The following is a 56,676-nucleotide window of genomic DNA, read 5'->3' on the forward strand; positions in this document are numbered from 1 at the left end:
GCAGAGAGCGCACCACAGGAAGCGGCATAGAGGCCGAACTGGCCAAGTCGCCAGGGGTTGAGGTTCACGGCAAAAGTCTGCGTATCGTGTTCATGTACCGAGGCAGGCGACACCGTGAAACCCTCGGCTTGCCGATCACCAAAGCCAACGTCAAACACGCCGCCCAAAAAAGGGCGGCGGTTCTTCATGCAATCAAAACTGGCACATTCGACTACGGCCAAGCGTTCCCCGACTCAAAGCACGCAGGCGAACGACCAGCCAGCAGATCCGCACGCCTGCATGAACTGATGGCGCTCTACCTGCCACTCAAAGCGGTAGATATTACCCCGGACACAGAGGCCCGGTACCGGCATGCCCTGCAAGTAACGGTCGACACGCTTGGTCCTGACCGACTGGCCAGCACACTGATGCCTATGGATATTCAGAACCTACGCGCAGAGTTGATTGCCACCCGCAAGCCGAGCACTGTGAATCACTACCTGGCCACGTTCGCCGGGATGCTGGAGTGGTGCGAGAAGAACGGGTACGCCCCGGCCGGTCTGGCCAGCGCCTGCACACGTTTTGACAACACAGAGGAAGATCCAGACCCGCTGACCCGCGAGGAGTATCAGCAGCTCATTGAGAAGGGATGCCTACACGAGCAGGACAGCGCCGCCATCACACTGATGGTCTACACCGGCCTGCGCCCAGGCGAGCTGTGCGGGCTGGGAGTGGAGGATATTGATATCAAGAAGGGATGTCTGCAGGTGGTGCGATCTGTCACCAGCAGGGGCACGTTCAAGGTGCCGAAGACAACGAAAAGCCGGACAGTCCTGCTGCTACCGCCGGCGCTGGAAGCTGCCAAGACGCTGATGAAGCTGGCCAGGGGATTCCCTCAGCAAACCGTTGACGTCGCAATCAACAGGCACCAGAGCAGAACCGACACCATCACACCGCTGATGTCGCCTAGGGTGCAAGCCAGAAGAATGAAGGTGAACAACTGGTTTGTGCCGACCGCCTGGAACACCAAGTGGGGCAACATCCAGCGCCGCGCCGGCATCCGACCACGCCGCCCCTACCAAACGCGCCACACCTATGCGTGCTGGTGCATCACCGCGCATGGTAACCTTGCCTTCATCGCAAACCAGATGGGGCACAAAGACTTCACCATGCTGGTGAAGGTCTACGGAAAATGGATGAACGACGCCTCAGAAGGTGAGATTCAGCGCATCTGGCAGGCAATGCAAGATAGTGAAAAACGCCCCAATCATGCCCCACAAAATCCTGAAACTTAAAGTAAGTCACTGATGAGCAAAGAGAAATTAGACGCTTCTAAGCACACGCCAATGATGCAACAATATTTCAGCATCAAACAGCAGCATCCGGATCAGCTGCTGTTCTACCGCATGGGCGATTTCTACGAACTGTTCTATGACGATGCGAAAAAGGCCGCGCGCCTGCTCGACATCACTCTGACCGCCCGCGGCCAGTCCGGTGGCCAGCCGATTCCCATGGCCGGCATTCCGTTTCATGCCGCCGAGGGCTATCTGGCCAAACTGGTCAAGCTTGGCGAGTCTGTCGCGATCTGTGAGCAGGTTGGCGACCCAGCCACCAGCAAGGGCCCGGTCGAGCGCCAGGTGGCGCGAATCATCACGCCCGGCACGGTCAGCGATGAAGCCCTGCTCGATGAGCGCCGTGACAACCTGCTGGCCGCCCTGCTCGGCAGCGAGCGCGGCTTTGGCCTGGCCACTCTGGACATCAACAGCGGGCGCTTCTGCGTCATGGAGCTCAAGGGCTGGGAAACCCTGCTCGGCGAACTCGAACGCCTGGCCCCGGCTGAGCTGCTGATCCCCGACGACTGGGAAACCAACACCCCGATCGAGCGCCGCCGGGCGGTACGTCGCCGGGCGCCCTGGGAGTTCGACCGCGACAGCGCCTTCAAGGCCCTGACCCAGCAATTCGGCACTCAGGATCTGGTCGGCTTCGATTGCCAGGATCTGACCCTTGGCCTAGGCGCAGCCGGCGCCCTGCTCGGTTATGCCAAGGAAACCCAGCGTACCGCTCTGCCACACATTCGTGCGATCAGCCAGGAGCGATTCGAAGACAGCGTGGTGATCGACAGCGCCAGTCGGCGCAATCTGGAGATCGACAGCAACCTCTCGGGCGGGCGTGACAACACCCTGCTCGATGTGCTCGACCACACTGCCACCGCCATGGGCAGCCGCCTGCTGGCGCGCTGGCTGAACCGCCCGCTGCGCGACATGCGCATACTCACGGCGCGTCAGGACAGCATCGCCGGCCTGCTCGACCAGCACTATCACGAAGATATTCGACCTATCCTCAAAGGTATTGGCGACATTGAGCGTATTCTCGCCCGTGTCGCTTTGCGCTCAGCCCGGCCACGTGATCTGGCCCGGCTACGCGACGCTCTGGCTACCCTGCCGCAACTGCAGGAGGCGCTGGCGCCACTGGAAATTACGCACCTGCGGGCATTGGCCGAACAGGTCAGCACCTACCCGGAACTGGCCGAACTGCTGGCCCGTGCGGTGATCGACAACCCACCGGCGCTGATCCGGGACGGCGGCGTCATCGCCCCCGGATTTGATGCCGAACTGGACGAACTGCAGAACATCAGCGAAAACGCCGGCCAGTACCTGATCGATCTGGAAACCCGCGAACGCGAACGTACCGGCTTGTCGACCCTGAAGGTCGGCTACAACCGCGTACATGGCTATTTTATTGAACTATCACGCGGCCAGGCCGATCAGGCGCCGATCGATTACCAGCGTCGTCAGACCCTCAAGGGGGCCGAGCGCTTCATCACCCCGGAGCTGAAAGAGTTTGAAGACAAGGCACTGTCGGCCCGCAGCCGGGCTCTGGCACGGGAAAAACAGCTCTATGACGAGTTGCTCGATCGCCTCAATGAGGATCTGGCCAGCCTGCAGGACAGCGCCGCCAGCCTGGCCGAACTCGACGTGCTGGCAACCCTGGCCGAGCGCGCCAGCAGCCTGGACTACTGCCGCCCGCGGTTTGTCGATGATAACCAGGTTGTCATTGAGGGCGGCCGGCATCCGGTGGTCGAGCAGGTACTGGACACCCCGTTCGTGGCCAATGACCTGAACCTGGACCCTGAAACCCGCATGCTGATCATTACCGGCCCGAACATGGGCGGTAAATCGACCTACATGCGCCAGACCGCCCTGATCGTTCTGCTCGCCCATATCGGCGCCTATGTCCCGGCCAGCCGGGTTGAGCTGTCCTGTGTCGACCGCATCTTCACCCGGATTGGCTCCAGCGACGACCTGGCCGGTGGCCGTTCTACCTTCATGGTCGAAATGAGCGAGACCGCCAACATTCTCAACAACGCCACCGAGGCCAGCCTTGTATTGATGGACGAAGTAGGTCGCGGCACCAGCACCTTCGACGGCCTGTCGCTGGCCTGGTCAGCCGCCGAGTATCTGGCCCGGGTACGCGCCTTTACCCTGTTTGCCACTCACTATTTCGAGCTCACTGCGCTGGCCGACACCGACCCCGGCGTTGCCAACGTGCACCTCAATGCCACCGAGCACAACGAGCGCATCGTCTTTTTGCACAACGTCCAGCCCGGGCCAGCCAGTCAGAGTTACGGTCTGCAGGTAGCACAACTGGCCGGGGTGCCACGTCCGGTGATTGAACGTGCGCGCCAACACCTGCATCAGCTTGAGCAGCAAAGCCTTGCACAACACGCCGGTACGCCAGGCCGGGCAGCCGAGCAGCCACTGCAAAACGATCTGTTCGCCAGCGCCCCCCACCCTTTGGTGGAGGCCCTGCAACAGCTCAAGCCTGACGATCTCAGCCCTCGTCAGGCCCTGGAACTGCTATACCAATGGAAAGCGGAACTGTCGTGATCTTTCGAGAAATGATAGTCATTTTCATTGAAGCCCCAATGAATGGCGCTGTGCGGTAGCAAAACCCCGCCAGCGTCTGTACCAGCCGATAAAAACTGCTAGACTACGCGCCACGTTTTGCGACCGCCTGATTCTGATGGAGAGCCACCATGACCTTTGTTGTTACCGACAACTGCATCAAGTGCAAGTACACCGATTGCGTTGAGGTCTGCCCTGTCGATTGCTTCTACGAAGGCCCCAACTTCCTGGTGATCCACCCGGACGAGTGTATCGATTGCGCCCTGTGCGAGCCTGAGTGCCCGGCCAATGCGATTTTCTCCGAAGACGAAGTGCCAGAAGATCAGCAGGAGTTTATCGAACTGAACGCTGAGCTGGCGGACGTCTGGCCGAACATCACCGAGAAGAAGGATGCGCTGGCCGACGCTGAAGAGTGGGATGGTGTGCCGGACAAGCTGCAGTATCTGGAGCGCTAAGCGCCAGCAGCAAACCGCGAAAAAGGCCGACCCTGTGTCGGTCTTTTTATGTCCGCCCAGGGCAAATTTCAGGCAAAAAATTTCAGGCAAAAAAAAGGGGCGGGATAAACCCGCCCACTCTTTATTCCCTATGTGCTATCCGTGTCCCGTCATCCTGACGTCGTCATCCTGATCATCCCTAGTTCAGCTCCCTGCCGAACAGCGTTGTCCCTAACGCATGGGCACATAATATCGCGTTACGACTCCCGCACAAGCCCATGAATAAGACATATTCTCAACCACAACAAACAATAAACCTTTAAAAAACAGCATGTTACTAAAAAAACTAAAGATATTTCCTCTCAGCACGCACAACACGCAGCAACGTTGACTTACAACGCATGTAGGCAATGTCTTACATTCTGAAAACAACCGCCTCAACCGATCTCAGTTCGTGGCCAGCTCAACCCGGTTACGCCCGGCGGACTTGCCGCGATAAAGCGCCTCATCGGCACGGGCAATGCTGTTGTTGAGCGGTTCTCCGGCCTGATGCGTGCTGATCCCGATACTGACCGACAATGGACACGCAAGGCCAGTGCCCGCCTGCTCCACCGCCTGCCGGACCCGCTCGGCTATGGTGCGCGCACTTTCCAGATCACTACCGGGCAATACCGCCAGAAACTCTTCGCCACCCCAGCGCGCTACAGTGTCCTGCTCACGCACACAGGCCTTGATCGCACGACTGACCGCCTGCAACACCAGGTCGCCGGCCTCATGTCCGTGTTGATCATTGATCGCCTTGAAATGATCGACATCCAGCAACAGCAAGGCTGTGGTCCCAAATTCCGCACCCTCAGCCTGGGACCGCTCCAGAAGGTTGATCACATAACGGCGATTGTAGAGCCCTGTCAGAGCGTCCGTCGCGGCCATCCGGCGCAGATGGCGATCAGCCCGGGTAACCGTACCGACGTAAAACACCGACAGATAGCTGAACATCAGAAATACTACGCTCAGATTGAACAGATGGACCCACAACAGCGCCGCAGGACTGATTGGCTGCAAGGGCTCGACAAAGCGCATCAGAAGATCCAATGCGACATAGAAGGCCCAGAGCCCGAGCACGCCATACCAGGCATGACGCGTGGTACGCATGCCGGCAAACAGGGCAGGAATGAACATCAGCAGAAAATAGTGGAAACCACTGTCCCAGCCGATCAGTAGGCTGCCCAGGGCCGCATGCACAGTAACCTCGATCCAGATCAGCGCTACCGCCAGCCGGTTGCGCCTGGCCTTGAGCGCCCAAATGGCGGTCGCATACATCGCAATACTGATGATATTGATCCAGGCCAGGATCGGTGAGCCCAACAGCAGAAAAAGCACAAAAAAGGCCGCGTCAATCGAGCCAGCCCATATGCAACACAGCCGAGTCATCTTCCAGAACTGCCCACGCGGGGCGCTTTGCCGCTCAAACACCGGGGTCACATCAGCCATGTATCGGTTTCCAGTAAAGGCAGGGACGCTAAGAAAGACGTTGCATAGCCAAATCAGGCTACAGAGCCTACCCCGGCATCATTGTGCCACCGAGTGTAGCCCAGCACCGACTCACGGACAGTATCTCCAGCAACAAAAAACCCGGTACCTTACGGTACCGGGTTTTCGGAGCGTCTGAGCGACGGACTGCTTACATCATGCCGCCCATGCCACCCATACCACCCATGCCGCCCATGTCCGGCATGGCCGGCTTCTCTTCCGGCAGCTCGGCAACCATGGCCTCGGTGGTGATCATCAGGCTGGCAACCGAAGCAGCAGCCTGCAGAGCACTACGGGTAACCTTGGCCGGATCGAGAATACCCATCTCGATCATGTCGCCGTACTCACCAGTCGCAGCGTTGTAACCGAAGTTACCTTCGCCGGACTTGACCTTCTGCAGAACCACAGCAGCTTCTTCACCGGCGTTGGTGACGATCTGGCGCAGCGGCGCTTCGACCGCACGACGCAGCAGCTTGATGCCGACGTTCTGGTCTTCGTTGTCACCCTTCAGGCCTTCAATGGCAGCCAGGGTTCGAACCAGAGCCACGCCACCACCAGGTACTACGCCTTCTTCAACAGCGGCGCGAGTAGCGTGCAGCGCGTCTTCAACGCGATGCTTCTTCTCTTTCATTTCCACTTCGGTGGCTGCGCCAACCTTGATTACCGCAACACCGCCAGCCAGCTTGGCCAGACGCTCTTGCAGTTTTTCACGGTCGTAGTCGGAAGTGGTTTCTTCGACCTGCTTGCGGATCTGGGCCACACGGGCTTCGATATCCACTTGGGCGCCGGCGCCGTCGATCACGGTCGAGTTGTCCTTGTTGATCTGAACGCGCTTGGCTTGACCCAGGTGCTCCAGAGCAGCGCTCTCCAGGCTCAGGCCAACTTCTTCGCTGATTACGGTACCGCCGGTGAGGATGGCGATATCCTGCAGCATGGCCTTGCGGCGATCACCAAAGCCCGGGGCCTTGACCGCAGCAACCTTGACGATACCGCGCATATTGTTGACTACCAGAGTAGCCAAGGCTTCGCCTTCTACATCCTCAGCTACGATCATCAGCGGACGACCAGCCTTGGCAACGGCTTCCAGAACCGGCAGCAGTTCGCGGATGTTGGAGATTTTCTTGTCAACCAGCAGCAGATACGGGTTATCCAGCTCGGCGGACATGGTTTCCGGCTTGTTGACGAAGTAGGGAGACAGGTAACCACGGTCGAACTGCATGCCCTCAACCACCGACAGCTCGTTCTCCAGACCAGAACCTTCCTCAACAGTGATCACGCCTTCCTTGCCGACGCGATCCATAGCTTCGGCGATGATCTTGCCGATCGAATCGTCGGAGTTGGCAGAGATGGTACCTACCTGGGCGATGGCCTTGGAGTCTTCACAGGGCTTGGCCAGATTCTTGAGTTCAGCGACGATGGCGACGGTGGCCTTGTCGATGCCACGTTTGAGGTCCATCGGGTTCATGCCGGCAGCAACGGCTTTCAAGCCTTCGGTAACGATGGCCTGAGCCAGTACAGTAGCAGTGGTGGTACCGTCACCGGCGTCATCGTTAGCGCGCGAGGCAACGTCCTTGACCAGTTGCGCACCCATGTTCTCGAACTTGTCTTTCAGCTCGATTTCCTTGGCTACGGACACACCGTCTTTGGTGATCAGCGGCGCGCCGAAGCTGCGCTCAATCAGCACGTTGCGACCTTTCGGGCCCAGGGTAGCCTTGACCGCATTGGCCAGGGTGTTGACGCCGTCGAGCATCTTGTTACGGGCGGAAATACCAAATTTAACTTCTTTAGCAGCCATGTTTGCTTTCCTTCAATGAATTCGTTGGGGATCTGCCAGCCAGTGCTCAGCTTTCCAGCACGCCGTAGATTTCGGACTCGCTCATCATCAGCAGCTCTTCGCCATCGATTTTGATGGTGTTGCTACCGGAATAGGGGCCGAAAACCACTTTGTCGCCCTCTTTGACGGCCAGCGGACGTACGTCACCGTTGTCCAGCAGACGCCCGGTACCCACAGCTATCACCACACCGGTATTCGGTTTTTCTGCGGCAGAGCCCGGCAGAACGATACCGCCAGCGGTTTTGGTCTCTTCTTCGCTGCGACGAACGACCACGCGATCGTGTAACGGACGGATTTTCATCGTTGTGAGTCTCCCAATTTGAATGTCATTGGCCGGTAGACCGGCACTTCGTGTTAAAAAACCAGACCTTGCGGCCTGAAGGACGGACCTCTGTTGCAGAGTCGCGTCACTGTCCTGCTGCCCGCCGTGGCGGGCTCGTCAAAACGGGTGAATCCTTAATGGGGACCAGGCAAGCCATTTCAAGGGGCGCACAGCAAATTTTTTCACTGATCGCCAATCTGCCGGTCAGTGCGGCGCTCGGCCTCGGACTTGGCTTCCCACTCGCCCTCAATGATGGTGTGACCACCTCGCTGCCAGACCTGCGGACCACCCGGTTCCCCCGGAGCCGGCTGACCACGACTGCGCCAGGCCAACAGCAGGCAGGGAATCGCCAGCGCATCGGTAATCACCCCTGGGAACATCAACAGCACGCCCGCCAGGACACCCCAGAACCCAGAGCGCAAGACGGCAAACGGCGAGCGATCATGCGCCATTTGCACCTGCAGGCGCTGAACCATTGCCCAACCCTGGCGCTGAATCAAAGCAATGCCCAGCAAACCACTGACCAGCACCCACAACAGGGTCATCCCCACGCCGATGGCCTGCCCCAGCAGGATCAAGCCGGCCAGTTCGAGCAGCGGCACCAGCAACAGAAGAAATCGGAAAAACGGCATGCAAGCCTCAGCTCTCAGTGACCAAAACCCTTATATGGGTACGCAGTCCGACCGTTTCAAGACAGGCCGACGGATGGCTGTATTTGTAGCCATGCCGACATCAAAGTCAAAAGATGACCAAATACGCCAAACGGGTCTTCTCTATTCACCCCATCTGGTGCATGCTTGCAGCCCTGTTTTCCCATCCGATTTCATTGGCTATGAGGAGTGCCAAGCATGCAATTGAGAGATAGCGTGATCATCATTACCGGCGGCGGTCAGGGCCTGGGCCGTTCGATGGGCGAATTTCTCGCCGCCAAGGGCGCCCGCCTGGCGCTGGTCGACCTGAATCAGGAGCGACTGGACGAAGCAGTAGCCGCCTGTAAGGCTGCCGGTGGCGATGCCCGGGCCTATCAGTGCAATATCGCCAATGAAGAACAGGTCACTGATATGGTCAACCAGGTAGCCAGTGACTTCGGCGCTATCAACGGTCTGATCAACAATGCCGGCATCCTGCGTGACGGCCTGCTGCTCAAGAGCAAGGACGGCGAAATCCAAAAGATGAGCCTGGCGCAATGGCAGTCGGTGATCGACGTCAATCTCACCGGCGTGTTCCTGTGCACCCGTGAAGTTGGAGCAAAGATGATCGAGCTGGGTAACCAGGGCCTGATCATCAACATTTCCTCGATTTCCCGCGCCGGCAACATTGGTCAGTCCAATTACTCAGCAGCCAAGGCCGGGGTCGCGGCCATGACTGTGGTCTGGGCCAAGGAACTGGCGCGTTATGGCATCCGCGTGGCCGGTATCGCCCCAGGCTTCATCGAAACCGAGATGACCGGAGGCATGAAACCCGAGGCACTGGAAAAGATGACCTCCGGCATTCCGCTCAAGCGCATGGGTAAGCCAGCCGAAATCGCTCATTCGGCGGCTTACCTGTTCGAGAACGACTACTACACCGGTCGCATCCTTGAACTCGATGGTGGTCTGCGCATCTAGCCGCCCGGCCCGGGCTACTTGTGGCCCGGGCCTTTAGTTTCACCAGTTGACCCCCAGCCCTAACCGATAGCGCTTGTAGTTGGTCCCGGTATCGTCAGTGGTCTTGAGATAGTCCCAGTCGGTACTCAGGCTAAGTGCCATCCAACTGTTGAGCAGATAGCGCAACCCCAGCTCGGCATCAACCGCATAGCGGATTGCATCATCGTCGGGAATCAGGGTTTCAGCCTTGTGGAACAATTGGAAACGCTTGCCAAACAAAAAGCGTCGGTAGTCCCACTCCAGCGCCAATGCATTGGTATGCCAGGTCTCGCCCGTGCGCTCGTCCAGCTGCAGGTAGTCCAGCCGGGCCGAGGTTTCAAAACGCCCCAAAGCACTATTCCACCACTCATAACCTGGCCCCATACCAAACTGTATACGGCGCTCGATATCGCCTATGAGGTCGCGCTGATAACTGGCGCTGGTCTGCCAGAACCACTGATCGGCAAAAAACCAGCTCAGATCGTACTCAGCATCCCAGACGTGCCGACTCTTCACATCATTGCGAAAGTCACGCTCGAACTCATAGGCTAACCCATGTCGCCAGTCGCCGTGGCGGGCCTGGGTGTCGATACTGATATCCAGGTCACGCTGATCGGTCTCGGCATCCTTGATATCCAGCGCGACATTGGCCTTGCCTTCCCAGACCCAGTCCTCGATCACCGGCTGCGGCTCAAGCATCTGCCGGATCGCGCTGATCGGCAATTCCTGGGGCTCTGGCAGGCCATTGACCAGCAGCACAGTGCCCGGAGTATCCGAAGCCATCAGCCCCATGGCCCGTTCAGCCTGCCCCTGGGTTTTGACCAGCAGGGTCCGATCACTCTCCAGAGTGCGGATTCGCTTGACATCCACCGTCACCCGACCGGCAAAATCGGTCACTATTACCAGCTTACTGCCCTCAAGCAGTTCGATCTTGCCGGTTAGTCGATCACCGTTGTCGAGCCACAGAGTGTCGGCCAGGGTCGGCAAGCTGAAACATAGCAACAACAAAAGACAGTACGGCCTGCACCACATACAACATCCTTAACATCATTTCAGATTCGAGCGTTACTATTCATGCCCCAGCCACCAGCGCCAGCAAGCATTCCCCAAGGTTCGACCAATGAATCCTGGCAACGTTTCCTGCAAGCGCTGGCCAGCATCCCCGCTGGTCGGGTCACCAGCTACGGCAGACTAGCCCAACTAGCAGGTCTGGGACGAGGCGCCCGGCAAGTAGGTCGCTGGCTGGGACAACTGCCAGAGGGCAGCAATCTGCCCTGGCACCGAGTGATCAACAGCCAGGGCCAGTTGTCGTTGCCGGCCGATAGCCCGGCCGGTCAGGAACAATACCGCCGACTGATGGACGAAGGCATTATGGTCAGCGGTCGACGAGTCAATATGAAACGTTATGGCTGGCCGGACTGAGCCCCATACCCCCAAGGAACTCCATGAAAGCATCACACAGCGAAACCCTGGCCAATAGCTCCCGGCACGAAGGGCTGCGGGTTTACCTCAATCCCCGGGTTCTGGGCATGCTGTTTCTCGGTTTTTCCGCCGGTCTGCCGCTGTTATTGGTTGGTGGCACCTTCAGTGCCTGGTTGCGCGACCTGGGCATTGATCTGGCCGCCATCGGCTTTCTGAGCTGGGTCGGCATGGCCCACTCGATCAAGGTGCTCTGGGCTCCCGTGATTGACCGGGCCCCTATCCCGCTGCTGACCCGCTGGCTCGGTCGGCGCCGGGCCTGGATGATACTGGCTCAGGTAGTTATCGCCGGCTCCCTGCTGGGAATGGCGCTGACCGATCCACGCGAAAATCTGGGCCTGATCGCATTGTTCGGCATTCTAACCGCCTTTGGCTCGGCCACCCAAGACATCGCCATCGACGCCTACCGGGTCGAGGCTGAAGCCAAGCATCGCCAGGCGGCCATGGCCGCTACCTATGTCACCGGTTACCGGGTGGCGATCCTTGCCGCCGGGGCCGGAGCCCTGCACATCGCCGCCCTGGACCCCGCAGCCCCACCACCGGCCTACACCGAGGAAGCTGGTGGCCGGTCACGTATTGGCCTGGCCATCAACCTGGTGCTCAATTCATTGCGCACCCTGTTCTATGACTGGGGACTGATCACCGTAGTCAACGGCTGGACTCTGGCCTATCTGTGTATGGCGCTGTTGATGCTGGTCGGCATCATAACCACCCTGATCATCGCCGAACCCAAGGTTGCGGTTACCCAGTCGACGGCCCAGTTCGAGCAGCGGGTCAACAGTTACCTGGCCAATACCCAACACAATGGATGGCGCAGAAGCATCACAGCCTGGTTCATCGGTGCCGTGGTTTGCCCGTTCGCCGAGTTTTTCCAGCGTTATGGCAAAGCCGCACTGATCATCCTGCTGTTCATTGGTTGTTTTCGCATCAGCGATATCTTCATGGGCGTGATGGCCAATCCGTTCTATCTGGACCTGGGCTTCAGCAAGGCTGAAATTGCCAATATTGCTGCCGCATTCGGTCTGGCCATGACCCTGGCTGGCGCCGCCATCGGCGGGGTCCTGGTGGCTCGATTCGGGATTGCACCGATTCTGCTGTTTACCGCCTTCATGGCCCCGGCGACCAACCTGACCTTTGCCTGGCTGGCGCATATCGGTCCCCAGCAGCATGGCCTGGTAATGGCGATTATTGCCGACAACATCACCGGCGGCCTGGCAATCTCGGTCTTCATCGCCTACCTGTCGAGCCTGACCAACACCGCCTACACTGCCACCCAGTACGCGCTGTTCAGCTCACTGATGACCTTGCCGGGGCAGTTCGCCGCCGGCTTCACCGGAGTTCTGGCCGCGCATGTCGGCTGGGAGATGTTCTTCATCATCACCGCCCTGACCGGGGTTCCGGCGATCATTCTGGTGGCGATATTGCTGAAGGTGGCGCACCCCGACCGCAGCAGGCGCCCAGGGATTGATGAGGGATAGGGAAACACTGATTAATTGCACGCAAGCCCAGCAGCCCGGTTGGCGCTGACCTGTTCTGGACTGTCGATGCCCCGGACGGGCATCGTCAAGCCCCCAGGGGTGAGGCAAGCGTTTACCAAGCATGCTTGGTGCGCAGCCGAACGCCGACCGATCTGTGATCGGTTGGCCGGACCCGGAGGGGGTTCACGGCGTGTCCAGAACAGGTCAGCGACAATTGGGCCAACACCGAAGCTGATGTAATCAGTGTTTCCCAAGAGACTATTGGGGGCGCCATAGACGCCCCCAAACAGATCAACCGTTGCTGGCTTGCGCAACCATGTGCACGGTGCGCTGCGGGAATGGGATGGTAATGCCTTCCTGGTCGAAGGTTTCCTTGGCCGCCTCGATGGTGTCAAAGAAAACGCCCCAGTAGTCCTCGGTCTTGGTCCACATACGCAGGGACAGATCGACCGAGCTATCACCCAACGACACCAACCAGACCACCGGCGCCGGATCCTTGAACACCCGGGCATCTGCCTGAGCCAGACGCAGCAGAATCTCGCGGGCCTTCTTCACATCATCGCCGTAGTCAATACCGATATTGATGTCGACCCGCCGGGTCGGCTGGCGCGAATAGTTGATGATATTGCCATTGGACAGGCTACCGTTGGGGATCACCACGGTCTTGTTGTCCGGAGTCTTGAGTACGGTATGGAAGATCTGGATGCTGTCCACGGTACCGGCCGTACCCTGAGCCTCGATATATTCACCGACCTTGAACGGACGCAGGAACAGAATCAGTACACCACCGGCGAAGTTAGCCAAGCTGCCCTGCAGCGCCAGACCGACAGCCAAACCGGCGGCACCGATCAGCGCGATGAACGAAGTGGTCTGAATACCGATCATGCCGGCGACACTGATCAGCAACAGAACCTTGAGACCAATATTGACCAAATTGCCGATGAAACCGTGCAAGGTCGCCTCGACGCTGCGCTTTTCCATCAGCCGCAGCACGGTGGTGCTGATCCGCCCAATGATCCACCAACCGACCAACAGGGTGATCAGCGCCAGCAGCACCTGACCGCCGTACTGCATGACCAGCGGCAACCACGCCTCCTGCAGACCATCCAATTGGGTCATAACATCTTCCATTACCTTCTCCTGATTTTTTAATTACACGAAAACCCAGCAGCCCTGCTGGGGCTGACACCGACTTTAAATTCAATCAGCGCTTTTTCAATCGCGAAAATTATTGAACTGCAGCGGCATTTCAAGCTTGGCGCCACGCAGCAAGGCCATGACATCCTGCAGATCATCACGCTTCTTGCCGGTTACCCGGACCTGATCGCCCTGGATCGCCGCCTGAACTTTGAGCTTGGAGTCCTTGATCAGAGCCACGATCTTCTTGGCAAGTTCCTTGTCGATACCTTCACGCAGCACAACCTCCTGCTTGACCAGTTTGCCAGAAGCATAGGCATCCTTGATCTCCAGGCACTGAATATCGATCTTGCGCTTGATCAGGCTCATTTGCAGGATCTCCAGCATCTGCCCCAACTGAAAGTCCGCTTCGGCCGTCAACTGCACCAGCAGATCCTTGTCCTTGAACTCAAAACTGCCCTTGCCACGCAGGTCATAGCGCCGGTCCAGCTCCTTGACCGCATTGTCCACGGCGTTAGTGACTTCATGTTTGTCCAATTCGGACACCACATCGAACGATGGCATGCATTAACCTCGATAAAACACGTTTTTTATGACATTCATAGCAAAACAACAGCACAAGCTCGTGGCATTATAGCCTCAAACGACATAGACCCTGAACGGAAGCCTTGCCATGCCCAACCCGCAGTTAAGCATCATGGTGGTGGACGATACCAAATTCAGCAGCGCGGTTATCGGCCATACCCTGTCTCAAGCGGGTTATACCGATATCCGGTTCGCCAGTTCCGCCATGGACGCATTGGCCATGCATGAACAACGCCCGGCCAGCGTCATGGTCGCCGACTGGCTGATGCCGGAAATGGATGGCCTGGAGCTGACCACCCGCATCCGCCAGGCTGACGAGCAAAGCGACCATTACACCTATGTTGTCCTGCTGACGGCTCGCGAAGGCGACAACGTACTGGGCGAAGCCTTCGATCGCGGGGTCGATGACTTCATCAGCAAATCGGCCATGAACGAGCAACTGCTGCCACGCATCTACGCTGCTGATCGAACCTCACAACTGATCAACCGCCTGCTCGACGAGAACCGCCTGCTGGCAGTCAATAATGCGCAACTCGAGGCTCATAATCTGGTCGACAGCCTGACCGCCATCGGCAACCGCCGCTACCTGCTCCAGCGCCTGAGCGACAGCCTGCGCAACGTTGAAGCCCGGGGTGGTGCCTGCTGCCTGCTGGTGCTCGGCGTACAGAATCTCGACGAACTGAGCAACCGATTCGGTGAAGATGTGCGCCAGGAACTGCTCAAGGGAATAGCCCGCCGCCTGCAACAACTGGTCCGCCCCACCGACGTGATCGCTCGGGTCAGCAACAACGCCTTTGCCATCGTCACCCTGGCCGATGACCCACTGGAATGCAAACCCAACAGTTTCCGCCGCCTGCATGACGGCCTCAATCTCAAGGCCTTCAAAACCAGCGAGGGCTATCTCTCGGTTCGCGCCGGCATGGCCCTGGGCTCAGCCAGCCAACGCCAGTCCCAAGCTGATGCCAGCGCCTGGCTGGAGCAGGTGGAACAGCAACTGGAACAGGCCTACGCCACCAACCTGATCACTGAAGTGCCGTAACGGACGGCTGATGCTGCATATACTCGGAGCCGGTAGCCTGGGACTGCTGTGGGCGGCACGTCTGACTCGCGCCGGCCTGCCCTGCCGCCTGCTCCTGCGAGATGCCCGGCGCCAGGCCGAATGGCAGAGCCGAAACAACCTGTTGATCTTTGAACAGGCAGGCAAGCGCGAGCTACTGACGATTGAGACCTTGCCGATCAGCGACTGCCATGAGCCCATTAAGCAACTGATCGTGGCCACCAAGGCCCATGAAGTGCACAGCGCACTCAGCAGCCTGCCAGTTGCACTGCTGGACCAGAGCGACTGCCTGCTATTGCAGAACGGTCTGGGTAGCCAGCAACAGGCCCAGGCCCTGCTCCCCAATGCCCGCGTCCTGTTTGCCAGTGTGACCGACGGCGCCTGGAGCCCGGCCCCCGGCCACGTCTGCTGGGCTGGTATCGGCGAAACCCGGATTGGCGACCCGCAAGGCGGTGCAGCTCCCGCGTGGCTGAATCAGCTAGACCGGGCCGGGATCGTCTGGCATTGGGATAGCCGAATCCTTGAGGTACTCTGGCTAAAACTGGCGGTGAACTGCGCGATCAACCCCTTCACCGCCCTGTTCGACTGCCGTAACGGTGACGTGCCGGCACGGGCCGGAATCCAGCTTGAACAGGTCATTGATGAGCTGCACAGCCTGCTCAGCATTGCCGCTCGCAGCCCTGGTCGCCAAGCCTTGGGGGAGCGTATCCACAGCGTGATCCAGGCCACCGCCGGCAACAGTTCATCCATGCGTCAGGATATCCATGCCCGTCGCCGCACCGAGATCGACTACATTCTTGGCTACGCTTGCCGCGAGGCCAGACAGCGAGGGCTACCTACCCCGGCACTGACATCCCTGCACGAGGAGCTGCAAACCCTGCTCCACACACTGGGGCTGCCGCACAACTGATATGTTGCCTCGGCCCGTTTCACGCTAACCTAGTGTTTTTTGCTGTTAGGAGCGCGATTACCATGGGCTACCGCCTGAGCAAAGTCTATACCCGCACTGGCGACAAGGGGGACACCGGCCTGGCTGACGGCCAGCGCATTGGCAAGGATCACCCACGCATCGAAGCCATGGGCAGTGTCGATGAGCTGAACAGCCAGCTCGGTGTGCTGCTGGCCGAACTGGCCGGGCAGGGTCTGGACCGGTTCACCGCGCTGCTCGGACCAATTCAGCACCGCCTGTTTGATCTTGGCGGAGAATTGGCGATCCCCGGCCACCACATCATCGATGCCGGCGATGTGAGCGCACTGGAGCAACTGATTGATGACTACAACGCCGAACTGGAACCGCTGAAGAACTTCATTTTGCCCGGCGGCTCACGCTGCGTGGCCCAGGCCCACCTGGCCCGCAGCCAGTGCCGCCGGGCAGAGCGCCGGTATCTGAGCCTGGCACGCCAGGACGATGTCAATCCGCAGGCCCCAATCTATCTGAACCGGCTGTCAGACCTGCTGTTTGTCGTTGCTCGCTGCATCGCCAAGGCCGAGGGCACCCCCGAAGTGCTGTGGGCACCCAAGCCCAAACCGCAATAGCACCTTATAACGACAACGCCCCGGACCAGCCGGGGCGTTGATTCCACAACCAGAACGCTCAGACCCGGAAAGCACTGACGATTCGCTGCAGCTCCTGCACCAGTTGCCCCATGCGGTTGCTGGATTGCTCGGCTTGGCGGGCCCCCTCGGCAGTGCGTTCACCTGCATGGTTGATTTCGACGATGTTCTGATCGATATCATGGCTGACTGCGGTCTGCTGCTCGGCCGCAGCGGCGATCTGCTGGCTCTGATCAACAATCTGGGTTACCGCTGCCAGAATGTTGCCCAGCGCCTGCTGCACCTGCAAGGACGCATCCACCGCCTCGCCAGTCATGCTGTGGCTGGCACCCATGGCCTTAACCGCAGCCCCCACACCATCCTGCAGGCGCACGATCATCTGCTCGATTTCCTCAGTCGACTCCTGGGTCCGACGCGCCAGCGTACGCACCTCATCGGCCACCACAGCAAACCCCCGACCTTGCTCGCCGGCCCGGGCTGCCTCGATGGCCGCATTCAGCGCCAGCAGGTTGGTCTGCTCGGCCACACCCTTGATCACATCCAGCACCCGGCTGATTGAAGCGCTGTCATCGGCCAGCCGGTTGATCACATTCACCGAGTTCTCGATTTCCCGCGCCAGCTTCTCAATACCATCGACCGAAGCCTCGACTCGCTGCCGGCCATTGAGGGTTTCAGTGTTGACCTGCTCTGCATTGTTCACAGCCAGAGCAGCACTGCGTGCCACCTCCTGCGAGGTAGCAGCCATTTCATTCATGGCTGTAGCCACCTGCTCGATCTGGCTGCGCTGAGCAGCCACCGCCTGACTGCTTTCGGCCGAGATACTTTCTACCTGCTCGGACTGCTGCTGAACCTGATTGGAGGTCTGACCAACCTGACGAATCAGCTCGCGAATCCGGCCGATACTGTCATTGAACTCGGCAGCCAGCGCGCCCAGCTCGTCGCGACTGTCAACCTCGACCTGGACCGTCATATCGCCCCGCGCCACTTGCCCCATCTGCACTGACAACTTCTTCAGGGTTCTGCGGGTGGCCATGTAGAAGCCAGCATACAGATAGATGATCAGCACGATCACCAGTACCAGCGCGACCACCAGCAACACGGTGGCCCGGGTATTGGCCCCCAGACGCTGTTCAAGCACCCGCTCCAGGCTGTTGAGGATACCCGACCCCAACGCATAGGATTTGTCGATTTCGGCACTGATGCGCTGGAAGAACCCGGCCCAGTTACCATCCAGGCTGTTGGCCAGAATGATGTCTTCCTCGAAGATCTCACGGGTCTGCTCCACTGTAGCTAAACTGGCTTGCGCCGCCGTGCGCAACCCAGCTAAATCCGGATGACTCTGAATGAGCCCCAGCGCCTGCTGGTAGTCGGCCTGCAAGCGCCCCATGCTATCGACCAGATCGTCCATTTCCCGACTGGCGTCCGAGCTCAGATAGCCCTGCCCCATCGCATAACCACCGACCGCCCGACCATGACCCAAAGCTCCCGTCACCTGGGGAATACCATCCACCACCAGCGCGCCAAGTTGCCGTACCAGTGCATCGAAGTCCTGCAGTAGCCCCGCATAGCTGGCCGTCACAGACAACAGCGACAGCGAAGCACCATAAGCCTGGGACGACATGTCGGCCCGGGCGCGGATCGACTCTTGGCCAATACGGGTATAGAAGGCCAACAGCTCATCACGCTGCTTGATCATATCGGCCGCGCTAGCATCACCATTGCGATAAGGCAGGCCACGCAGTGCCTCGATGATCTGGTTGCGTTGCTCCAGAGTCCGCTGTTCCAGCGCTGCGGCCTGATCACCCTGCCCCAGATGGAAGGAAATCAGATCCAGATCTCTCAATACTTCAGCCCGCTTGACCACCTCCTGGGTCAGGCGTACCAGCTCCAGGCTGTCCAGTGCATGCTGGGACAACTGAACGCGTTCAAAGGACTGTTTGACCAGCATACTGCTGACCACAAGCAGGGGGACGAAAAACAGGACACTGATCAGGCAGAACTTCATGCCGTAGCTCAACCTGTTCATCAGTGCTATGGCGGGTGCCAGAAGACTGTTCACGCAGAATTCTCCTCAAATACAACGCCCCGTCGCTCTCGGGACTGGCCGCAGGCGCCAAACGCCGGCATAGCCATTATCGTTATGATTATTAAGCGGCCTCCTGGCTCGTTGTCAGTCTTCCTTGCGGTTATGGGCTCGCCTGCCAGGCAATCGAGCCATGATTAAATGTCTTACACCGCTACTATCGGCTAATACGCCGGCATCTTTAACCCAGCACAGCATAGAGCGCAATAAAGACTGCCCACACCAGCAACGAACGTTTAACCAACATCCGGACACTGGCCAATATGCCCTCATGCTCCGGTGTCGAGGCACCATCTTGCAAGGCTGCATCGGCGCACTGTTCAAGCAGTTCAGCATTGCTCAGTTCCCAGCGCGCAAACTGCCTGCGCAAAACCGCCAGGGTAGCGTCGAAATGCCCGACCAGCGCCAGACTAAGCCCTAACAGGCGGCTTGGCAGCCACTCCAGAGAGTGGCTCAACACATTGGCCAGCCCACCCTTCTCGCTACTGGCGCTAGCCAGCAGGCGATACCCCAAAGCTCCAAGCGGACCCAGCAACAAATACCAGAAAGCCGGCACGAAATAGCTATGGCAAGCCTCCCAAACCAACCGACCACGCACAGCCCTGAGTAACCCACTCGGCTCATCACAGACAATGCCCAGCTCCCGCTCAGCTACCAGACTGGCAGCTTCCTGATCACCGCGCGCCCAAGCCTGTTCCAACTCGCTGGTCATCGAGCCCAGCGGGTCACTGCGCCCAACGCACAGCAGCAATACAGCCGCATGCAGCACCAGACTGAAGAGCCCATACGCCATGCCCTGCACCCACCACAACAGGATTACCAGGGGTAACAGCGGCAACATCAGCAGCAGTATCCGCTGCCACTCGGCATGATTGCCCAGACGCACCTGCAGCCAGGTACTCCAGCGACCACACACATCGATCGGCAACCCATTGCGCCAAGGTGTGAAGCGCAAGATCAAGGCGACCAGCACCAGTACCAGAAAACTCATAGTGACTCTCCTTGTAGCCCCGGATCAGCGGGATTGACGCAGACTGCGCAGATAACGTCCCCAGTCGAAGGCAGGCCCCGGGTCAGTCTTGCGGCCCGGTGCAATGTGCTCATGCCCGGTAATCCGACTCAGGGTAATCGCCGGGTAGGCCTTGCGCAAACACTGAGTCAATGCACTCAGAGCCTGGTACTGGGCGTCGCTGTAGGGCACATCATCGGCACCTTCGAGCTCGATGCCGATCGAAAAGTCATTGCACTGATCTCGCCCGGCATACCGCGATTGCCCGGCATGCCAGGCACGATCCAGACAGGACACAAACTGGGTGATCTGGCCCGTACGCTCAATCAGAAAGTGAGCGGAGACCTGCATTCCGGCAATAAAGGTGAAGTAAGGATGGGCCGCGCTATCGAGCTGCCCCTGAAAGAACTGCTGAACATACCCACCGCCAAACTCGCCTGGCGGCAGACTGATGTTGTGAATTACCAACAGGGAGATGCTCTCGCCGGTCGGCCGTTGATTGAAATGTGGCGAGGGGCAATGAATCACCCCGCTAAGCCAGCCTTCATTGACCTGCATCGGCTTGGAACTCCGCTCACAGAGGAGGCCCTATGCTAGCAGGCCTGCCCGCCAGACGCACCCCGACCCCACTAAGAAGCCGGGAAGCCGCCGGCAGGCGACCGTGAATCAGTGACGCGCCGCCTGAATCTTGCGCAGGTTACCGATCACCGACTCCAGCGCCCGGTCGAACAGCTGATTGTCATCAAGCAGGCGCACCAGGCCAGCGTCGTAGTGCTGGGCCAGCGCCGCCGTGGTGAACTCGGCGACTTTAAGGCCGTTACGATTGACAAAGATATACTTGCCGCTAAAGGCAATGATCGCCGCCAGCTTGCAACGCTGGACCGGCTGCTCACTGCTCAGCGCCAGCTCGAACCAGCCGCCAGTATGCAGACTCTCGATCCAGGCACTGGCCTTGACACTGGGCAGGTCGTCCACCAGGACAGGTACAGCTTCGGACTCCGACTCAGGCATCACCGGCTCACAGATTTCGACCGCCGGCGGCGCAGGCTCTGGCTCAGAAATGACGCTCTGATCAGATTCAGGTTCCTCGAATGCTGGTTCAGCCACCACCGCCTCAACCCTGGATACGGTCTGATCCAACACTCGGGCCTGCAACCCCTCCAGGCGCTGCAGCAACTCGTTACTATGCGCATCATCCTGGCCGATCAGGGCAAAACCCTTCTGCAGGGCACGACGCACAGCCAGATGCATACTCTGACGACGCTCCAGCGGCTCATCGGAAGGCTCGATACCAGCCACCAGCTGCTCTGCCACCGCCACCACCTGACGCCAGGCTGGCGCCTCGCCACCCTCGCGCAACCAGGTTATCTGCATAACCTGGCTCCAGGTGTCGCGCAGCAGATCGACCACGAACACCGGCAGCACACGCCCTATCAACAAGCTGTTGAGACTGCGCGCCACTTCGCTGCGGGCGGCCTCAATACGCGCACGCCCCAACTCCGCGTCGCGGGTACGCTGCTCAATACGCTCCGAACGACGCTGCTCGGAACGCACAAACCCGGTTAACTCGCCATACAACGCTTCAAACAACTCAGGGCCCGGCTGGCTGTCAGCCAGCAACCGCTCAACGATAGATTCCAGCAAGCCATGCAACTGGTCGCGGCGCAGGTCATCATGATCACTCCAGCCCAGCGTTGCCCGCGCCAGCTCATTGAGCAGACGTCGAGCTGGATGGGCCGACTGACTAAAGAAGCTTTTGTCAGCAATCGCCACCCGTAGAATCGGCAGCTGCAGGCGTCCGATCATAGCCTTAAGCGCTGCCGGCAGTTCGTTATCATCAAGTATGAAGTCAAACAGCATCGACACCAAATTGATGACATCGTCGTCAATCCGATTGAGGGTGCGCGCCTCGCCGGTTGCCTGGCGTCGACTGTTCAGTAATTGCTGGACCCTGGTCCGCAAACCAGCCCCACCCATGTCTTCAGCAGCCAGATCGCCAGCCGGCAGCTGTGCCAACACGCTGAGCAATTCATGACTGGGAAGGGGGACGGCACCCGGAGTACCCAGTGCCGACAGGGCAGCATCGCCACTGGCATGCCGCCAGCTACCGATCAGATCACTGAACAGTGACAAAATTTGCTGCTCTTCCTGCTCGCGAACCTGAATACCACCACGCTCAACACTACCGGTGCCAGGAGCCGAGCGAACCGCACCACGCCCGACCTGCGCCAAGCGTAGATCAGGCATGATGCCCGCGGCGATCAATTGTTCATTAAGTTCGGCATAGAGCTGGTCAACCGGGTTGAACACATAGCGCTCGAACAGCTTGAAAATGATCAGCCGAACTTTGATGTCGAGTTGCAATGTGACCAGACTGTCAGCGAATACCTTGGCCAGCAACGCCGGTCCGAGAGGATTGCTGCGTTCCTCAATGTTGCGCTTGACCAGACTATTGATCCGGGTCGCTAGGTGCGCCAACGGCAATTGGTTGCGCGCGGTTACCCGGCCCACCATGCTATCCAGTGCAACGCTTTGCTCCAGCTCATCAGGCTGAACCAAGGCCAGGGTATCCAGCTCAAATGACAATCCGCCAACCGGTGAAACTTCGGGTCGATTTAGCTCTTCAAGCTCACGTACCAGGCCATCGGTACAGCTCTTTTCAATGGCGTGACGCTGCAGGCGGACCAGACGCATGGCTTCAAAAAACAGAGTCTGATCGGCGTTGCTGCCGGCCCGGTCAGCCATCTCGAACAGACTGTCGTCGGCATTGTCGAACAGGGCTGCCAATGTCGCGCGCAAATATCCGAGCGCCTTGTCGCGCACAGGCAACAACAACGTCGGAAGGGTGGATACCGGAACCGGCTCACTTGAGCGTCGGACACCACCTATGTGAACAACCTTGGAATCCTGGGACATGCGCTTTCTCCGGACAAGCCGTGCTTGTCATGAACAACGCCACCGGAGCTTACCCTGCAAAATGTGACCAACTATCCGTAAGTCATAAAATTGGCGTCAACATAAGGACGCATTATACCGTCTTTCACCGACTGTCCAGACAGCAGAACTCAAGTTTATGACCGACATCACAGATTCTCGGCACAAAACAGCCAAATAGTCCGCGAGACGCATTCTTGTAACAAATCGACGATCACAGGCAGGCTCGCCCCCGACAACCCCGCCATGCTGTGCACAGCGCCGAAGCAGAGCGCGCAATTGTGGTTTATGCTCAATAGCGTAAAGCGCCATGCTGGCGGCCAGCAATCAGCTCCGCCTATCACGGCGGGGCGAATGTTTCTGCCGCATTCGCACTAATGACTATAACAACCTCTTCGGGAGATTTTAATCGATGGAGTCGCTCATTGATGTGATCAACGCCATAAACGGCGTTGTTTGGGGGCCAGCAATGCTGATATTGCTGGCAGGTACCGGTCTGTACCTGACCTTCGGTCTCAAGTTCACGCCACAACGCCGTATCGGCTTCGGTTTCAAGATGCTGTGGAAAGGTCGCAAGAGCAGTGAAGAGGGCGATATCAGCCCTTTCAACGCCCTGATGACCGCACTGTCAGCCACCATCGGTACCGGTAACATCGCCGGCGTGGCCACCGCCCTGTTTTTCGGCGGTCCCGGCGCACTGTTCTGGATGTGGGCCATCGCAGTGGTCGGCATGGCCACCAAATTCACCGAAGCGGTGTTGGCGGTCCACTTCCGGGAAAAGGATGCACTGGGCAACCACGTCGGCGGCCCGATGTACTACATCAAAAATGGCCTGGGCCCGAAATGGAAGTGGCTTGGTGTTCTGTTCGCCATCTTCGGCATGCTGGCCGGTTTCGGTATCGGCAACACCATTCAGTCCAATTCGGTCTCCGACGCCCTGTCGAGCACATTTGGCATCCACCCACTGGTGACCGGGATCGTGATTGCCGTGCTGGTTGCCCTGGTACTGCTCGGCGGCATCAAGCGCATCGGTGAAGTGGCGGGCAAGCTGGTCCCGCTGATGGCGCTGTTCTATGTAGGTGGCGGCCTGATCATCCTGATCATCCATGCCGACAAGCTGCCGGAAGCCTTCGGCATGATCTTCTACTACGCCTTCAACCCGATCGCTGCTACCGGCGGTTTCGCTGGCGCCGCCGTCTGGGCAGCGATGCGCTTCGGTATCGCCCGTGGGGTGTTCTCCAACGAGGCAGGTCTGGGCAGCGCGCCGATTGCTCACGCAGCAGCTCAAACCAACAACCCGATCCGTCAGGGCACCGTAGCCATGCTCGGCACCTTCATCGACACCATCATCGTCTGCTCGATCACCGGCCTGGTGATTCTAGTAACCGGTGTCTGGGATAGCGGAGCCAACGGAGCCTCGCTGTCGGCTATGGCGTTCAATGCAGGCCTGCCGGGCGGCTGGGGTCAGTACATTGTCAGTATCGGTCTAGCTGTGTTTGCCTTCACCACCATCATTGGCTGGAGCTTCTATGGTGAAAAGTGCACCCAGTTCCTGTTCGGCGAACGATCCAACCTGCCGTTCCGCCTGATCTGGGTGCTTGCCATTCCGCTTGGCACCCTACCAGCAATCGACCTGGGCACCATCTGGCTGGTGGCCGACACCCTGAATGCGATGATGGCTATCCCCAACCTGATTGCCCTGCTACTGCTCAGTCCGGTGGTCTTCAAGCTGACCAAGGACTACTTCAGCAACCCGGCCAATCTGCTCAAGGAAACCAAGTAAGCACTTCAGCCCGGGCCGCCCCGCAACGGCCCGGGCTTTAGGGTATACTCCCGCGCATTATCGATGTGCTCCCGGAGTCCGCATGCCCAACCTGACCCTTGCCAGCCTGCACACCAGCATTGAAGAAGATGTGCGTCGCGCCCTGACTGAAGATGTCGGCAGTGGCGATATCACTGCTGCACTGATTCCCGCCGAACGCCAGGCTCAGGCCCGGATCATCACCCGTGAACCGGCCGTATTCTGTGGCGTGGCCTGGGCCAACGAAGTGCTGCGTCAGGTTGACCCCAAGATTCACGCCGACTGGCACGCCGCCGATGGCGATCAATTGCAGGCCAACCAGACCCTGTGCCTGCTGCAAGGCCCGGCCCGTGGGCTGCTGACCGCCGAGCGCAGCATACTCAATTTCCTGCAAACCCTGTCAGCTACGGCAACACGCAGCCGCCATTTCGCCAATCTGGTTGAAGGCACCAATGTGCGCCTGCTCGATACCCGAAAAACCCTGCCGGGCCTACGTCTGGCGCAGAAATACGCAGTGACCTGCGGCGGCTGCGACAACCACCGCATCGGTCTGTACGATGCCTTCCTGATCAAGGAAAATCATATCGCCACCTGCGGCGGCATCGCCCAGGCGATCACTGCCGCCCGGGCTCTGGCGCCGGGCAAGCCGGTAGAGGTCGAAGTGGAAAGCCTGGATGAACTGCGCCAAGCGCTTGAGGCTGGCGCCGACATTATCATGCTCGACGAACTCAGCCTGGAAGACATGCGCACGGCCGTTCAACTGACCGCTGGCCGGGCCAAGCTGGAAGCCTCTGGCGGCATCAATGAAACCACCCTGCGCAGCGTCGCTGAAACCGGGGTCGATTACATTTCAATCGGCAGTCTGACCAAGGACATCAAGGCGGTGGACCTGTCCATGCGCCTGCATCTGCTGTAAGCAAAACGCTTACGAACAGCGCTCCAGCGCCTGCCGGGCCACCTGCAGGCGCCGCATTTGCAGTTCGTTGACCGGCTCCTGCGACGCCGCAGCAAGCCCACTTCTAGTCGCCAGCAATTGCTGCTGACAAACACGCATGGCCAGCTCCAGACGCTCTACATCTGCCGCCGGTGCCAGCACCTGTGCAGACTCGGTCATAGCCTCGAGTACCTGATAGCACCCAGCCGGAAAGTTCCAGGCCCGAGCCACCCCGGCATTCAAACGCCGGCCCAGACGCAGCCAGTCGCGCAAAAACAACTCGCTGGCCACATAACCACCACGAGGGAAACGACTATCCAGCAACTGACAACCCACCATCAACCCCAGGTGACTGCAGATGCCGGCTAGATAGGCATGAAACTCATTACCACGCTCGGCCCGCGCCAGTGCGGCGCAAACCTGAGCCACCCGTTCCGACTGGCGCCACAGCAGATCGCCGGCCAACTGACCGAAATGGCCGTCACGGGTATTGAAGATCGGCCGTACCAGCAGATTGGCCACAACCTGGCGCAGCCCTCGCTCGCCCAGCAACACTACCGCCTGCTCAAGACTGGTGACTTCCTTGCTGCGCCGATAGTAGGAACTGTTGGCCACACGCAAGACTTCACCAACCGCCACCAGATCACGCCCGATCATCTCGGCCAACCCCTTGCTGCTGACCGTAGGGCTACGGAAATGGCTCATCAGTTGCGGCAATAAAGACGGCAACCTGGGTACCAGGCTGGAGTCCTTCAAGTCCCCCGCCAGCACGCCTTTCAAGGCCTTCAAGGCCTGCTGTTCGAATTCGTTCGGAGGTTGTATCAGCGGCGTATCGAGACCAAACAGGCTAGCCACAACCGCCAATTCCAGGTCAGTGTTCAGCTGGGCGGGGGCAGAGGCTGCGACAGGCGATTCTCGATGCGATACCTTTGGCGGCTCTCCGGCAACAACAGGCTCAACCCTGGCCGGGGCTGGTTGGCGGCCCAGCAGCCGATGCATCAGTTGGCGCAGCATGCACTCACCTGCCGGCATGCGCCCACCCCCAGGCCCATCAAGCCTTCAGTTCCCAAAGTAACTGGCGACAATCCGGCAGATGCCAGTCAGCCAGCGCCGGCCACAGGTTACTGTCATGCACCAGGCAGGTACGACAGCCCGCCGCCCGCCCAGCCTCAAGATCAAACCGATAATCGCCGACCATGACCGCCTGTTCGGCTGACAACCCCCAACTGTCCAGCAGCAGCCGAATTCCACCAGGGTCCGGTTTGGGTGGCGCATCATCCCGCCCCAGAATACTGCCAGCGGCAAAACAATCGAGCACCCCGATAACCTCCAGTGACGAAGCGGCCACCTGACGCAGATTACGAGTCAGGATCCCCAGATGCTTACCCTCACGATGCAACTGGCGGACCAAGTCGGCCGCTCCCGGAGCCGGCTCGACCTCGCGCGCAAGACGCAGCTCAATGGCGTTCAATTCAGCCTGCATGGCCAGCCGCTCTGCCCCCGGCAAGGCCGCCATATACCCTAGGATGTCCTGTTCGGCCGGCACTCCCAGCTCACGACGAATGGCCGGAAAATCATGCTGAGCGATGGTCAGGGTGCCATCCAGATCAAAGATCCAGGCCTGCAGATCGCGCATGATCAGGGCTGCAGCTTGCGCATCAGCGACTCCTGGGTTACCGATGCTACCAGCACCCCGTCGCGATTGAAGATCTGCCCACGTGACAGGCCACGCGAACCACTGGCTGACGGGCTATCCATGGCGTACAGCAGCCAGTCATCCATGCGCAACGGGCGGTGATACCAAAGCGCATGATCCAGGCTGGCCACCTGGGTATCCCGGGACCACGACGATACCGCATGGGGCTGCAGCGCAGTGCCCAGCAGGTGGAAGTCCGAAGCGTAGGCCAGCAGATAGCGGTGTACCTGCGGGTCGTTAGGCAGACTGCCATCGGCCTTGAACCACATATAGCGGCGCGGCTCGGCCGGCTTCGGGTCGAACGGCGAGAAATTACCGACCGGGCGAATCTCGATCGGCTTGTCCATGATCACCTTGTCGCGCACCTTTTCGTGGATCAGGTGCTGGTAGCGACGGGTCAGCTCGGTCTCATTAGCCAACCCTTCCGGCCCGGGAACATCAGGCATCTCGACCTGATGTGAATAGCCCTCTTCATCCCCCTGAAACGAGCAGATCATGGTGAAGATCGGCTTGCCCTTCTGGATCGCCTGCACCCGGCGGGTAGTAAAACTGCCGCCGTCACGCAACGGATCGACCTGATAGACAATCGGCAGGCTGGCATCGCCCGGGCGCAGGAAGTACCCATGCACCGAATGCACATGCCGCTCGGCTGCAACTGTCTGACTGGCGGCCGACAGCGACTGGCCCAATACCTGGCCGCCGAACAACTGCTTGAAGCCCAGATCCTGACTCATTCCGCGGAACAGGTTTTCTTCGATCTTTTCCAACGCCAACAGGCGTACCAGATCATCCAGCAGTTGGCTCATATGGGCTCCTCGACAGCAAACAGGGATACTGCGACAGCCTGCCGCAGCAACGTTCATTCTAACCACGAACCCGGGATTTGGGTAACATTGCCAAGCCAGCATGGCGCTATATCGATTCATTCCGGAACATAAAGGCCACCCCATGGACATTCCTCTGGTGTACCACCCGGATTACAGTTTCGAGTTTCCCGAGCAACATCGTTTTCCGATGGACAAGTTCGTGCGCCTGCACGATCACCTGCGTGCCAGCGGCGTTCTGCATACTGACAACCTGCATCAACCCACGCATTGCCCCGATGAAATCCTGAGTCTGGCCCACGACCCCGGCTACGTCGCCCGCTTTCGTAACAACAGCCTCGGCCCGCAGGAACTGCGACGCCTGGGGCTGCCCTGGAGCGAGGCGCTGGTGCGCCGTACCACCCGCGCGGTTGGTGGCTCACTGCTGACCGCCGAACTGGCCCTTCAGCACGGTCTGGCCTGCCATCTGGCCGGCGGCACCCACCACGCCCACTACGACTTCGCCTCAGGGTTTTGCGTCTACAACGACCTGGCAATCATCAGCCGCTACCTGCTCACCAGTGGCCGCATCCAGCGGGTGCTGATTTTCGACTGCGACGTGCATCAGGGCGACGGTACTGCCCGTATCCTCGAACACGACAGCGAAGCCATTACCGTCTCACTGCATTGCGAAAGCAACTTCCCTGCGCGCAAGGCTCACAGTGACTGGGACATTCCCCTGCCCCGACAGTTGGATGACGCAGGCTATCTCAAGGTAGTCGAAGATGTACTGGGCTACCTGCTGCCGCTCTACCAGCCCGACCTGGTCCTCTATGACGCTGGGGTTGACGTGCACCGGGACGACGCCCTGGGCTATCTGAACCTGACCGACCAGGGCCTGGCAGCCCGTGACCGCCTCGTTCTGGAGCATTGCCTGGGCCGTGACATTCCGGTCTGCGCCGTGATCGGCGGTGGTTACTCCAAAGACCGCGATGCCCTGGCACGGCGTCACGGCATACTCCACCACTGCGCCCAGACCATCTGGCACGAACGCGGGCTAGGCCGCTGACCCCAGTCTGCAGCATTTGCCGGGCTGCCCGGCTTTACTTACACTGCGCGCTCTGCCTGATACGACGACACGCCGATGCCCACCAATCGCCCCAACATTGCCATTATCGGCGCAGGTCCGACCGGCCTGATGGCCGCCGAACGTCTCAGTGCGGCAGGCTTGCAGGTTGACTTGTATGACGCCATGCCCTCGGTCGGACGCAAGTTTCTGCTGGCCGGAGTCGGCGGCATGAACATTACCCACTCAGAACCCAAACCGGAGTTCATTCAGCGCTACCGTGAAGCCAGCGATTGGGTCGGGCAATGGCTTGCGCAGTTCGACGCCGAGCAGTTACGCAACTGGATTCAAGGGCTGGGCATCGACACTTTCATCGGCAGCTCCGGCCGGGTGTTCCCCACCGACATGAAAGCCGCCCCGCTGTTGCGGGCCTGGCTGCGGCGCCTGCGTGATCAGGGCGTGCAACTGCATACCCGGCATCGCTGGCTCGGCTGGGAGCAACAACAACTACGCTTCGACACCCCCGCCGGCCCCTATCTGGCCCAGGCCGACGCCACGGTACTGACTCTGGGCGGCGGCAGTTGGGCGCGCCTGGGCTCGGACGGACACTGGACTGAGCTGCTCGAACCCTGTGGCGTGGAAATCAACCCACTGCGCCCGGCCAACTGCGGGTTCATCTGTCACTGGAGTGAATATCTCAGCCAGCGTTTCGCCGGTCAGCCGCTGAAACCGGTCATTGCCCAAGTCACCAGCGCCAGCGGTGAGATACTGAGCCGGCGCGGCGAATGCATTGTCACCCACGATGGCATGGAGGGCAGCCTGATCTACGCTCTGTCTGCCGAACTGCGCCAACAACTGGAACAACAGGGGCAAGCCCGATTGACCCTGGATATGGCGCCCGACCGTGACCAGGCCCAGCTCGAACGGCTACTCAGCCAACCGCGCAAGGGCCAGTCACTGGCCTCAGTGCTGCGCAAAAAAGCCGGCCTCGACCCGCTCAAAGTGGCCCTGCTGCATGAGCACCTGTGCCATGAACAGCTACAGAACCCGGCAGCATTGGCGGCTGGCATCAAACAGCTCGGCATCAACTTCAGCGCCACCCGGCCGCTGGACGAGGCGATCAGCAGCGCCGGCGGCGTGATGGCCACGGCGCTGACCCACGGTCTGATGCTCAAAGCCCTGCCTGGAGTGTTTTGTGCCGGAGAAATGCTCGACTGGGAAGCGCCGACCGGCGGCTACCTGCTGACCGCCTGTTTCGCCAGCGGCCAGGTGGTCGCAAACGGGGTACTGGAGTGGCTGGACAATAAATCCTAGGGCTGTTGACGTTTCATCGTAACCGCGCTGGAGCCGGGCTGGGCGCAGAGCGCCTTTGGAGGGCCCCATGCACGGGAACGATCTAATCCCCTGGGAGTGTCGCGCGCCTGCGCGACACAGAGCTATCCTGCAACACCTTGCTATCCGGCAGCTCCAGCATCGCGCGGCGCTGGGCGGCATTCCGACGACGCTCCCCAGATCAGGCACCAGTCTCCGTGCAATCCCCTGAGACTGAGCTTATGTGCAATTAATCAGTGTTTTCCTAACGGGAATGATTGAGCCCTGACAGTTTCGGCAGCATCCAGCGCTCGAACAACCGCGGGAACAGCCGTGCCACCAGTCGCGCACGCCAGTCGACATTGGACAGTACCAGCAGACGCTTGCGCTTGAGCGCACCATGGTAAATGTCGTCAGCCACATCGGTTGGCGAGGCGACCTTGAACGGCGTATTGATCACCTGCTGGCTGATCGAGCCATCGCCCACCAGGGCATTCTTGCGGATATCGGTGGCGGTGAACCCGGGGCTAACCAGCATGACATTGACCCCCTGCTCACGTACCTCCATACGCAATGTCTCGAACAACCCATGCAGGGCATGCTTGCTGGCATTGTAGGCGCTGCGATAGAGCAAAGGCGCAAAGCCGGACAGTGAGCTGAGCACGATCACCTGGCCCTGACGCTCGATCAGACTGGCCAAAGCATACCGGGTGCAATGCAGAGCGCCGAAGTAATTGACCGCCATGACCCGGCGAAATACCGCCAGTTCGGTTTCGGCAAAGGCGCTGCGATGGGTGATGCCGGCGTTGTTGATCAGTACATCGATACCGCCGAAATGCTCGATCACCTGGCAGATGGCTTGCTCGCACTGGGCTTCGTCGGCAACATCACAGTGCAGCGCCAGCACTTCGGCGTTGAGCTTATCCATCAACTGTTGGCGGAAGGCAACCAGCGTCTCGTCCTGAATATCGAGAATCGCGATCCGCGCACCGGCATGGGCAAAACGCAATGCCAGTGCCCGGCCGATTCCAGCGCAACCACCGGTGATCACCACCACCTTGTTGTGAAAAACGCCAATCCCCATGCCGGTCTCCTGCTGTTTTTCAGCAGTATGGAAGCGGGGGTGGCGCGGTGCAAGGTTTGCCGTCAGCGCGACTCAGGGCGCCAGCCGTTCACGCAGCCAGCCTCCATCGCTGCGGCGATAGACCAGCCGATCATGCAGCCGGCTTGGCCGGCCCTGCCAGAACTCGATCAGCTCGGGCACCAGCCGATAGCCGCCCCAATGGGGCGGGCGCGGCGGGAGAGTATCGGCATACTGCTCCTGTAGCCCGGCAAGCTTTTGCTCCAGCACTTCACGATTGGCGATTACCTGGCTTTGCGGCGAGGCCCAGGCGCCCAGCCGGCTACCCAGCGGGCGGCTTTGGTAGTAAACATCGGACTCCTCGGCACTGATGCGCTCGACCCGCCCTTCGATCCGCGCCTGACGCTCCAGGTCATGCCACCAGAAGGTCATCGCCGCCTGCGGATGGGACTCCAGTTGCTGGCCCTTGGCACTCTGGTAATTGGTGAAGAACACGAAGCCGCGCTCATCGAAATCTTTGAGCAACAGGGTGCGCAGGTGCGGCTGCCCCTGCTCATCAACGCTGGCCAACATCATCGCATTGGCTTCGGTACGCTCGACCTCGACAGCCTGGGAAAACCACTGGGCAAACAGGCGGAAAGGCTCGTCGGGGGCCTGGCTTTCCAGCAGGCCATCACGGGTATATTCACGACGCAGGTCGGCAATGCTCGGTTTCATGCAACAAGACTCCTGACAATTATCCGTTCATGCTAGCAGCACAGCCCAAGCCACTGCATTGATCCCGAGCAAGCCTCGCTCAGTCAAGCTGACGCAAACAGCGATACACCTCTCGGCTCAAGGCCAGCGCCCGCGGGTCCATCAGCACGTAAGGGCCCATGGTATTGGTCACATAACCGAACCCGACCTGCGCCTGCGGATCACAGAACCCCAGGGCGCCACCGGCACCGGGGTGACCCCAGGCCTGCGGCCCCATGCCGAAACCACCACCCTCATAATCTTGTTCGAGCATGACCCCCAAGCCAAACCGGGTCGGCGCCAGCAGCGTGCGGTCCATCCCCTGACTATGCTCCTGCGCCATCAACCCGACCAGTTCACTGTCGAGCAGGTGCACGCCATCCAGACTGCCGCCGTGCGCCAGTACCTGCCAGAAGCGCGCCAGCGCGCGGGCATTGCCGGTACCGTTGGCAGAGAAGATCTCGGCCTGCTTCCACTCGCGGGTATTGGTGCTGGTCATCATGCTCGACGGGTTGCCAAAGGCCTTGGCGGCCAGACTGTCGGGCTGGCCCATGGCGGCAAACAGGGCCCGGGCATATTCATCGCCGTATTGATTGCGCAGTCGCGAGACATGGGCCACCCGGTCCAGCTCGGCATCCGGCACCCCAACGAAGAAATCCATGCCCAATGCGGCGCAGACATGCTGATTGATATAGGCCCCGGGGCGCTGCCCGCTGACCCGACGCAAGGGTTCACCCAGCAGCCAGGCATAGCTGACCGGCGCGTAGCCATGGGCACTGCCGGGCGTCCACCAGGGCTCCTGCTGCTCAAGCGCAGCCACCATCGCCTGCCAGTCGAACAGTGCCTCCGGGGGCAACGGTTTGGCCACGGCGGACAGCGCCGAACGGTGGCCCAGCACCTGACGCAGCGTCACGGCCTGTTTACCAGCGACGGCAAACTCCGGCCAGACCTCGGCCAGCGGGCTGTCCAGCCCGATGCGTCCGGCCTCGACCTGCTGCAACAGAGCAACCGCGCCCAGCGGCTTGGTGCAGGAAAACACATTGACCAGGGTGTCCTGTTCCCAGACCTGACGGTTGTCCTTGTCCATCACCCCCTGCCACAGATCCAGCACGGTTTCGTTGCCAACCGTTACGCACAGCGCCGCGCCGCGGGCCTGGGGGTCAGCCATCTGCTCGGCGAACAGCTCTCGAACGGAGGCAAAACGCGGATCGAAATAACCCTGGGGCATGGTCATACAGCTTCCTTTATCGATTGTTTTCCAGCCAGAGATAAGACGGCATAAGGTAGCAGCTCTGCAACGTCACTCAACAGGCTGAATACCTGTATATGCTGCTCACTCGATCTCGCGGCGAAACGGCGGCAGTGCATTGAGAATCGCCTTGCCATAGCGCTGGGTCACCAGCCGCCTATCCAGCAGGGTGATCACGCCGCGATCCTGCTCGGTACGCAGCAGCCGGCCACAGGCCTGCACCAGGCGCAGACAAGCATCAGGCACGGCGATCTCCATGAACGGGTTGCCGCCATTGCGCTCGATCCACTCGCTGAGCGCGGCCTCGACCGGATCATCCGGCACCGCAAAGGGAATCTTGGCGATCACCACATGTTCGCAGTAGCGCCCCGGCAGATCGACCCCTTCGGCAAAACTGGCCAGGCCGAAGATGACGCTTGGCTCGTCCTTGTCGACCCGGGCCCGATGCTGACGGATCAGTTCCTGCTTGGACAGATCGCCCTGGACCAGTACCCGGGGCCGGAACTCGGCAGGCAAACCGGCGAATACCTCGAGCATCTGCCGCCGCGAGGAGAACAGCACCAGGCTGCCCAGGGCGTCCTCGAGCATGACCGGCAACTCACGGATGATCGCCGCAGAGTGCCCACTATTGTCCCGCGGGTCAGCGCCGATATCCGGAATCCGCAACACCCCGCAGTCGGCATGCCGGAACGGGCTCGGCGCCAGGGTGCAGACCGCACTTTTCGGCAGCCCGGCACGGTGGCTGAAGCGATCGAACTTGCCCAGCGCGGTAATCGTGGCCGAGGTCACCAGCGCAGCAAAGGCGCTATGCCACAGGTATTGACGCAGAGTGTCGGCAGCCAGAATCGGGCTGACGTGCACTTCAATATCATTGGTCTCAGTCAGGGTCAGCCAGCGCGCGGTCGGCGGCTTGCCTTCAGGATCGACCAGCGCGAACTGGGTCCACAACGTCCAGTTGCCCTCGGCCCGCGCCAGCAGCGCACCAAACAGCGGATACCACTCCTCGGCCTGGGTCTGATGCACCCCGACTGTCTCGCCATCCATGGCTTCCTTGAGAATATCCACCAGCCGTTGCAGCAGATCGGTCAGTCGGCCGAAACCGGCCTTCAGCTCGCCGGCCAGTTCGCGCAGATGCTCCGGCACCTCACCGTGCTCAAAACGGTGCTGCGGACGAATCTGCCCGGAAAAGTCTTCGGCACTGGCAAAGTCCGCCACCTCGGTCAGTGCCTGCTGCATGAATTGTTGATGCGGGCGCAGATCCTTGGCCTGGGCCGGCACCTGCTCCAGCAGACGGCCAAAGTCGCCCGGCAACGGATGCTGGGCCAGCAGTTTGGTCAGGTTCTTGTCCAGTTGATCGAGCCAGTCGGCGGTAGCCGCCAGCCGGGTATGATGAGCGAAGTGAGCGATCGCCTTGTCCGGCAGATGGTGGCCTTCATCGAAGATATACAGGCAGTCACGCGGATCAGGCAGGATGGCACCACCACCCAGCGCCAGGTCGGCGAGCACCAGATCGTGGTTGGTAACGATCACATCGACCTTCTGCACGCCCTCGCGGGCCTTGTAGAACACGCACTGATTGAAGTGCCCGCAGCGGCGGTTGGTGCACTGGATATGATCAGTGGTCAGCCTGGCCCAGTCCTGATCCTCCAGGGCCTCTGGCCAGGAGTCGCGCTCGCCATCCCATTTGTTGCTGGCCAGGGCCTCGACCATGCGGGTGTAGAGCTTGAACCCGGCCTCATCGATCTCGATATTGAAACCTTCCTCAGCAAACCCCTGCTGCCGGCTGGCCAGCGCCTGGTTGTCCTGCAACAGGTGATCGAGCTTGGACAGACAGACATAGCGGCCGCGCCCCTTGGCCAGGGAAAAACGGAAATCCAGCCCGGCATTGCGCTGAATATCGGGCAGATCCTTGAGCACGATCTGCTCCTGCAACGCCACAGTAGCGGTAGAAATCACCAGCGGCTTGCCCAGATGCCTGGCAATCGGAATACCGGCCAGACAATAGGCCACGGTCTTGCCGGTTCCAGTGCCTGCCTCGACCACCGCAACTGCTGCCTCGCCGGCCCGGTGACCCTCTTCGTCCAGCTCAACCCCGCCAAACAGCTTGGCCACCTCGGCAATCATCACCCGCTGGCCGTAACGCGGCTTCAGCGACTTGTTTTCCAGGAAGGTGCGATAGGCCGTCTGGATCTGGCCTTTGAGATCATCGTTCAGCATGCGGGCTCCGAAGTGCAGCGCCGATGATAACATGGCCGGCCAGCGGTACGCGGCTCTGAACCTGCGCGACCAGCGTGCTTGTGCTAACCTGCCGACTTCATGCCCATAGCAACGCAGCGATGACCACTCCCACTACTACCCTGCTGTCGATCCTCGATCACTACCGTCCGGAACGCCTGCTGTGCGTCAGCGCCGAGCCGGTGCCGGCAGCGCTGGCCTATTGCGAGCAGCATGACGACTGCCAGCGCATCGACACCAGCGAAGTCCCGTTATCGGCCGAACTGCTCAACTGCCGCTACGATCTGGCGATCATTGCCGACCAACTCGAACGCCTGGACAAACGCCAGGGCATCGAACTGCTGGCCGGACTGCGCAACCTGTCGGTCAGCCGTTTGGCGGTACTGGTCGACATGCAGGCGGCCAGCGCCTGGCAGGACACCGACTTCTTTGGCCTGGCCCTGCAACGTCAGGCCCGCTTCGAGCAGGACGGGCGCAGCCTGACACTGTTCACCTATGATTTGGCCGAATACAAACCGGCCCCCGACTGGCTGAACTCGAAATACTGGGCCAATCCGCAGAACTTCGGCAAGTATTGGTGGTAATGATGCCCGACAGCCAACTCTGCCCCTGCGGCAGCCAGCAAAGCTATGCCGAGTGCTGTCAAAGCTGGCATCAGGGCCTGCCGGCGCCCAGCGCCGAAAAGCTTATGCGTTCGCGCTACTGCGCCTATGTGCTGGGGCTGATCGATTATCTGGTGGCCACCACCCTGCCCGCCCAACAGGCTTTTCTGGCCCGCGAGGCCATGAGTCAATGGAGTCGGGACAGCCAGTGGCTGGGGCTGGAGGTCGAACAGGTGGTAGCTGGCGATGCCCGCGGACAGGTAACCTTCATCGCGTACTGGGCCGACCCTGACGGCAGCCGCCACAGTCACCGTGAATGCTCGGATTTCGTCAACAAGGCCGGACACTGGTACTTCATCGACCCCAATCACCCGATCAAGGCCGGACGCAACGAACCTTGCCCCTGCGGGTCTGGGCGCAAGTTCAAACAGTGCTGCTGCGTCTAAAGGAATACTGATTAAATCAATTCCAGTGCAGGCCCAATTGTCGCTGACCGGGCTACTGAGCTTATGTGCAATTAATCAGTATTTCCCAAAGAAACCATCAATCCTTCAATTTCAAGTGGCTGGTATCCGGTGCGGGTGGCGGCTCGGGCTTCTGCATTTCGCCCATATCACTGCCCACCGGCGCCAGACTCAGGGCCGACAGGTCCAGCGGCAAGGGTGTGTGCGAGCTGTATTCGTCCTGCAGATCCGCGCCCAGTGGGGCAATACCAAAATCCGGGGCCTCGACATCACGAAAAGCGGCCATGAACTCATCACGCGGAGCCAGGCCGCGGCTTATCGGCTGCTCAGGCTGAATTTGTGGCTGTGGCGCGGATTCGCTGACCGATGGCGCCACATCCAGTGGCGGCTCAACCTGGCACAGGGCGCCAGCCCGTTCAATTGCCTGCTGATACTTCTGCGCGGCAGCCGCATCCAGCCCTTGCTTGATGACAATCCGGCGACCGGAAAACAGCACATCCAGTTGCGCCTCACCCACCTGAAACAGTTGACCAATTCGCTGGCGCGCCTCGACCGGAGACACCCCGGGACTGAGCCGGCCCTGAAAAATGATCTGAAATTGCGACATGATGTCACTCCGTTTCAATCAATTAGGGTTAGTATGGACATCCAACGACTGCACTACAACTTTCACTACAGCAGTCGCCATGGACCGGGAGAATGATATGCAACGCCGCGTCGTCCTTCCCATGATGGCCGCATGGGCCCTGCTTGTACTTCAGGGTTGCGCCAGCCTGGGTAGCAGCTACGAGAAGCCGGATGTGCGTCTGGCCAATGTGGAAATGCTCAGAGCCAATCTGTGGGAGCAGACCTTTCGGTTACAATTGCGGGTGGATAATCCCAGTAGCCGGCGCCTGCCAATACGCGGCATGCGCTATCAGGTCTACCTCAACGATGTACGCCTGGCTACCGGTGTCAGTGACAATCACTTCACCGTACCGGCCTACGGTTCGGAACATTTCGATCTGACCGTACGTTCGAACCTGTGGCGACACCTGGGCGACCTGACCAAGCTGGTCGATGGACGTCAGCCGATTCGCTACCGGATCGAAGGGCATATCCGCACCGGCCTGCTATTTGGCTCAACCATCAATCTGTACGAAGACGGGGTGCTGGACCCTGCCCAACTGAGTTTTTGAAGATATGTCGATGGGGTATTGGCTGGCCCTGGCGGGGCTGGTTATCGTAGTAGCGCTGGCGGTCTACGCCGGCTATCTGTGGCGCCAGGTCTGGCAACGGCAGCAACAGCGCGCCAGACTGGATCAGGAGCGTGACCAGCGTCTGGCTACAGACATCCGCTTTATTGCCGAAAGCATGGCCAACGATCAGGCGCCGATGATCGAAGGCTGCATCCGGATCAAGGTCCTGCTGGACAACTATCACGGCCCACGACGCCCCGAACTGGATGTGGAAGTATTCGAACTGGTCTACGACGCCACCGCCCACATCCCCACCCATCAGGCCTGGAAAGATCTGAGCCGGGCCGAGCGCCAACTGCACCAGCGCCATATGGACCATCTGGAGCAGCAATATGGCGCTCGCGTCGCGCTGGCAGTGAAGCAGTTGAGCCAGGGCCTCTAGCCCTTAGCGAGCGAGGGCCCTGCTTCTAAAGCGCAGGGCCGACGCGCAGCAAACCGTGACCGGCTATCAGACGACCGAGTTCCCACCATCCACCGCAATCGCCTGACCACTGACGTGACGTGAGGCTTCCGAAGCCAGGAACACCGCGGGCCCCTTGATGTCGTCTTCACCGCCAATACGTCCCAGCGGAGTGCCCTGCTTGATCATCTCACTGACCTTGTCCAGCCCCTTGGCCAGCTTGGTCGGGAAATAACCAGGGCAAATGGCGTTGACATTGATGTTGTAGGGTCCCCACTCGCCAGCCAGCGCCCGGGTCAGATTGATCGCCGCCGCCTTGCTGGTGTTGTAGGCCACTGTATGAACGCCGCTGTTCGGGCGATTACCCTTGAATCCAGCGATCGAGGCAATATTGATGATTTTGCCCGACTGACGCGGGATCATGAACCGGCGCGCGACTTCCTGTGCCATCAAGAAGCACACATCGACATTCAGGGTCATGACCTTCTGCCAGCCGTCATAGCTGTGCTCAACCGCCGGCTGGCCCCAGGTGGTACCGGCATTGTTGACCAGAATGTCGATGGTACCAAACCGGGCCTCCACCGCATCGACCAGGGTCTGGACCGGATTAGTGTCCAGCTTGCCCAGGTCACAGGCGATACCGGCAGCCTCGATACCCTTGGCATTGAGCTCGGCAACCACACTCTCGACCTCGGCACCGTTGCGCGCACTGATAAACACTTTGGCACCCTGCTCGCCAAACGCTTCGGCCATCTGCAGACCCAGGCCCTTGGTACCACCGGTGATCAACGCGACCTTGCCGGTCAGATCGAACAATTGCTTGACGTTCATGGCTATCCTCTTGTGTCTGGTGATGGTGACTGTGCCTGCATCATAGCCAGTGCTCGGCAGCAGACCGACTATCAGTCATCCGGGTGATGGGCCAACCCCGTTCGGTGTTATCATGCCGGCCCGATTCGCCACTCATGGACCAGCCATGGCCGAGCATGACTTTCGCCGCAGCGTACTCAACCCATCGCACACCCTGATCGAGTGCCGCACCCTGGCGCCGGGCCTGTATCAGGTCACCGGTCAAGGCGGTGGCGTGCAACCGGGCGACCGGCTGATTTGTACGGTTAAAGGTAGCCGAGACCTGCCGCTGCCACTGCAGGTCGACAAGATCCGCTACCTGATCAACCCACCCGGGCAGTGGACCGCAACGGCCAAGGGCCCGGATCTGCGCAATCAAATGGTGCTGGGCTGGTCGATCCAGTGCGACGAATGCGGCCGCGAACAGGCCTTCGAATTCCTCGCCGCCGAGCAAGATGGCCTGGAACAGCGCACCGCCAAAGCGGTACAGCGGATTGCCGAACTGGGCTGGCGGCCACGGGGCGACAACCACCTGTGCCCCAAGTGCGTTAGCAAGTAATCCCCTAGAACAACAGTAACTGCTCACCCAGCGGGCTATGGGCATTGTCCAGCCGCACCCCGACCCCAATCAGCCGCACTGGCCGGGCACCCCGGGCAAACGCCTGGATACAGAGATCGCGGTAGCCCTCGGGCGTTACCGGTGCACCGGCCTGTTCCAGAGTGGTTTGGGTGAAGTCGTGAAACTTGAGTTTGACGAACGGCTTGCTGACCCGGTACTGACCTTCCAACCGGCCCAACCGCTGGGCCAGCTTGTCCAGCAAGGGCGGCAAGGCGTCCAGGCAGGCCGCCAGATCCGGCAGATCCTGATCATAGGTATGCTCGACACTGACCGACTGGCGCCGGCTTTCCACCACCACAGGGCGCTCGTCGATACCGCGCGCCAGTTCCCATAACCGCTCGCCAAAGCTGCCGAATTCACGCACCAGATCAGCCTTGCGCCAGAGCTTGAGCTGGGCGCAGGTGTCCACGCCCAGATTGTTGAGACGCTGGGCAGTGACGCGCCCCACCCCATGCAGGCGCTCCACCGGCAACGCTGCGACAAAGGCTTCCAGCTCATCCGGCAAAACGACCTTGAGCCCGTCGGGCTTGTTCCAGTCGCTGGCGATCTTGGCCAGGAACTTGTTTGGCGCCACGCCGGCAGACACGGTAATGCCCTGGCTGTCACGTACCCGCTGGCGGATTTCTTGCGCCATCAGCGTTGCACTGCCCTTGCAGACCTGACTGTCGCTCACATCCAGATAGGCCTCATCCAGCGACAAGGGCTGAATCAACGTGGTGTAATCAGCGAAGATCGCCTGGACCGCCGCCGACACCTCGCGGTAGACCGCCATCCGCGGCGGTACGATCAACAGGTCAGGGCAGAGTTTTTTGGCATAGGCCGAGGCCATTGCCGAACGGACCCCGTAGGCCCGGGCTTCGTAGTTGCAGGTAGCGATCACCCCACGCTTGCCTGGATCACCACCAACCGCCAGTGGCCGGCCGCGCAGGCGCGGGTCATCACGCATTTCGATGGCCGCGTAGAAGCAGTCACAATCAACATGGACGATTTTTCTTTGCCTGGTATGCCCTTGATTTTTAACAGGCAATTCATCACCAATAGCCATCAATACCCGCCGTGATACCCGCTTTTTTCTCGACTGCAATTCTTAATACTTAGAGCGCACTTTTGCCGACCCTTCGCCTAGCCTTCCGCCGCATTTCCTCCAGCTCTTTCGACCGATTCACAACGTGCCTCTGATACCCCGGCGCACCCACCTGCATCCTCCCAGACACATAGTCACGGGCATGCGCCTGGTACTGGGCCTTGATGATCCCCTGTGCAGGCTCCAGCCCTCGGGCATAGATCAGCAACTTGATGGCGATGCTGGCCAGCTTCACCGGGTCATCCGCCCCCGTATCCATAGACCCGGTTTCGGTCTTTGCCAGGATGCTGCATTTCAGACTCAGTTCATTGCGCATAATCACACCTAAAAATGCTGTATATAAATACAGCATAGCGCACAAACCCTCACAGCGCCTACCATCCCGGCAGGTTGCACTTGACCACCGACACTACGCCAACAACCCAGAAGCCGCACCGCCTGACAAGCGGCGAACGATAGCCGCTTTTGATGAAGCTCTAACCGGCATTCTCACCATCGATTAACCAATGCCATTGGTGGCAGGTTGGCGCTATTGTAGGGACAACAGGAAAATTCAAAAAACCCGACAGACGGTAAACAAAATAAATGAAAATTGTGCTAGGCAATCTTGCTTGCTCTGCGCTATTGTCTTCCTAAACCCAATATATATGCACGGGTTATCAATCAGGCACGACATATGGGAGACTGCCTATCAAGACAAGCGGCTGCAAGCAGCTCACAGCGCCCCAAAAGGGCATTAACATCGATCTTTTCGGCGGAACAGGAGGCTTTATGAAAAAACTTTGAGAACAAGAGTGTACGGTAGGGCTCTGGCAAGCTTACTACCGCACACACTTAAAATGCCGGCTCAGCCGACTGATAACATGGATGAGTGTGAACAACTGGTACCATCATTGTCAACACTCAGGCTCGGACCGGATCAATCTACCTTCAAACAGAAGGAGCGCCAACATGGCCATCTTCATTGAAGTGTTGAGAGTGATCCAGCTGCTGCTGGAAATCTACATCACTACCATGTAATACCCCAGCCCGCCACCCGGCGGGCTTTCTCATTCACCCACCACACCTCTCACCCATTCCTGCAAAGCCCCCAACCTTACCCGACACTCATCCGCCCGCCCCGTCACTCCGACAACACCTGCAGCAACTGCTGGGTGTAGGTCTGCTCGGGCTCCGGCACCATCATCCATGCCGGGGGCGCCGGCGGCGGGGGGCACTCCACCGGGACATATTGCACCTGCGGCGCGGACTGACAGCCGCTGACGAGCAGCAGCGAGATCAGCAACAAGCTCAGCATTGATAGACGTGACATCGGTGTACTCCTTGAAATAGTGCTCATCGATGAGCCTGCGCTGCCGCTCCAGCTCAGCTCGTTTTTCCTGCTCAAGCTGCACCTGGCCGGCAGCAACGCGCGCAATCTCTGCCAATGTGTCGCTATGCACGGCATCAACTCTGCTCAGCCGCGCCGACCAGCGATTGTCCTGCCAGTACCAAGCAGCTATGCCACCAACAATCAGGCCGAGCAGAACTGCCGCTGCAATCGCTATCACATGGAGTCGAGTAATCATGCTGCCGCTCTCCTGAACTGCGGCTGCAGCCCCCGGTCCAGCTTCGCCTGAACCTTTGCTGCCGCCTCTGCCTTCGTAATCACCCCATCACGGTTGATATCCAACCCAGCGTTCTGGCGATAAGTCGTAGGCCGGCTAGTCGAGTCCCATAGCGCCCAGTCCAGTGCCCTGCCTATACCCGCCGGCCATAGGATGGCCATGTAAGTGTCAGCAAGCGACTTGAGGCGACCGCGATAGGGCAAGAAATAGCGGTATACGTAGTCCAGCTGCTGTTCCGGCGTCATCCGCGCAAGCTCATCAGTCGTCGTACCCAGGCCCCGAGCGGTCGCCGGCATAAACTGGATCAACCCAGTCGCGCCACTACCAGCCCCATTGCGCACAGACGGGCTGAACGTCTCGCCGGTCTCCCACGCAATGCATGCCATAAGCCAATCAGCACCATCGGCAGGCATACCCAGGCTGGCAGCAATCCAGATCACGCGATCACAGAATGCCTGTGACACCTTTGCCGACCACGCGATAGAAAGCGCAACACGTGCTGGCTTACTCGGCACCTTCGCGTCACTACGCAAAGTCGCAGCGCCCAGTGCCGCCTCCCAAGCCGCCTGACTCATCGGCCCCCACTGGCCATCGATCAGGCCTTCATAAAAACCACCGCCCTGCAGATCTCGCTGCAGGCGCTCAATCAGTGCTCTCATATTTTCTCCAGGCACAAAAAAACCCGCACACAGCGGGTTATGGGACATAGTTCAATTTTGTTTCAGGCTAGCTATGGCATTATTTGGAAGTCAGCACGAGCGCATCGGGCTGACATCCATGTGATAGGATTACCGGCTCCAGCAGTGCCGGTTTTTTTACTCCCGCAACTCTAAGTCCGTCCGCCGTAGTACCCCTGCACCGTGCGTACACACCCATTCTCAATGTAGAAATAGGCCGAGATCCCACTCGACCAGTGATAGGCGTACTGGGTGCCATTGATACGAGTTGGTGCACCCCAGGATTTCACAGCATCCTCCCTCGGCATGCCCGGCACAACCTGGCGGCGGATTCTGAGCGTTCTCAGATCTCCACTGGAAAACTCCTTGCACGGAGCATTTGCTCTCGCTTCGGCCAGATCCTGCTCAAGCCGGTCAAGGCGTTGCAACGCCTGGCGACGCTCCTGTGCTGCCCGCTCTTCGTAATAGCCCGGCGACGGCCCAAGCGTGCCGCCTATTTCGTTCCGGTGAATCAACAGCTCTTCTGCGCCTGTAGCCGCACAAGGGGTTTGAGAGAATACCGTCTCCCCATTCGGGCCCGGGCACCTATAAACCGTGGTGCTCTGAGCCATGGCTTGAGTAGCAACAACGAGCAATGCTGCAGAAGCGAGAAACCGATACACGGGCAATCCTCCCTGAATCAAATGGCCATCATCCATGACCAATGATACTACACCTCAACATCATACTGAGGCAGGCTGGGCACCGACCCCACTACGCGGCCATCCACTACCAATGCCTTGAGCCCTTGGCCGACGCTGGTGCCTTTTGCGCTGATCTGGTTGCCGTTGCGCAGGGTGATGATGCTGGTACCGGTTTGCAAGCTGACGCTGGCTACTGTGCCAACGGCCCGACTGCCGCCGGGTAGCAGGCCGATGAAGCGCTTCCATGGGTTGACTGTCGACATTACGCGCCCTCCCTGTGGTGACGCTCCAGGCGCAGGGTCTGCGTCACCCTGGCCGCTCCTACGCCCTGCGCATCAATGCTGGTGGCCAGGCACAGGCCGCGCCAGGTCTCATCAATATCACGCACCTCGCACAGCATGGCGGGCTCGACAAGGCCAGGCGCGGTGGTCGACGGGAACAGCGGCAGGTTCAAAGTGACGATCTCCTGGTTACCACCCTTGCACAGTTCCGCGATGCCCCGCGCTCGACCGGCCTGCTCGCCGGTCATCCAGTCGTCGTACACATCCGGGGTTGGGTTATCCCCGGCGGTGCCGGCCCGGCGCACCATGATGCCGATGCCATGGTTTGTGCCGCTGACGTAGCAGCTATTCCACTCCGGCTGCGGCTGCCATTCGCTGCCCCAGTCGGTCACCATCGCTGCAGGAATGATCTTGTCCATGATCGCGCTGGACCACTGCCAGACTGGCTCGCGGTAACGCGGCAGCACGGTCAGCTCACGAGCATTCAGTGCAGGCCGCACAACCCCGCCAGCGGTTTCTGCCAACTTTGCGATGACCTCCATCGGCGTCAGCTCGCTGTAGCTGAACGCTCCCGGGGGCATGGTCCAGTCTGGCGGGCCTGCCACCCAGGTATCCCAGTTGACTGTAAAGTCGGTGTACTCGAGTTCAAACACAGCGGCCTGCTCGGCATTGACCGGTGCTGTGTTGGTCTGGCTGCGGGCCGGGGCGTACGGCTTGGCAAGCAGCTGGGTGAGGCTGACGCCGGTCACCGTGTAGCGCTCATCTGCCAGCTTTCCGGTACCGGTGTAGCGCTCAATGATGAACGACCAGGTATGTCCGTTGATCGCCAGTTCAACTTCTTTCGGGCCAGCGGCATCAGGCCGGACCAGGTTCAGCGATGTCCGGCCGACAAGTTGCGCCTGCAGGGTCCAGGCAAAGGAGTCGATATCTCGCTCAACCCGGATGCTGCTGGCCGCTAACGGGGCCCGGCCGGGTAGCACCACCAGGCTCACGCTGTTGGCAATCATGTAGGTCTCCAGAATGTCCGGCTCGGCCGGCGGCGGAACGATGATCGTGATCGGCCCTTCGTAGTCGGGGTATTCAATGCCGGTCGGCACCGGGTCCAGCGGCCTCGCCCGCCCCCACAGCAAAGCCATGGGCAGGTTCAGCCGCCGGGCTGGCCGGAAATTGACAACTGCCCCGCTGTCGACCGGCTGGATCACCCGTGGTGCCGGCGCATAGCGGAAGTCAAAAAACACAACCGGTGCATTACTCGGCGTGTAACGCTGGCCGCTGAAGGTGAACGCCAGCGGGCTACCGGGCACATACAGGCTACGGTCGCGCTCCAGCTCGGCATCAAACCTGGGGCCGTGCTCGTCAGATCGCTGGAAGCGCGGCGCGGTGCTGGAGTCCGCCCGGGCCGGCATGGGGTTGTAGCGGATCTGGATATGCAAATCCCGGCGCTGAATGCTGCGATCCCAGCCCGGCGTCAGGAACAAGTCCTTGACCGGCACCACATCAAAGGGGCTGGCCGCACACCGGTCTACGCTCAGCGCTCTGGTCCACCGGGCTCGCAAATGAACATCAAGACCGGCCAGGCCATCCCAGCCCGCCAGCATGCTGGCATCAAGCGCATGCCCTTTCCCCCAGTCAAGCGACGGCGAAACCTCAGCAGGCTGCAGCGTCCCCCAGGGCATACCCGCATCGCGGGCGCTGACAGGCCTGGCGCGGGACCAGCCGGCGCCAATTTCAGTTGCAAGCATCAGATCATCTCGACAGGTACAGGACCATGGGCCAGTGGCCGGTAATAGCGAACAGCGACGGCACGAGCAGTGCCGAGCTCACGCGGAGCGTTGTCGCCCTCGATGGGCCACCACTCTGGTTCAGTGGCTGGGAGCTGGCCGGCCTGGGTGATCTCGTAAAGCCACCCACGAAACTGGCTTGGGCGAATGCGCTGGCCAACCAGTACCGCCAAGGCCGAGGTAAAAGCCACCCCATAGTCATCAATGGCAACAGCATAGATAGGGCCACCAAGGGTTCGCAGCTGCAGCTCCCCGCCCCCGGAAATCTCAGTATGCCCGCCAACTCGCCACTCACCATCGCCCTGGCGCTCCAAGGCAACCACAGTCCGAGTAGCGGCAAAGCCATCAACCCGAACAATAGCCTCAACCGAGGCCGGATCCCCGGAAGGCCCGCCGCCCTCGCCAGCGCTGATGTTAAACAGAACAACTCCGCTCTCACTAAAGCTCATGTAAGCTGCGCGCGTCCGGCGCGGTACTTCATCATCCAGCCCAGTAACCAGCCACTCTCCCTGAGCCAGCATTTCTGCCAAGCTGACGGAGAGAGTTTGAGAGAACTCACCATCCTCTGCCAAAAAGGCAAGCTCCAACTTACCAACCGTATCCCAACTCCGGTAAATGCGAACCAGCTTTGGGTTTTCGGTTACCTCCCCGTCGCGCAGCATCCGGAATTGCAGCTGGATCTTGGGCGGGGTTTCATACGATGGAATATCGGCCTGGTAAGGGTACTGAATTTGAGTGCTCATCCCAATGATTCCCAAAATGCTGGGTTTGTTGTCAGCAACATGGCTCTTGAGTTATTCCCACTCCCCGAGGCCACGACATACTCATACTCATCCCCCAGGCTTATCGGAGTATTAAAGTTTCGAGTGGTAAGAGGCTCTCCAAACCCCAGCATCTGAGCGGCAACAGATTTGGACATAAGAGCAATCCTGAAGTCCGTGCATACCCCCCTAAAATCGCCATACACGCCATTACACCCCCAAGATAAAGGCTGAAGATGGCAGTTCTCGAGTACAAAAAAACCCTCAACCGGATTTGTAACCGAAACAACAGCAAGTCCAGGCGTCCTCACAGAAATACTGGCCGAATCTACAAGCAGCCCAGTGTCAGGATAACGCAGCGCAGTAAATCCGCTGAAATCAAATTTTGCGGCGCCTGCCGAAGTACCTGTTCCTGTCGTCATATCATGACCGCATGCTATGAACTGGCCGAGGCTGTCCTCGCCAACATAAAGGGTTGAACAGCTCGCAGAATACCCACCAGTCGCCAACCCGAGCTCAGCAGGTGACGTAATGGAGATCGATGCAATAGATATAATAAAGGTCCGAGAGTCAGCCACTAAAGCCCAAGAGCAAGCCTCTGCGGCCCTTGCAAAGTAGGCAAAATTAAATTTATGAGGCGGCGAGTTGCCCGCAGCGGTACCTGATTTAACACCACTCCCTTGCGGCACCCCACCCGACATCCCCGAATAGCTATATAACAAATAAACAGTTGCCAATGACGCCTGGGTGGCTTCCTGAACTAGAGCGAAATAGCCACTTTGCGAACCATTCCTGAAAACAACAAAATCGCTACCCTCGTCCTCCAGAGTCCAGCCAGCCGCAGGGCGGCCAGAATACCCATCAATCAGGCACGCCTTGAGAATAAGCGTTAACGCTGCCCAGTCTGCAACCCGGTTATTAGCGTAAGAGATCGAAGGTGCCCCGGCCTGGTCTCGGTGATATAGCCTTGGCGTACTCATCAGTCAGCATCCCCCCTGATCTGCAACTTGAACTTGTCATCATCTACCGTGCCTTGCCCGCTGATCACAGTGCGCACAATCCAGACCGGCCCCAGGCAGGCGTCCGTGTTGAACCGCACTGCATTGCCTGCCGCCCAACCAGAGCCCCAGCCCTGGGCGCGGATGGTAAAGTACGGCACCCCGGTTGCCGGGTTAATCGGCGCGCAATCGGTCGAGGTGTTGCCGGTGCTGATCACCCCCAGCTTTTCCTCAACCACGTTGAATGACGTGGCCGAGGTAAACACCAGCGCCCACTTGCCAGCGATAGCGCCTTTGTTGGTGATGATCACCGGGTAGTTCAGTAGGTTGTAGTTGGCCGTTGTGCTATTGCCTATCGGGCTGTCACCCCAGTTCGGCGCGCCCTGATTCCAGGTAGCCTGGGTGAACCAACTGAATACCCTGGCCTGCAGGTCGCCCCAGGTCACCGCGCTACTGACCTTGGTTTCGCCCACGGGTAAATCCCAGGGCATGGGTGAGCCAATACCGAGCGCCCCGGTAATCTGCACCTCAGTACACACGGTCATGTGCTCTACGCGGTCACGGATGAACAGCGGCAACGACAGAGGGTTGCCTTCGCTGTCTTCAACCAGCAACGGGTTTGCCCAGGTCAACGTGCCGAGCTCGCGGTCAACGCTGTACTGGTCTGGGTCCATGAGCACACCGAAGCTGTCGGCCACCTCTATCGCGGCCTGATGGTCTCGATCAAGCTGCACGGTATCCCCGGCAACCGGGGTAACCTCGGTTGCCGCTGTGTGGTGGATCACCAGCACATCGCCCTCACGATAGATCGGCACACGCCCGTCAGCCGGCAAGCGCACCGGGTCCAGACCCAGCAAGTCGGCAGACATGGGCAGGCTGGTCTGCACTACCGTGTTGTAGGTCAACATGGCCGCAATAACCGGCACGCTGGCGGCACCAGTTACATCATCCGGATCTGTCGTGAAGCGCAAACGCACAATGCCCGCATTGATATCCACGTTGCCGTTAATGATGCCGCCGGCAATGTTGCCGTTGAGGTCCGCCGATGCGGTCACAATAGCCGAGGTATCCGCCCGTACCGCCGTAACCTGCACGCTGGCTGGCCGCAGCGGCGCGCCCGGTGTACGAAACACAGCCTCAGTGGTGCTGAATCCCGCACTGGTGGTCAAGCAGGCCAGGCGCGTAACAGCCCCCGACTGGCCGGCCGGGTAGGTTGTCAGCGTGGCGATACGGCTGGCGTAATCAACCGTACCCACAGCAACCCCGGCATTGGTTGAGGTGCTGATGCCACGGAACAGCACCCCGGCCCGGTCGGTATAGGTCTCACCAGCCCACTGAAAAATCAGGCTGCCCGGCACAATGGGGTTTGCTACGCCCGGCAGCAGCTCAATCTCAAGCGGCGGCGCAACGACAGAGTCAGCTTGCTGATCGTAAACAGCACCCGCCGCCTGCGCTCGGATCATCAACGTGCCGCCGAACACCTCCTGCCGGGGCACTGTGGTCGTTACTGTGCGCGGGCGACTTTCATAGCGTTTGCCTGCAACTATTCCCATGTCAGACCTCAATCAAGTCGTACTGGATTTCGTGCTCCAGATAATCGTAAAGCTGCTCAACGCGCAGGCTGAACGCTCCGGAGGTGTAGTTGATGCTGCCGGTATAACCGCGCCAGTTGCCGGCGCCATCGTCGTTGGCCTCGTGGTCAACAACCTGAATGCCCGTGAACGAGCCAGAACCCGGAACCTCCGATGGCACCAGCGCTTTGCGCTGGCTCTGCCAGCGAATCTGCACCGTACCAGGCTGCAGTGGCGCACCAGGAATCACCCCGCTCACTATTCCGCCGGTGTCAGGTGTTGCCGTCATGGGCGTGTCGACATCGAACGCGGCCTGCTCATACGCGAATGAGATAGTGCTGCCCGTATCCGGTGTGGCAGCCAGGAACAGCACCAACCGGCCACTGGCGTAACTGATAGTGCCGGTACCACCGGCCCCATCCAGCTCGCCCGCCCCGTTGTCCAGCAGCGTTTTACTAACACCGCCCTGCAGGGTGGTTACGGTCACGCTTCCAGGCTCAATGCCGCCATGCGGCAGTTGGTGCTCAATCCGAATACGCGGCACAGCCCCCACCCCAACATGGGTTTGCAGGTTGTCGTCAATCTGGCTTACGTAGCTGTAAATCAGACTGGTGCCCACATCAGGCAGCGCATTCAGACTGACAATGGCCGACCCGGTGGCAAAGTCCACGCTGCCACTACCCTCGCCCACAAGCTCGCCAGCACCCAGGTCGCGCAGCTCATACCACTTGCCGAGCGCCATGTAGCTGACAGACAACGTGCCAGGCCTGGGCACGGCGTTAGCCAGGGCCAGGGTGTAGGCAAAGCCCCGGTTACCCAGTGTGATGTCAATCTCACCCGTCACAGACTGGCCGGTGATCGCTGCCGCCGGGCGGTAGGTCAGCGTGGCATTGCCAGTAAAGGTGGTTGGGCGCCAGGCGTTGATCTCGCCGGTTTCGTAGTCGACAGTAATGCGGGTGAAGGCATTGCTGCCGCTGCGCCACGTCAGCTCACCCTGCCCGTCATCGGCATACACCCCGCCGCCAATGCTCAGCGACAGGCTGCTCAATGCGGCCGGAGTGGTGACGAATGCCCGGCTATGGCCGGCAACCACCTGAGCAAATACCAGGGTTAGCGTTCGGGTATTGGGGCTGGCCGGCACAACAAAGCGCCGGCGAGCACCGCCCAGCTGATCTATCAGAGCGCTCTCACGCATGGTACTGGGCACCAGTTGGGCATACACCGAGCTGACATTGATCGACATATCCCCGGCGGTGATTGCCTGGGCCAGCGGGCTCAGGCCAAAGTAACGGGCCGCGTCAGCCACCTGTGTGGCCAGCACCAGGGTTTTGGCCTCGCCAGACAGGTTGGTGGCGGTTGTTCCTGTGGGCACCGCCTGCCCGCCAGCGAACCGGCGCAGCAGCGGCGCACTGATGCTGATCGCCAGCCGCCGCCGGGTGAAGTTTATGAAGTTGCCGTTGCCGTAGTCGTAGATAAACTCCTCGATAGTCGGGTCCACTGCCTGAACCCGGACATACTGGGAATCGTTACCGGCCACCAACTGGTACACCTCACCCACCTCCGGCACCCGCGCTTCAACTCGCTGAATGGCCGTGATCGCCCGCTGCCCGGCGAACTGATCGCCCAGCAACTCAAACTGAGCGGTAGTGCTGGGCACCACGTAGCCTTCGATAACCGACCGGGCATCGCGGCGTTCGTCGGTCTGGCTGTTGGAGTTGAACAACAGCACACTGACACGGGGATCCTCTGGTGCCTGGGTGACAATCGAATGCGCCCCCAGATAGGGGTCAGCATTATCGGTCAGCACACCGGCAAACGCCTTGCGCAGGCTGATACGGCCCAGCGTTCTGTCCAGGCGGCTGATATCGGGGAACAGGTTGTTCATCTCCCCATCGATCACCGCCTCACCGGTGGCCCGCCCGCCGCCATCTTCTTCATCTGTCAGGCGCTGGGATTTCAGCAGTTTTACGTCATCGACGTTGATGGTCATGCATTTTCTCCGGGCATAAAAAAACCCGCACGCAGCGGGTTTTGAAGAGTTGTTTCACTATCGATAACTTATCTTTGAGTCTGTGATCTCGACATCATCATTAAGTCCTGATATCCGCACAAGCTCAGCAATATCCTCAGGAATGAAGGTGCATTTTGGCCCCTTCCTGACCTCAACCAAACGCATAAATGCCAGCTCACCACAGAGTGGCAACCTGAAGCACTTACAGAGCATAGAGCCCAACACGGCAAACTCGAACTCAAGCTGGTACATCTGATCAACGAAAAAAGGACCTTGAGAGTTCAGCCTATACATGCGACTAGTCGGGCTATAAATGACCCGCCACTCTTTTTCTTCTTTAAATCCGACGCCCTTATAACTAGCCAGCTCACCCTTGATTTCAGCCAACATCCTGATGAAATCGTTTTCGACTTCTGGCCGTTCCAATATATCAGAGCGGACCATCTGGTTAATTATCGGCCCGTACCGCCGGGCAAGGTTCTGCATTAGCGACCCAACCCTTGAGTCAGCCGCCCCTTTGTCGTAATACACAACCTCCCTGAACTGGAAAATCTCAGATAGGCTCTCTCGATCTACCTCAAATCCCAAACAGACCCCTGTTCCATCGCCCGCATAACCTCGCCACTGCGATAGCTGGTCCCCGTTCTCGCTAAAGCATGAAACATAGTACTCATGCTCCGCAGAGTGCTCGTCCATCCGCTCAACAAACTCATACCCAAATCTGTCATCAGCCAAAGCATCAGAGATAAACTCACGCCCTACATGCAGCTCGCGATGATCATTCATCTGACGAACATCACGCATCCACAGGTGCTTTGACTGAATAATGCTGAAGAAAGCCTGCGGGGTAGTGTAGTGATAGAAGCGTTCAGCCATTCGATTGCCCCAGTAGAAAACCTCAAGATCAACCACAGCCGCGACAAAATCAAGCTTTCAGACTAGTCCTCCGGCTCTGGCGGCGGGGCCACGGTGATCAGTCGCAGGGTGAGTTCATACTCGGTGTCTGCCGGGTCAACACACCGGAAAATCGGGCGGGCCTGCACTGGTGCGCCACCCACCCGATTCCAGGTGACGAAGTGCTGATCACCACGGGGCAAGGTCAGGAGCATAACCGCTCCAAGGGCACCCCGCTTGGCCTCCAGCGCCCGAACTGTATCCAGCGTGAACCAGGCGCCACCGTTGCTCTGCAGGGTAATCGGGCGGCCGTACAGCTTGCCGCCCTCCTGAATCACCATCGCACCGGTCAAGCTGCGCTCTTGGGTTTGCTCAACGGGGTTCCAGTCCCATTCATCCACCCACTCCATTTGATCGCCGCCCAGGGCCGGGTCAGCAGACAGGTCAATGTCATCAAGTATCAGCGGCATCAGTTGATAGTCCTCAGTCCGGCCTGCTCAAGAATGCTCAGCAATGCGGCCTCCTGGCCGTCTGGCACAGCCACATCAACAGCTCCACCCTGCGACTCCAGCCGGATCACTGTTGTAGGTTGAGTCTGAGCCGGGGCTGCCGGAGCGCCAGGCGCGGCGGCGGCTTGTACCTCACGCCGCTTTTCGCGCTCGGCCTGTTCACGGGCAAAGGCGGACTCAGACTCAATCCGGGTCAGCATGCTGATTGCCTGCTGCAGGTTCTGAATCGAGCGGTTATCCCCCGACGCTCGGGCCTCGGCCAATTGCATCTGCAGGTCTGCGCGGCGGTTGGCCATGCGCCGCCGCTCGATTTCGTCCTCACGCCCCTGCAGGCGGTCCAGTTCATCCTGCAGGCTTTCAAGCGTGCTCTTGGTGCTCTGAGCCAACCCATCCATGCGCTGCTTGACGCTGGCCAGGGCCGAGTCCAGGCGACTCAGGTCGGACGCATCCAGCAGGTCGAGAGTGGCCTTCAGGCCATGGGCAGCCGACCGAAAGCTGCTCAGGCTGATAGTACCGTTCTCATAGGACGCCATCAGCTGCTCAAGCTGCAGCTTTTGCTCGAGATAGCTTTTCTGCAACTGGTTGCTGGCCAGCAGAGTCTCATCGGCAAACCGCGCAAAGGGGTTGCTCTGGCGGAACCCGTCAGCCAGGTTGCGATGCAGCTCGCCCAATTGGCCGTTTACCTGCTTGATTGCGTCCTCAATCCCTTTGACACTGCTCAAGTCAAATGACAGATCAGTGTTGTTGATCTGCTTCATCGAGTCGAAGGCGCTCAGCGCGGCCTCACTGAGGTTTGCCAGCGATGAACGCGCCTCAGTCAACACCCCACCAAAGAAATCAGACCAGTTGGCACGGCGCTGCTGGCTGGCCTTGGTCTCTTCTTCCTGAGCTTTTTTTGCCGCCTCGGCCTGATCCAGCATCGCCCGGGTGGCCTCGTCGAGACTCTTGGTCAGCTGGTCCTGGCTGCCTGCCTGATCGTCGGTCGACTCCTTAAGTTTGGCCTGCTGCTGCTCCAGCTCCTTGACCGCCTTGTTGTATTCCTTAGCGGTTAGCGACCCGTCCTCATACAGCTTGGTGATTGCGCTGCGCAGTTTGCTGATGTCAACGTCAGTCTTGGCGTCCTTGATGGCCCGCTGAACATCGTTGAAATCACCCAGCGCGTTGATGACATCCTCGAGCCGGCGGGCCGTTTGCTCGGACTCGCCACCCAATTCCTGAATGCCCTCGGCCAGCAGGTTCAGGCTCTGGGCGAACTCCTCCTGGCTGAGCTTGCCATCCTGATAGGCTGCCAGCAGCGCCTCACGCAGGCCCTTGTATTGCTCAATGGTCTTGGCGGTGTCGATCAGCGACAGCGCCTCAGCCATACTCTGGATCTGGTTTGTACCGGCAAGGAAGGTTTGCAGCAGTTGCTGGGCCAGCTCTTCCTGCTTGGCCACTACCTCATTAACCGCTGCATCCCACTGGTCAACGGTATCGGCAGAGGCCTCGGCGGCGGCGTCTTTGATGCCCTTATTGGCTTTGTTGGCGTAAGCCCAGGTTGTGTCCCAGGCATTACGGATGTCCCTACCGTCCTGCTCAATCTGGTCAACGAAGCCATCACGCAGCGCATCCAGTGCTTCACGCGCACTCTTTACTCCGGCGTGGATCTTCTCGCCGCCGAAGATGTCCGGAATGCGCTCGGCTATTTCCTCAATCCCTCTCAGGACCAGCCCCCACAGGCCAGTCACTGCCGCGCCAACCGTGCTGACGCCCGCCGTCAATCCATTGAACAGCGTTCTGAATGGAGCCAGAAAAAGCTGGATCCGCAGCATGGCGTCTTCCAGCTTGTTACCGAAGTCGTTAAGCCAGGTCGATGCATCATCCGTCAGCGTGTTGAAGTCGATATTGCCGAGCTTGACGATGAACTCTTGGACCTTCTCGGCACCCTGGATAAAGGCATTTGAAAGCGCCTCGGCAAGGCGCTGCAGCCGGCCATCCGTGGCCATTTCGGCAATGTAGTCGCCAACCGCCTCTAACCGCCCCTTGAGGTAGTCGATCATCCCGGCGTTGCCGACCATCTTGTAGAACTCGCCGAGCCGGTCGGTCAGGTTCTTCCACAACCCCTCAATGGTGCCCACCCGGGCCGCAGCAGCGGCGCCACCATAGGACTCAGTGAGCATATCCATGATGATGGCCTGGGCCTCGGCCATCTTGCCGGTGGCCTCCAGGCGCTTGAGCAAACGGTCTTGCCCAGCTTCGAGCTTGAAGCCCTGCCGCCCCAGCGCTTCCATAGCTCTGGACGGGCTCTGTAACGCCTTGCCCACGGTTTCAGCAGACGACTCAACGCTGATACCCAGGCGCTGCGCCTGATCAATCGCAATCTGCAATGCCTTGGGGAACTGCTCGCCAACGATATCGGTGTAGGACAGCAGCCGGGTCTGCGCATCAACTATCTGCTCACCCGTGAACAGGCTGTTACGCTCCAGCTCATCTGCCATCCTGAGCAGTTCGTCTGCCGTAAAACCCGCTGCGCTGCCTGTCGCCTCAAGTGCCGCCTGGAGCTGGGCCAGAGATTGCTCCTGATTGCTGCTCTCAGCAATGACGCTGCGCACCCCTTCGCGCAGCAAGTCATAACCCCGGCGCACCAGACGCATAGCACCGGACAACGAAACATACGCCGCAGCGTAGGCAATGATGGTTTTCCCCGCCGAGGCCATCGAAGCACGGGCAGCATCAACCCGGGACCGGTGTTCTTGTGTTGCCCTTGCTGCTGCGCGCTGCTGTCGCTCCAGGTCGCGCAACTGGCGGGAATTGTCCTCAGACGCCCGCCGGGACTTCTCTACTTCGCCACTCAAGCGCCGTTCTTCGTCTGCCAGGTTGCGGGTATCAATTCCCGCACCACGGGCGGCTTCCTCGGCCTGCTTGGTGGCAACCGTCAGCTTGTCCAGCTCACGGGCGGCCTTGCTGGCTTCGCGCTCAGCTTCACGCAGTGACGTTGCCAGCCCCTTGCTATCAGGCGCTCTATCCAACTCGCTGCGCAGATCCTCAACCCGCTTCTCGGTGCGATCCAGGGTTGCCTGGGCGCGCTCTGCTGCCTCGCTGGTGGTCCGGAACGCAATGGCCAGCCCCTGGGCATCTTTCGCCCGGTCCAGTTCCTCACGGACGGACTCGCCTTCCTTGCGGACCTTCTCCAGCGCCTCGGCAATCTTGCGCGCCTCTGGCGACAGATCATCCTTGCCACGAAACACGAACTGAATCAGGCGGTCTTTGATGCTCATGGGGTTTGTTCCAGGCAATAAAAAACCCCGCCGGGGCGGGGTTGTGAAAGTTAGATTGGCCAATCGGCCACAATGCCTACCTATTTAACAGGAACATGCAGCTCGGTCAGTTTCCAGCCAACAAGTCCAGATCGACGGAAAACAAAGTCTGCAACCTCGCCGGCCTCATTCGGTACCACAACAACAAAGCGATTCAAGCCCCGATACCCCATCGAGGCATCAGCGAAAGGCTCTTTAACTGACCGCGATGAGCCGTCTTGACTGGTGCTTGCAGAGCCTCCGGGCGACTCACCAGCCATCAATGCAGCAAGCCCCGAAGGGGTAACCATCCCCTCCAGCAAACCGTCAATCATTGTGGTAGCCAAGGCCATACCCATTGCTGCAAACGGGTTGTCTCCCAGTTCCCTGCCAGCCTCAACCATGATGCTGGCAGTCATTTGTTCCTTGAGATTCTGGCGAACAGATGGGAAGTCAATGTACTCCGACATTTCCGGCGCATTACGAGCCTCGGTCGCTGCTTTCAGACTGTTAACT

Annotated in this window: 54 protein-coding genes (3 of these 54 cut by a window edge); 19 read left to right on the forward strand and 35 right to left on the reverse strand. The window is 59.7% G+C overall.

What is annotated here, in order from left to right; genetic code table 11:
• A protein-coding gene (gene xisR / locus BVH74_RS18300) for an excisionase family protein (RefSeq protein WP_080051489.1) crosses the window boundary here: on the forward strand, positions 1–30 show its 3' portion. 168 nt of this gene lie to the left of the window's left edge; only the last 30 of its 198 coding nucleotides appear in the window; its start codon lies off the left edge, out of view; the stop codon is at positions 28–30.
• Positions 1–1,274, forward strand: partial view of an Arm DNA-binding domain-containing protein gene (locus BVH74_RS18305; RefSeq protein ID WP_080051490.1) — the 3' portion only. It extends 4 nt beyond the left edge of the window; the window shows 1,274 of its 1,278 coding nt (coding positions 5–1,278); its start codon lies beyond the left edge, outside the window; it ends in the stop codon at positions 1,272–1,274. The genes xisR and BVH74_RS18305 overlap by 34 nt, the downstream gene beginning before the upstream one ends.
• 12 nt (positions 1,275–1,286) lie before the next feature.
• On the forward strand, positions 1,287–3,866 hold the full coding sequence (gene mutS / locus BVH74_RS18310) for a DNA mismatch repair protein MutS (RefSeq protein WP_231705546.1): 2,580 nt from the start codon (positions 1,287–1,289) through the stop codon (positions 3,864–3,866).
• A gap of 149 nt (positions 3,867–4,015) precedes the next feature.
• Positions 4,016–4,339: a ferredoxin FdxA gene (gene fdxA, locus BVH74_RS18315; protein WP_080051492.1), complete on the forward strand. Its 324-nt coding sequence runs from the start codon at positions 4,016–4,018 to the stop codon at positions 4,337–4,339.
• 426 nt (positions 4,340–4,765) lie between these two features.
• Here the strand turns inward: fdxA and BVH74_RS18320 are convergent, their stop codons facing one another.
• The 4 genes from BVH74_RS18320 to BVH74_RS18335 all read right to left on the reverse strand — a co-directional run bounded on the left by BVH74_RS18320 (position 4,766) and on the right by BVH74_RS18335 (position 8,636).
• On the reverse strand, positions 4,766–5,809 hold the full coding sequence (locus tag BVH74_RS18320) for a GGDEF domain-containing protein (protein WP_080051493.1): 1,044 nt from the start codon (positions 5,807–5,809) through the stop codon (positions 4,766–4,768).
• A gap of 190 nt (positions 5,810–5,999) precedes the next feature.
• On the reverse strand, positions 6,000–7,643 hold the full coding sequence (groL, locus tag BVH74_RS18325; protein WP_080051494.1) for a chaperonin GroEL: 1,644 nt from the start codon (positions 7,641–7,643) through the stop codon (positions 6,000–6,002).
• Positions 7,644–7,689: 46 nt separating this feature from the next.
• Positions 7,690–7,983 (reverse strand): co-chaperone GroES, encoded by a 294-nt coding sequence (locus BVH74_RS18330; RefSeq protein ID WP_080051495.1) that lies wholly within the window; start codon positions 7,981–7,983, stop codon positions 7,690–7,692.
• A gap of 203 nt (positions 7,984–8,186) precedes the next feature.
• Positions 8,187–8,636 (reverse strand): FxsA family protein, encoded by a 450-nt coding sequence (locus BVH74_RS18335; RefSeq protein ID WP_080051496.1) that lies wholly within the window; start codon positions 8,634–8,636, stop codon positions 8,187–8,189.
• 216 nt (positions 8,637–8,852) lie between these two features.
• Here BVH74_RS18335 and BVH74_RS18340 point away from each other — a divergent pair, with 216 nt between their 5' ends.
• Entirely contained in the window at positions 8,853–9,611 is a 759-nt protein-coding gene (locus BVH74_RS18340) for an SDR family oxidoreductase (RefSeq protein ID WP_080051497.1), read from the forward strand.
• 39 nt (positions 9,612–9,650) lie between these two features.
• Here the strand turns inward: BVH74_RS18340 and BVH74_RS18345 are convergent, their stop codons facing one another.
• The gene (locus BVH74_RS18345) at positions 9,651–10,661 is read right to left on the reverse strand and encodes a DUF481 domain-containing protein (protein ID WP_080051498.1); all 1,011 of its coding nucleotides are present in this window, start codon (positions 10,659–10,661) and stop codon (positions 9,651–9,653) included.
• A gap of 42 nt (positions 10,662–10,703) precedes the next feature.
• Between BVH74_RS18345 and BVH74_RS18350 the strand changes: the two genes are divergently transcribed.
• Positions 10,704–11,051 (forward strand): MGMT family protein, encoded by a 348-nt coding sequence (locus tag BVH74_RS18350; RefSeq protein ID WP_080051499.1) that lies wholly within the window; start codon positions 10,704–10,706, stop codon positions 11,049–11,051.
• 23 nt (positions 11,052–11,074) lie between these two features.
• The gene (locus tag BVH74_RS18355) at positions 11,075–12,586 is read left to right on the forward strand and encodes an AmpG family muropeptide MFS transporter (protein ID WP_080051500.1); all 1,512 of its coding nucleotides are present in this window, start codon (positions 11,075–11,077) and stop codon (positions 12,584–12,586) included.
• A 291-nt stretch (positions 12,587–12,877) separates the two neighbouring features.
• On the opposite strand, the gene BVH74_RS18360 is transcribed toward BVH74_RS18355, so the two are convergent.
• Positions 12,878–13,717 (reverse strand): mechanosensitive ion channel family protein, encoded by an 840-nt coding sequence (locus tag BVH74_RS18360; RefSeq protein WP_080051501.1) that lies wholly within the window; start codon positions 13,715–13,717, stop codon positions 12,878–12,880.
• A gap of 84 nt (positions 13,718–13,801) precedes the next feature.
• Entirely contained in the window at positions 13,802–14,287 is a 486-nt protein-coding gene (locus tag BVH74_RS18365) for a YajQ family cyclic di-GMP-binding protein (RefSeq protein WP_080051502.1), read from the reverse strand.
• A gap of 109 nt (positions 14,288–14,396) precedes the next feature.
• Between BVH74_RS18365 and BVH74_RS18370 the strand changes: the two genes are divergently transcribed.
• From BVH74_RS18370 to BVH74_RS18380, 3 genes are all read left to right on the forward strand, one after another.
• Positions 14,397–15,347: a GGDEF domain-containing response regulator gene (locus BVH74_RS18370; RefSeq protein ID WP_080051503.1), complete on the forward strand. Its 951-nt coding sequence runs from the start codon at positions 14,397–14,399 to the stop codon at positions 15,345–15,347.
• Positions 15,348–15,357: 10 nt separating this feature from the next.
• On the forward strand, positions 15,358–16,275 hold the full coding sequence (locus BVH74_RS18375; RefSeq protein ID WP_080051504.1) for a 2-dehydropantoate 2-reductase: 918 nt from the start codon (positions 15,358–15,360) through the stop codon (positions 16,273–16,275).
• A gap of 62 nt (positions 16,276–16,337) precedes the next feature.
• A complete protein-coding gene (locus tag BVH74_RS18380; protein WP_080051505.1) occupies positions 16,338–16,901 on the forward strand; it encodes a cob(I)yrinic acid a,c-diamide adenosyltransferase in 564 nt (187 codons plus the stop codon).
• 58 nt (positions 16,902–16,959) lie between these two features.
• Here BVH74_RS18380 and BVH74_RS18385 read toward each other — a convergent pair whose 3' ends face one another.
• The 4 genes from BVH74_RS18385 to BVH74_RS18400 form a co-directional block, all read right to left on the reverse strand.
• Positions 16,960–18,978 carry a methyl-accepting chemotaxis protein gene (locus BVH74_RS18385; protein WP_080051506.1) on the reverse strand — a complete coding sequence of 673 codons (2,019 nt, stop codon included), beginning with the start codon at positions 18,976–18,978 and terminating at the stop codon, positions 16,960–16,962.
• A gap of 205 nt (positions 18,979–19,183) precedes the next feature.
• The gene (ampE, locus tag BVH74_RS18390) at positions 19,184–19,993 is read right to left on the reverse strand and encodes a regulatory signaling modulator protein AmpE (RefSeq protein WP_080051507.1); all 810 of its coding nucleotides are present in this window, start codon (positions 19,991–19,993) and stop codon (positions 19,184–19,186) included.
• A 24-nt stretch (positions 19,994–20,017) separates the two neighbouring features.
• Positions 20,018–20,569, reverse strand: a complete 552-nt coding sequence (gene ampD / locus BVH74_RS18395; RefSeq protein ID WP_080051508.1) for a 1,6-anhydro-N-acetylmuramyl-L-alanine amidase AmpD — start codon at positions 20,567–20,569, stop codon at positions 20,018–20,020.
• A 108-nt stretch (positions 20,570–20,677) separates the two neighbouring features.
• Positions 20,678–22,927: a DUF1631 domain-containing protein gene (locus BVH74_RS18400; RefSeq protein ID WP_080051509.1), complete on the reverse strand. Its 2,250-nt coding sequence runs from the start codon at positions 22,925–22,927 to the stop codon at positions 20,678–20,680.
• Positions 22,928–23,357: 430 nt separating this feature from the next.
• Between BVH74_RS18400 and BVH74_RS18405 the strand changes: the two genes are divergently transcribed.
• Both BVH74_RS18405 and nadC read left to right on the forward strand, forming a co-directional pair.
• On the forward strand, positions 23,358–24,728 hold the full coding sequence (locus BVH74_RS18405; protein WP_080051510.1) for an alanine/glycine:cation symporter family protein: 1,371 nt from the start codon (positions 23,358–23,360) through the stop codon (positions 24,726–24,728).
• A gap of 82 nt (positions 24,729–24,810) precedes the next feature.
• Positions 24,811–25,662: a carboxylating nicotinate-nucleotide diphosphorylase gene (gene nadC, locus BVH74_RS18410; RefSeq protein ID WP_080051511.1), complete on the forward strand. Its 852-nt coding sequence runs from the start codon at positions 24,811–24,813 to the stop codon at positions 25,660–25,662.
• A 9-nt stretch (positions 25,663–25,671) separates the two neighbouring features.
• Here the strand turns inward: nadC and BVH74_RS18415 are convergent, their stop codons facing one another.
• The 3 genes from BVH74_RS18415 to tesB are packed head-to-tail and all read right to left on the reverse strand — an operon-like array spanning position 25,672 to position 28,182.
• Complete coding sequence (locus BVH74_RS18415) at positions 25,672–26,694, reverse strand: HDOD domain-containing protein (RefSeq protein WP_165443788.1); 1,023 nt, start codon at positions 26,692–26,694, stop codon at positions 25,672–25,674.
• 37 nt (positions 26,695–26,731) lie between these two features.
• Positions 26,732–27,322 carry an HAD family hydrolase gene (locus tag BVH74_RS18420; RefSeq protein WP_080051513.1) on the reverse strand — a complete coding sequence of 197 codons (591 nt, stop codon included), beginning with the start codon at positions 27,320–27,322 and terminating at the stop codon, positions 26,732–26,734.
• A complete protein-coding gene (gene tesB / locus BVH74_RS18425; protein ID WP_080051514.1) occupies positions 27,319–28,182 on the reverse strand; it encodes an acyl-CoA thioesterase II in 864 nt (287 codons plus the stop codon). The genes BVH74_RS18420 and tesB overlap by 4 nt, the downstream gene beginning before the upstream one ends.
• A 142-nt stretch (positions 28,183–28,324) precedes the next feature.
• Here tesB and BVH74_RS18430 point away from each other — a divergent pair, with 142 nt between their 5' ends.
• Both BVH74_RS18430 and BVH74_RS18435 read left to right on the forward strand, forming a co-directional pair.
• A complete protein-coding gene (locus BVH74_RS18430; RefSeq protein WP_080051515.1) occupies positions 28,325–29,248 on the forward strand; it encodes a histone deacetylase family protein in 924 nt (307 codons plus the stop codon).
• Between the two features lie 75 nt (positions 29,249–29,323).
• Positions 29,324–30,559 (forward strand): TIGR03862 family flavoprotein, encoded by a 1,236-nt coding sequence (locus tag BVH74_RS18435; protein WP_080051516.1) that lies wholly within the window; start codon positions 29,324–29,326, stop codon positions 30,557–30,559.
• Positions 30,560–30,821: 262 nt separating this feature from the next.
• Here the strand turns inward: BVH74_RS18435 and BVH74_RS18440 are convergent, their stop codons facing one another.
• The 4 genes from BVH74_RS18440 to dinG all read right to left on the reverse strand — a co-directional run bounded on the left by BVH74_RS18440 (position 30,822) and on the right by dinG (position 35,838).
• Positions 30,822–31,640 (reverse strand): SDR family oxidoreductase, encoded by an 819-nt coding sequence (locus tag BVH74_RS18440; protein WP_080051517.1) that lies wholly within the window; start codon positions 31,638–31,640, stop codon positions 30,822–30,824.
• Between the two features lie 72 nt (positions 31,641–31,712).
• Positions 31,713–32,354: a pyridoxamine 5'-phosphate oxidase gene (pdxH, locus tag BVH74_RS18445; RefSeq protein WP_080051518.1), complete on the reverse strand. Its 642-nt coding sequence runs from the start codon at positions 32,352–32,354 to the stop codon at positions 31,713–31,715.
• Positions 32,355–32,433: 79 nt separating this feature from the next.
• Positions 32,434–33,606, reverse strand: coding sequence for a serine hydrolase domain-containing protein (locus tag BVH74_RS18450; protein WP_080051519.1), 1,173 nt, complete (start codon positions 33,604–33,606; stop codon positions 32,434–32,436).
• 99 nt (positions 33,607–33,705) lie between these two features.
• Positions 33,706–35,838, reverse strand: coding sequence for an ATP-dependent DNA helicase DinG (gene dinG, locus BVH74_RS18455; RefSeq protein ID WP_080051520.1), 2,133 nt, complete (start codon positions 35,836–35,838; stop codon positions 33,706–33,708).
• Positions 35,839–35,957: 119 nt separating this feature from the next.
• Here dinG and BVH74_RS18460 point away from each other — a divergent pair, with 119 nt between their 5' ends.
• Positions 35,958–36,440 (forward strand): DUF6231 family protein, encoded by a 483-nt coding sequence (locus BVH74_RS18460; protein ID WP_080051521.1) that lies wholly within the window; start codon positions 35,958–35,960, stop codon positions 36,438–36,440.
• 2 nt (positions 36,441–36,442) lie between these two features.
• Positions 36,443–36,904 carry a YchJ family protein gene (locus BVH74_RS18465; RefSeq protein WP_155121744.1) on the forward strand — a complete coding sequence of 154 codons (462 nt, stop codon included), beginning with the start codon at positions 36,443–36,445 and terminating at the stop codon, positions 36,902–36,904.
• A 97-nt stretch (positions 36,905–37,001) separates the two neighbouring features.
• On the opposite strand, the gene BVH74_RS18470 is transcribed toward BVH74_RS18465, so the two are convergent.
• A complete protein-coding gene (locus BVH74_RS18470; RefSeq protein ID WP_080051523.1) occupies positions 37,002–37,529 on the reverse strand; it encodes a hypothetical protein in 528 nt (175 codons plus the stop codon).
• A gap of 97 nt (positions 37,530–37,626) precedes the next feature.
• Here BVH74_RS18470 and BVH74_RS18475 point away from each other — a divergent pair, with 97 nt between their 5' ends.
• Positions 37,627–38,100 carry an LEA/WHy family protein gene (locus BVH74_RS18475; protein ID WP_177344558.1) on the forward strand — a complete coding sequence of 158 codons (474 nt, stop codon included), beginning with the start codon at positions 37,627–37,629 and terminating at the stop codon, positions 38,098–38,100.
• Between the two features lie 10 nt (positions 38,101–38,110).
• Positions 38,111–38,542, forward strand: a complete 432-nt coding sequence (locus BVH74_RS18480; RefSeq protein WP_165443786.1) for a DUF2489 domain-containing protein — start codon at positions 38,111–38,113, stop codon at positions 38,540–38,542.
• A 66-nt stretch (positions 38,543–38,608) separates the two neighbouring features.
• On the opposite strand, the gene BVH74_RS18485 is transcribed toward BVH74_RS18480, so the two are convergent.
• Positions 38,609–39,391, reverse strand: a complete 783-nt coding sequence (locus BVH74_RS18485) for an SDR family oxidoreductase (RefSeq protein WP_080051526.1) — start codon at positions 39,389–39,391, stop codon at positions 38,609–38,611.
• Positions 39,392–39,536: 145 nt separating this feature from the next.
• On the opposite strand from BVH74_RS18485, the gene BVH74_RS18490 reads away from it, so the two are divergent.
• A complete protein-coding gene (locus tag BVH74_RS18490; RefSeq protein WP_080051527.1) occupies positions 39,537–39,968 on the forward strand; it encodes a PDZ domain-containing protein in 432 nt (143 codons plus the stop codon).
• 4 nt (positions 39,969–39,972) lie between these two features.
• Here BVH74_RS18490 and dinB read toward each other — a convergent pair whose 3' ends face one another.
• The 15 genes from dinB to BVH74_RS18555 all read right to left on the reverse strand — a co-directional run.
• Complete coding sequence (gene dinB / locus BVH74_RS18495; RefSeq protein WP_080051528.1) at positions 39,973–41,073, reverse strand: DNA polymerase IV; 1,101 nt, start codon at positions 41,071–41,073, stop codon at positions 39,973–39,975.
• A gap of 49 nt (positions 41,074–41,122) precedes the next feature.
• Positions 41,123–41,428, reverse strand: a complete 306-nt coding sequence (locus tag BVH74_RS18500) for a hypothetical protein (RefSeq protein WP_080051529.1) — start codon at positions 41,426–41,428, stop codon at positions 41,123–41,125.
• A 733-nt stretch (positions 41,429–42,161) separates the two neighbouring features.
• Positions 42,162–42,680 carry a lysis system i-spanin subunit Rz gene (locus tag BVH74_RS18505; RefSeq protein ID WP_080051530.1) on the reverse strand — a complete coding sequence of 173 codons (519 nt, stop codon included), beginning with the start codon at positions 42,678–42,680 and terminating at the stop codon, positions 42,162–42,164.
• Positions 42,677–43,378, reverse strand: a complete 702-nt coding sequence (locus BVH74_RS18510; protein WP_218189156.1) for a lysozyme family protein — start codon at positions 43,376–43,378, stop codon at positions 42,677–42,679. Before BVH74_RS18510 ends, BVH74_RS18505 begins: the two co-directional genes overlap by 4 nt.
• Positions 43,379–43,548: 170 nt before the next feature.
• Positions 43,549–44,094, reverse strand: coding sequence for a DUF4124 domain-containing protein (locus BVH74_RS18515; RefSeq protein ID WP_080051531.1), 546 nt, complete (start codon positions 44,092–44,094; stop codon positions 43,549–43,551).
• Between the two features lie 11 nt (positions 44,095–44,105).
• The gene (locus tag BVH74_RS18520; RefSeq protein ID WP_080051532.1) at positions 44,106–44,342 is read right to left on the reverse strand and encodes a hypothetical protein; all 237 of its coding nucleotides are present in this window, start codon (positions 44,340–44,342) and stop codon (positions 44,106–44,108) included.
• Positions 44,342–46,102 (reverse strand): hypothetical protein, encoded by a 1,761-nt coding sequence (locus BVH74_RS18525; RefSeq protein WP_080051533.1) that lies wholly within the window; start codon positions 46,100–46,102, stop codon positions 44,342–44,344. Before BVH74_RS18525 ends, BVH74_RS18520 begins: the two co-directional genes overlap by 1 nt.
• Complete coding sequence (locus tag BVH74_RS18845; protein WP_155121745.1) at positions 46,102–46,590, reverse strand: hypothetical protein; 489 nt, start codon at positions 46,588–46,590, stop codon at positions 46,102–46,104. Before BVH74_RS18845 ends, BVH74_RS18525 begins: the two co-directional genes overlap by 1 nt.
• 290 nt (positions 46,591–46,880) lie before the next feature.
• Positions 46,881–47,882 (reverse strand): hypothetical protein, encoded by a 1,002-nt coding sequence (locus BVH74_RS18850; RefSeq protein ID WP_155121746.1) that lies wholly within the window; start codon positions 47,880–47,882, stop codon positions 46,881–46,883.
• The gene (locus tag BVH74_RS18890; RefSeq protein WP_177344559.1) at positions 47,882–49,453 is read right to left on the reverse strand and encodes a hypothetical protein; all 1,572 of its coding nucleotides are present in this window, start codon (positions 49,451–49,453) and stop codon (positions 47,882–47,884) included. Before BVH74_RS18890 ends, BVH74_RS18850 begins: the two co-directional genes overlap by 1 nt.
• A 1-nt stretch (position 49,454) precedes the next feature.
• Positions 49,455–51,461, reverse strand: coding sequence for a hypothetical protein (locus tag BVH74_RS18895; protein WP_177344560.1), 2,007 nt, complete (start codon positions 51,459–51,461; stop codon positions 49,455–49,457).
• A gap of 57 nt (positions 51,462–51,518) precedes the next feature.
• Positions 51,519–52,358 (reverse strand): DUF2971 domain-containing protein, encoded by an 840-nt coding sequence (locus tag BVH74_RS18540; protein WP_080051535.1) that lies wholly within the window; start codon positions 52,356–52,358, stop codon positions 51,519–51,521.
• A 62-nt stretch (positions 52,359–52,420) separates the two neighbouring features.
• Positions 52,421–52,846, reverse strand: a complete 426-nt coding sequence (locus BVH74_RS18545) for a hypothetical protein (protein ID WP_231705547.1) — start codon at positions 52,844–52,846, stop codon at positions 52,421–52,423.
• Complete coding sequence (locus tag BVH74_RS18550) at positions 52,846–56,142, reverse strand: phage tail length tape measure family protein (protein WP_080051536.1); 3,297 nt, start codon at positions 56,140–56,142, stop codon at positions 52,846–52,848. Before BVH74_RS18550 ends, BVH74_RS18545 begins: the two co-directional genes overlap by 1 nt.
• Positions 56,143–56,222: 80 nt before the next feature.
• A protein-coding gene (locus BVH74_RS18555) for a DUF2939 domain-containing protein (RefSeq protein WP_080051537.1) crosses the window boundary here: on the reverse strand, positions 56,223–56,676 show its 3' portion. 233 nt of this gene lie beyond the right edge of the window; only the last 454 of its 687 coding nucleotides appear in the window; the start codon falls outside the window, past its right edge; the stop codon is at positions 56,223–56,225.

The organism is Halopseudomonas phragmitis (assembly GCF_002056295.1).
GTDB classification, from domain to species: Bacteria; Pseudomonadota; Gammaproteobacteria; order Pseudomonadales; family Pseudomonadaceae; genus Halopseudomonas; species Halopseudomonas phragmitis.

Excerpts from the sequence above, each read along its gene's own strand:
- mutS (WP_231705546.1), top strand. The coding sequence starts at position 1,287 with ATGAGCAAAGAGAAATTAGACGCTTCTAAGCACACGCCAATGATGCAA.
- fdxA (WP_080051492.1), top strand. The coding sequence starts at position 4,016 with ATGACCTTTGTTGTTACCGACAACTGCATCAAGTGCAAGTACACCGAT.
- BVH74_RS18320 (WP_080051493.1), bottom strand. The coding sequence starts at position 5,809 with ATGGCTGATGTGACCCCGGTGTTTGAGCGGCAAAGCGCCCCGCGTGGG.
- groL (WP_080051494.1), bottom strand. The coding sequence starts at position 7,643 with ATGGCTGCTAAAGAAGTTAAATTTGGTATTTCCGCCCGTAACAAGATG.
- BVH74_RS18330 (WP_080051495.1), bottom strand. The coding sequence starts at position 7,983 with ATGAAAATCCGTCCGTTACACGATCGCGTGGTCGTTCGTCGCAGCGAA.
- BVH74_RS18335 (WP_080051496.1), bottom strand. The coding sequence starts at position 8,636 with ATGCCGTTTTTCCGATTTCTTCTGTTGCTGGTGCCGCTGCTCGAACTG.
- BVH74_RS18340 (WP_080051497.1), top strand. The coding sequence starts at position 8,853 with ATGCAATTGAGAGATAGCGTGATCATCATTACCGGCGGCGGTCAGGGC.
- BVH74_RS18345 (WP_080051498.1), bottom strand. The coding sequence starts at position 10,661 with ATGTGGTGCAGGCCGTACTGTCTTTTGTTGTTGCTATGTTTCAGCTTG.
- BVH74_RS18350 (WP_080051499.1), top strand. The coding sequence starts at position 10,704 with ATGCCCCAGCCACCAGCGCCAGCAAGCATTCCCCAAGGTTCGACCAAT.
- BVH74_RS18355 (WP_080051500.1), top strand. The coding sequence starts at position 11,075 with ATGAAAGCATCACACAGCGAAACCCTGGCCAATAGCTCCCGGCACGAA.
- BVH74_RS18360 (WP_080051501.1), bottom strand. The coding sequence starts at position 13,717 with ATGGAAGATGTTATGACCCAATTGGATGGTCTGCAGGAGGCGTGGTTG.
- BVH74_RS18365 (WP_080051502.1), bottom strand. The coding sequence starts at position 14,287 with ATGCCATCGTTCGATGTGGTGTCCGAATTGGACAAACATGAAGTCACT.
- BVH74_RS18370 (WP_080051503.1), top strand. The coding sequence starts at position 14,397 with ATGCCCAACCCGCAGTTAAGCATCATGGTGGTGGACGATACCAAATTC.
- BVH74_RS18375 (WP_080051504.1), top strand. The coding sequence starts at position 15,358 with ATGCTGCATATACTCGGAGCCGGTAGCCTGGGACTGCTGTGGGCGGCA.
- BVH74_RS18380 (WP_080051505.1), top strand. The coding sequence starts at position 16,338 with ATGGGCTACCGCCTGAGCAAAGTCTATACCCGCACTGGCGACAAGGGG.
- ampE (WP_080051507.1), bottom strand. The coding sequence starts at position 19,993 with ATGAGTTTTCTGGTACTGGTGCTGGTCGCCTTGATCTTGCGCTTCACA.
- ampD (WP_080051508.1), bottom strand. The coding sequence starts at position 20,569 with ATGCAGGTCAATGAAGGCTGGCTTAGCGGGGTGATTCATTGCCCCTCG.
- BVH74_RS18400 (WP_080051509.1), bottom strand. The coding sequence starts at position 22,927 with ATGTCCCAGGATTCCAAGGTTGTTCACATAGGTGGTGTCCGACGCTCA.
- BVH74_RS18405 (WP_080051510.1), top strand. The coding sequence starts at position 23,358 with ATGGAGTCGCTCATTGATGTGATCAACGCCATAAACGGCGTTGTTTGG.
- nadC (WP_080051511.1), top strand. The coding sequence starts at position 24,811 with ATGCCCAACCTGACCCTTGCCAGCCTGCACACCAGCATTGAAGAAGAT.
- BVH74_RS18415 (WP_165443788.1), bottom strand. The coding sequence starts at position 26,694 with ATGCTGCGCCAACTGATGCATCGGCTGCTGGGCCGCCAACCAGCCCCG.
- tesB (WP_080051514.1), bottom strand. The coding sequence starts at position 28,182 with ATGAGCCAACTGCTGGATGATCTGGTACGCCTGTTGGCGTTGGAAAAG.
- BVH74_RS18430 (WP_080051515.1), top strand. The coding sequence starts at position 28,325 with ATGGACATTCCTCTGGTGTACCACCCGGATTACAGTTTCGAGTTTCCC.
- BVH74_RS18435 (WP_080051516.1), top strand. The coding sequence starts at position 29,324 with ATGCCCACCAATCGCCCCAACATTGCCATTATCGGCGCAGGTCCGACC.
- BVH74_RS18440 (WP_080051517.1), bottom strand. The coding sequence starts at position 31,640 with ATGGGGATTGGCGTTTTTCACAACAAGGTGGTGGTGATCACCGGTGGT.
- pdxH (WP_080051518.1), bottom strand. The coding sequence starts at position 32,354 with ATGAAACCGAGCATTGCCGACCTGCGTCGTGAATATACCCGTGATGGC.
- BVH74_RS18450 (WP_080051519.1), bottom strand. The coding sequence starts at position 33,606 with ATGACCATGCCCCAGGGTTATTTCGATCCGCGTTTTGCCTCCGTTCGA.
- dinG (WP_080051520.1), bottom strand. The coding sequence starts at position 35,838 with ATGCTGAACGATGATCTCAAAGGCCAGATCCAGACGGCCTATCGCACC.
- BVH74_RS18460 (WP_080051521.1), top strand. The coding sequence starts at position 35,958 with ATGACCACTCCCACTACTACCCTGCTGTCGATCCTCGATCACTACCGT.
- BVH74_RS18465 (WP_155121744.1), top strand. The coding sequence starts at position 36,443 with ATGCCCGACAGCCAACTCTGCCCCTGCGGCAGCCAGCAAAGCTATGCC.
- BVH74_RS18470 (WP_080051523.1), bottom strand. The coding sequence starts at position 37,529 with ATGTCGCAATTTCAGATCATTTTTCAGGGCCGGCTCAGTCCCGGGGTG.
- BVH74_RS18475 (WP_177344558.1), top strand. The coding sequence starts at position 37,627 with ATGCAACGCCGCGTCGTCCTTCCCATGATGGCCGCATGGGCCCTGCTT.
- BVH74_RS18480 (WP_165443786.1), top strand. The coding sequence starts at position 38,111 with ATGGGGTATTGGCTGGCCCTGGCGGGGCTGGTTATCGTAGTAGCGCTG.
- BVH74_RS18485 (WP_080051526.1), bottom strand. The coding sequence starts at position 39,391 with ATGAACGTCAAGCAATTGTTCGATCTGACCGGCAAGGTCGCGTTGATC.
- BVH74_RS18490 (WP_080051527.1), top strand. The coding sequence starts at position 39,537 with ATGGCCGAGCATGACTTTCGCCGCAGCGTACTCAACCCATCGCACACC.
- dinB (WP_080051528.1), bottom strand. The coding sequence starts at position 41,073 with ATGGCTATTGGTGATGAATTGCCTGTTAAAAATCAAGGGCATACCAGG.
- BVH74_RS18500 (WP_080051529.1), bottom strand. The coding sequence starts at position 41,428 with ATGCGCAATGAACTGAGTCTGAAATGCAGCATCCTGGCAAAGACCGAA.
- BVH74_RS18505 (WP_080051530.1), bottom strand. The coding sequence starts at position 42,680 with ATGATTACTCGACTCCATGTGATAGCGATTGCAGCGGCAGTTCTGCTC.
- BVH74_RS18510 (WP_218189156.1), bottom strand. The coding sequence starts at position 43,378 with ATGAGAGCACTGATTGAGCGCCTGCAGCGAGATCTGCAGGGCGGTGGT.
- BVH74_RS18515 (WP_080051531.1), bottom strand. The coding sequence starts at position 44,094 with ATGGATGATGGCCATTTGATTCAGGGAGGATTGCCCGTGTATCGGTTT.
- BVH74_RS18520 (WP_080051532.1), bottom strand. The coding sequence starts at position 44,342 with ATGTCGACAGTCAACCCATGGAAGCGCTTCATCGGCCTGCTACCCGGC.
- BVH74_RS18525 (WP_080051533.1), bottom strand. The coding sequence starts at position 46,102 with ATGCTTGCAACTGAAATTGGCGCCGGCTGGTCCCGCGCCAGGCCTGTC.
- BVH74_RS18845 (WP_155121745.1), bottom strand. The coding sequence starts at position 46,590 with ATGAGCTTTAGTGAGAGCGGAGTTGTTCTGTTTAACATCAGCGCTGGC.
- BVH74_RS18850 (WP_155121746.1), bottom strand. The coding sequence starts at position 47,882 with ATGAGTACGCCAAGGCTATATCACCGAGACCAGGCCGGGGCACCTTCG.
- BVH74_RS18890 (WP_177344559.1), bottom strand. The coding sequence starts at position 49,453 with ATGGGAATAGTTGCAGGCAAACGCTATGAAAGTCGCCCGCGCACAGTA.
- BVH74_RS18895 (WP_177344560.1), bottom strand. The coding sequence starts at position 51,461 with ATGACCATCAACGTCGATGACGTAAAACTGCTGAAATCCCAGCGCCTG.
- BVH74_RS18540 (WP_080051535.1), bottom strand. The coding sequence starts at position 52,358 with ATGGCTGAACGCTTCTATCACTACACTACCCCGCAGGCTTTCTTCAGC.
- BVH74_RS18545 (WP_231705547.1), bottom strand. The coding sequence starts at position 52,846 with ATGCCGCTGATACTTGATGACATTGACCTGTCTGCTGACCCGGCCCTG.
- BVH74_RS18550 (WP_080051536.1), bottom strand. The coding sequence starts at position 56,142 with ATGAGCATCAAAGACCGCCTGATTCAGTTCGTGTTTCGTGGCAAGGAT.